This is a genomic window from Pseudogracilibacillus sp. SO30301A (assembly GCF_037072025.1).
In the GTDB taxonomy this organism is placed as follows: domain Bacteria; phylum Bacillota; class Bacilli; order Bacillales; family Amphibacillaceae; genus Pseudogracilibacillus.
Map to the genome: position 1 here is coordinate 57,672 of NZ_JAXHDD010000006.1, position 57,671 is coordinate 115,342.

Annotated in this window: 57 protein-coding genes (2 of these 57 cut by a window edge); 50 read left to right on the top strand and 7 right to left on the bottom strand. The window is 34.2% G+C overall.

All coding sequences use genetic code 11. The annotated features are described in order from the left end of the window. Positions 1–1,457, top strand: the 3' portion of a protein-coding gene (locus SPD89_RS05095; protein WP_442961058.1) for an LAGLIDADG family homing endonuclease. 1,096 nt of this gene lie to the left of the window's left edge; 1,457 of the gene's 2,553 nt are visible here — the last part of the coding sequence; its start codon lies off the left edge, out of view; its stop codon occupies positions 1,455–1,457. 69 nt (positions 1,458–1,526) lie between these two features. On the opposite strand, the gene SPD89_RS05100 is transcribed toward SPD89_RS05095, so the two are convergent. After that, complete coding sequence (locus SPD89_RS05100) at positions 1,527–2,483, bottom strand: DMT family transporter (RefSeq protein ID WP_336260881.1); 957 nt, start codon at positions 2,481–2,483, stop codon at positions 1,527–1,529. Between the two features lie 130 nt (positions 2,484–2,613). Between SPD89_RS05100 and SPD89_RS05105 the strand changes: the two genes are divergently transcribed. The 8 genes from SPD89_RS05105 (at position 2,614) to SPD89_RS05140 (ending at position 9,413) form a co-directional block, all read left to right on the top strand. Continuing rightward, on the top strand, positions 2,614–3,513 hold the full coding sequence (locus SPD89_RS05105; protein WP_336260882.1) for a LysR family transcriptional regulator: 900 nt from the start codon (positions 2,614–2,616) through the stop codon (positions 3,511–3,513). A gap of 112 nt (positions 3,514–3,625) precedes the next feature. Continuing rightward, positions 3,626–3,973 (top strand): lmo0954 family membrane protein, encoded by a 348-nt coding sequence (locus SPD89_RS05110; RefSeq protein ID WP_336260883.1) that lies wholly within the window; start codon positions 3,626–3,628, stop codon positions 3,971–3,973. 17 nt (positions 3,974–3,990) lie between these two features. Further along, positions 3,991–4,626, top strand: coding sequence for a PspA/IM30 family protein (locus SPD89_RS05115; RefSeq protein WP_336260884.1), 636 nt, complete (start codon positions 3,991–3,993; stop codon positions 4,624–4,626). 108 nt (positions 4,627–4,734) lie between these two features. After that, positions 4,735–5,469 (top strand): cell wall-active antibiotics response protein LiaF, encoded by a 735-nt coding sequence (gene liaF / locus SPD89_RS05120; RefSeq protein ID WP_336260885.1) that lies wholly within the window; start codon positions 4,735–4,737, stop codon positions 5,467–5,469. Next, entirely contained in the window at positions 5,466–6,503 is a 1,038-nt protein-coding gene (locus SPD89_RS05125; RefSeq protein ID WP_336260886.1) for a sensor histidine kinase, read from the top strand. Before liaF ends, SPD89_RS05125 begins: the two co-directional genes overlap by 4 nt. Continuing rightward, positions 6,500–7,132, top strand: a complete 633-nt coding sequence (locus tag SPD89_RS05130; RefSeq protein ID WP_336260887.1) for a response regulator transcription factor — start codon at positions 6,500–6,502, stop codon at positions 7,130–7,132. The genes SPD89_RS05125 and SPD89_RS05130 overlap by 4 nt, the downstream gene beginning before the upstream one ends. Positions 7,133–7,271: 139 nt before the next feature. Further along, the gene (mntR, locus tag SPD89_RS05135; protein ID WP_336260888.1) at positions 7,272–7,700 is read left to right on the top strand and encodes a transcriptional regulator MntR; all 429 of its coding nucleotides are present in this window, start codon (positions 7,272–7,274) and stop codon (positions 7,698–7,700) included. 825 nt (positions 7,701–8,525) lie between these two features. Further along, on the top strand, positions 8,526–9,413 hold the full coding sequence (locus tag SPD89_RS05140) for a patatin-like phospholipase family protein (RefSeq protein WP_336260889.1): 888 nt from the start codon (positions 8,526–8,528) through the stop codon (positions 9,411–9,413). Positions 9,414–9,428: 15 nt separating this feature from the next. Here the strand turns inward: SPD89_RS05140 and SPD89_RS05145 are convergent, their stop codons facing one another. Both SPD89_RS05145 and SPD89_RS05150 read right to left on the bottom strand, forming a co-directional pair. Further along, positions 9,429–9,809 (bottom strand): SA1362 family protein, encoded by a 381-nt coding sequence (locus tag SPD89_RS05145; RefSeq protein WP_336260890.1) that lies wholly within the window; start codon positions 9,807–9,809, stop codon positions 9,429–9,431. Between the two features lie 15 nt (positions 9,810–9,824). Continuing rightward, the gene (locus tag SPD89_RS05150; protein ID WP_336260945.1) at positions 9,825–10,739 is read right to left on the bottom strand and encodes a DUF1385 domain-containing protein; all 915 of its coding nucleotides are present in this window, start codon (positions 10,737–10,739) and stop codon (positions 9,825–9,827) included. A gap of 171 nt (positions 10,740–10,910) precedes the next feature. On the opposite strand from SPD89_RS05150, the gene SPD89_RS05155 reads away from it, so the two are divergent. From SPD89_RS05155 to spo0A, 24 genes are all read left to right on the top strand, one after another. After that, a complete protein-coding gene (locus tag SPD89_RS05155) occupies positions 10,911–11,387 on the top strand; it encodes a YqhR family membrane protein (RefSeq protein WP_336260891.1) in 477 nt (158 codons plus the stop codon). Positions 11,388–11,478: 91 nt separating this feature from the next. Continuing rightward, the gene (locus tag SPD89_RS05160) at positions 11,479–12,540 is read left to right on the top strand and encodes a M24 family metallopeptidase (protein ID WP_336260892.1); all 1,062 of its coding nucleotides are present in this window, start codon (positions 11,479–11,481) and stop codon (positions 12,538–12,540) included. Positions 12,541–12,590: 50 nt separating this feature from the next. After that, positions 12,591–13,151 carry an elongation factor P gene (efp, locus tag SPD89_RS05165; protein ID WP_336260893.1) on the top strand — a complete coding sequence of 187 codons (561 nt, stop codon included), beginning with the start codon at positions 12,591–12,593 and terminating at the stop codon, positions 13,149–13,151. A 376-nt stretch (positions 13,152–13,527) separates the two neighbouring features. Next, entirely contained in the window at positions 13,528–14,454 is a 927-nt protein-coding gene (gene spoIIIAA / locus SPD89_RS05170; RefSeq protein ID WP_336260894.1) for a stage III sporulation protein AA, read from the top strand. Next, positions 14,451–14,963: a stage III sporulation protein SpoIIIAB gene (gene spoIIIAB, locus SPD89_RS05175; protein ID WP_336260895.1), complete on the top strand. Its 513-nt coding sequence runs from the start codon at positions 14,451–14,453 to the stop codon at positions 14,961–14,963. Before spoIIIAA ends, spoIIIAB begins: the two co-directional genes overlap by 4 nt. A gap of 14 nt (positions 14,964–14,977) precedes the next feature. Then, a complete protein-coding gene (spoIIIAC, locus tag SPD89_RS05180; RefSeq protein ID WP_336260896.1) occupies positions 14,978–15,187 on the top strand; it encodes a stage III sporulation protein AC in 210 nt (69 codons plus the stop codon). Between the two features lie 3 nt (positions 15,188–15,190). Continuing rightward, complete coding sequence (spoIIIAD, locus tag SPD89_RS05185; protein WP_336260897.1) at positions 15,191–15,604, top strand: stage III sporulation protein AD; 414 nt, start codon at positions 15,191–15,193, stop codon at positions 15,602–15,604. A gap of 43 nt (positions 15,605–15,647) precedes the next feature. After that, the gene (gene spoIIIAE, locus SPD89_RS05190) at positions 15,648–16,829 is read left to right on the top strand and encodes a stage III sporulation protein AE (RefSeq protein ID WP_336260946.1); all 1,182 of its coding nucleotides are present in this window, start codon (positions 15,648–15,650) and stop codon (positions 16,827–16,829) included. Positions 16,830–16,840: 11 nt separating this feature from the next. After that, on the top strand, positions 16,841–17,476 hold the full coding sequence (gene spoIIIAF, locus SPD89_RS05195; protein ID WP_336260898.1) for a stage III sporulation protein AF: 636 nt from the start codon (positions 16,841–16,843) through the stop codon (positions 17,474–17,476). After that, the gene (gene spoIIIAG, locus SPD89_RS05200; RefSeq protein ID WP_336260899.1) at positions 17,473–18,087 is read left to right on the top strand and encodes a stage III sporulation protein AG; all 615 of its coding nucleotides are present in this window, start codon (positions 17,473–17,475) and stop codon (positions 18,085–18,087) included. The genes spoIIIAF and spoIIIAG overlap by 4 nt, the downstream gene beginning before the upstream one ends. Positions 18,088–18,103: 16 nt before the next feature. After that, positions 18,104–18,652: a SpoIIIAH-like family protein gene (locus tag SPD89_RS05205; RefSeq protein ID WP_336260900.1), complete on the top strand. Its 549-nt coding sequence runs from the start codon at positions 18,104–18,106 to the stop codon at positions 18,650–18,652. Positions 18,653–19,465: 813 nt separating this feature from the next. Continuing rightward, complete coding sequence (gene accB, locus SPD89_RS05210) at positions 19,466–19,963, top strand: acetyl-CoA carboxylase biotin carboxyl carrier protein (RefSeq protein WP_336260901.1); 498 nt, start codon at positions 19,466–19,468, stop codon at positions 19,961–19,963. Positions 19,964–19,976: 13 nt separating this feature from the next. Next, complete coding sequence (gene accC, locus SPD89_RS05215; RefSeq protein WP_336260902.1) at positions 19,977–21,332, top strand: acetyl-CoA carboxylase biotin carboxylase subunit; 1,356 nt, start codon at positions 19,977–19,979, stop codon at positions 21,330–21,332. Between the two features lie 167 nt (positions 21,333–21,499). Continuing rightward, the gene (gene nusB / locus SPD89_RS05220; RefSeq protein WP_336260903.1) at positions 21,500–21,871 is read left to right on the top strand and encodes a transcription antitermination factor NusB; all 372 of its coding nucleotides are present in this window, start codon (positions 21,500–21,502) and stop codon (positions 21,869–21,871) included. A 1-nt stretch (position 21,872) separates the two neighbouring features. Beyond that, complete coding sequence (gene folD / locus SPD89_RS05225) at positions 21,873–22,721, top strand: bifunctional methylenetetrahydrofolate dehydrogenase/methenyltetrahydrofolate cyclohydrolase FolD (RefSeq protein ID WP_336260904.1); 849 nt, start codon at positions 21,873–21,875, stop codon at positions 22,719–22,721. 2 nt (positions 22,722–22,723) lie between these two features. Further along, positions 22,724–24,076 (top strand): exodeoxyribonuclease VII large subunit, encoded by a 1,353-nt coding sequence (xseA, locus tag SPD89_RS05230; RefSeq protein ID WP_336260905.1) that lies wholly within the window; start codon positions 22,724–22,726, stop codon positions 24,074–24,076. After that, positions 24,066–24,302 (top strand): exodeoxyribonuclease VII small subunit, encoded by a 237-nt coding sequence (gene xseB, locus SPD89_RS05235; protein WP_336260906.1) that lies wholly within the window; start codon positions 24,066–24,068, stop codon positions 24,300–24,302. The genes xseA and xseB overlap by 11 nt, the downstream gene beginning before the upstream one ends. A 5-nt stretch (positions 24,303–24,307) precedes the next feature. Then, positions 24,308–25,192: a polyprenyl synthetase family protein gene (locus SPD89_RS05240; protein WP_336260907.1), complete on the top strand. Its 885-nt coding sequence runs from the start codon at positions 24,308–24,310 to the stop codon at positions 25,190–25,192. A 696-nt stretch (positions 25,193–25,888) separates the two neighbouring features. Beyond that, positions 25,889–26,473, top strand: a complete 585-nt coding sequence (locus tag SPD89_RS05245) for a hypothetical protein (protein WP_336260908.1) — start codon at positions 25,889–25,891, stop codon at positions 26,471–26,473. 450 nt (positions 26,474–26,923) lie between these two features. After that, the gene (locus tag SPD89_RS05250; protein ID WP_336260909.1) at positions 26,924–27,739 is read left to right on the top strand and encodes a TlyA family RNA methyltransferase; all 816 of its coding nucleotides are present in this window, start codon (positions 26,924–26,926) and stop codon (positions 27,737–27,739) included. 21 nt (positions 27,740–27,760) lie between these two features. Beyond that, a complete protein-coding gene (gene ahrC, locus SPD89_RS05255; protein WP_336260910.1) occupies positions 27,761–28,213 on the top strand; it encodes a transcriptional regulator AhrC/ArgR in 453 nt (150 codons plus the stop codon). A gap of 30 nt (positions 28,214–28,243) precedes the next feature. Further along, entirely contained in the window at positions 28,244–29,944 is a 1,701-nt protein-coding gene (gene recN / locus SPD89_RS05260; RefSeq protein WP_336260911.1) for a DNA repair protein RecN, read from the top strand. 180 nt (positions 29,945–30,124) lie between these two features. After that, positions 30,125–31,402, top strand: coding sequence for a SpoIVB peptidase (gene spoIVB, locus SPD89_RS05265; RefSeq protein ID WP_336260912.1), 1,278 nt, complete (start codon positions 30,125–30,127; stop codon positions 31,400–31,402). Positions 31,403–31,543: 141 nt separating this feature from the next. Next, complete coding sequence (gene spo0A / locus SPD89_RS05270) at positions 31,544–32,338, top strand: sporulation transcription factor Spo0A (protein ID WP_336260913.1); 795 nt, start codon at positions 31,544–31,546, stop codon at positions 32,336–32,338. Between the two features lie 46 nt (positions 32,339–32,384). Here spo0A and SPD89_RS05275 read toward each other — a convergent pair whose 3' ends face one another. Continuing rightward, positions 32,385–33,731, bottom strand: coding sequence for an aspartate kinase (locus tag SPD89_RS05275; RefSeq protein WP_336260914.1), 1,347 nt, complete (start codon positions 33,729–33,731; stop codon positions 32,385–32,387). A gap of 57 nt (positions 33,732–33,788) precedes the next feature. Further along, positions 33,789–34,025 (bottom strand): DUF2627 domain-containing protein, encoded by a 237-nt coding sequence (locus SPD89_RS05280; protein ID WP_336260915.1) that lies wholly within the window; start codon positions 34,023–34,025, stop codon positions 33,789–33,791. A gap of 327 nt (positions 34,026–34,352) precedes the next feature. On the opposite strand from SPD89_RS05280, the gene SPD89_RS05285 reads away from it, so the two are divergent. From SPD89_RS05285 to SPD89_RS05325, 9 genes are all read left to right on the top strand, one after another. Then, positions 34,353–36,380 carry a sigma-54 interaction domain-containing protein gene (locus SPD89_RS05285; protein ID WP_336260916.1) on the top strand — a complete coding sequence of 676 codons (2,028 nt, stop codon included), beginning with the start codon at positions 34,353–34,355 and terminating at the stop codon, positions 36,378–36,380. A gap of 156 nt (positions 36,381–36,536) precedes the next feature. Further along, a complete protein-coding gene (locus tag SPD89_RS05290; RefSeq protein WP_336260917.1) occupies positions 36,537–37,619 on the top strand; it encodes a Glu/Leu/Phe/Val family dehydrogenase in 1,083 nt (360 codons plus the stop codon). Positions 37,620–37,644: 25 nt separating this feature from the next. Next, positions 37,645–38,727 (top strand): butyrate kinase, encoded by a 1,083-nt coding sequence (buk, locus tag SPD89_RS05295; protein WP_336260918.1) that lies wholly within the window; start codon positions 37,645–37,647, stop codon positions 38,725–38,727. A 24-nt stretch (positions 38,728–38,751) separates the two neighbouring features. Further along, the gene (gene lpdA, locus SPD89_RS05300; RefSeq protein WP_336260919.1) at positions 38,752–40,179 is read left to right on the top strand and encodes a dihydrolipoyl dehydrogenase; all 1,428 of its coding nucleotides are present in this window, start codon (positions 38,752–38,754) and stop codon (positions 40,177–40,179) included. A gap of 66 nt (positions 40,180–40,245) precedes the next feature. After that, a complete protein-coding gene (locus tag SPD89_RS05305; RefSeq protein ID WP_336260947.1) occupies positions 40,246–41,184 on the top strand; it encodes a thiamine pyrophosphate-dependent dehydrogenase E1 component subunit alpha in 939 nt (312 codons plus the stop codon). A 13-nt stretch (positions 41,185–41,197) separates the two neighbouring features. Beyond that, the gene (locus tag SPD89_RS05310) at positions 41,198–42,181 is read left to right on the top strand and encodes an alpha-ketoacid dehydrogenase subunit beta (RefSeq protein WP_336260920.1); all 984 of its coding nucleotides are present in this window, start codon (positions 41,198–41,200) and stop codon (positions 42,179–42,181) included. 31 nt (positions 42,182–42,212) lie between these two features. Then, the gene (locus SPD89_RS05315) at positions 42,213–43,424 is read left to right on the top strand and encodes a dihydrolipoamide acetyltransferase family protein (RefSeq protein WP_336260921.1); all 1,212 of its coding nucleotides are present in this window, start codon (positions 42,213–42,215) and stop codon (positions 43,422–43,424) included. A 100-nt stretch (positions 43,425–43,524) separates the two neighbouring features. Continuing rightward, on the top strand, positions 43,525–43,956 hold the full coding sequence (locus SPD89_RS05320) for a BrxA/BrxB family bacilliredoxin (RefSeq protein WP_336260922.1): 432 nt from the start codon (positions 43,525–43,527) through the stop codon (positions 43,954–43,956). Between the two features lie 716 nt (positions 43,957–44,672). After that, a complete protein-coding gene (locus SPD89_RS05325) occupies positions 44,673–45,623 on the top strand; it encodes an aromatic acid exporter family protein (RefSeq protein WP_336260923.1) in 951 nt (316 codons plus the stop codon). Between the two features lie 60 nt (positions 45,624–45,683). On the opposite strand, the gene prli42 is transcribed toward SPD89_RS05325, so the two are convergent. Then, positions 45,684–45,821, bottom strand: a complete 138-nt coding sequence (gene prli42, locus SPD89_RS05330; protein ID WP_336260924.1) for a stressosome-associated protein Prli42 — start codon at positions 45,819–45,821, stop codon at positions 45,684–45,686. Positions 45,822–45,925: 104 nt separating this feature from the next. On the opposite strand from prli42, the gene mce reads away from it, so the two are divergent. The 4 genes from mce to SPD89_RS05350 all read left to right on the top strand — a co-directional run bounded on the left by mce (position 45,926) and on the right by SPD89_RS05350 (position 50,404). Continuing rightward, on the top strand, positions 45,926–46,354 hold the full coding sequence (mce, locus tag SPD89_RS05335; RefSeq protein WP_336260925.1) for a methylmalonyl-CoA epimerase: 429 nt from the start codon (positions 45,926–45,928) through the stop codon (positions 46,352–46,354). Between the two features lie 13 nt (positions 46,355–46,367). After that, positions 46,368–47,918: an acyl-CoA carboxylase subunit beta gene (locus SPD89_RS05340; protein ID WP_336260926.1), complete on the top strand. Its 1,551-nt coding sequence runs from the start codon at positions 46,368–46,370 to the stop codon at positions 47,916–47,918. Between the two features lie 23 nt (positions 47,919–47,941). After that, a complete protein-coding gene (locus SPD89_RS05345) occupies positions 47,942–49,084 on the top strand; it encodes a M20/M25/M40 family metallo-hydrolase (RefSeq protein ID WP_336260927.1) in 1,143 nt (380 codons plus the stop codon). A gap of 84 nt (positions 49,085–49,168) precedes the next feature. Beyond that, positions 49,169–50,404 carry a DNA polymerase IV gene (locus SPD89_RS05350; protein WP_442961060.1) on the top strand — a complete coding sequence of 412 codons (1,236 nt, stop codon included), beginning with the start codon at positions 49,169–49,171 and terminating at the stop codon, positions 50,402–50,404. Positions 50,405–51,110: 706 nt separating this feature from the next. Here SPD89_RS05350 and rnz read toward each other — a convergent pair. Continuing rightward, the gene (rnz, locus tag SPD89_RS05355) at positions 51,111–52,031 is read right to left on the bottom strand and encodes a ribonuclease Z (protein WP_336260929.1); all 921 of its coding nucleotides are present in this window, start codon (positions 52,029–52,031) and stop codon (positions 51,111–51,113) included. 172 nt (positions 52,032–52,203) lie between these two features. On the opposite strand from rnz, the gene mutS reads away from it, so the two are divergent. From mutS to miaA, 4 genes are all read left to right on the top strand, one after another. Beyond that, positions 52,204–54,765, top strand: coding sequence for a DNA mismatch repair protein MutS (gene mutS / locus SPD89_RS05360; protein WP_336260930.1), 2,562 nt, complete (start codon positions 52,204–52,206; stop codon positions 54,763–54,765). A 16-nt stretch (positions 54,766–54,781) separates the two neighbouring features. Then, positions 54,782–56,632 (top strand): DNA mismatch repair endonuclease MutL, encoded by a 1,851-nt coding sequence (gene mutL / locus SPD89_RS05365; protein ID WP_336260931.1) that lies wholly within the window; start codon positions 54,782–54,784, stop codon positions 56,630–56,632. 74 nt (positions 56,633–56,706) lie between these two features. Then, entirely contained in the window at positions 56,707–57,150 is a 444-nt protein-coding gene (locus SPD89_RS05370) for a Dps family protein (RefSeq protein ID WP_336260932.1), read from the top strand. 21 nt (positions 57,151–57,171) lie between these two features. Next, positions 57,172–57,671, top strand: the 5' portion of a protein-coding gene (miaA, locus tag SPD89_RS05375) for a tRNA (adenosine(37)-N6)-dimethylallyltransferase MiaA (protein WP_336260933.1). Its footprint extends 445 nt past the window's final position; only the first 500 of its 945 coding nucleotides appear in the window; the start codon lies at positions 57,172–57,174; the stop codon falls past the right edge of the window.

Below are 57,671 nucleotides of genomic sequence, written 5' to 3' on the forward strand. Positions count from 1 at the left end.
TTCACGGAAAAGTATATAATCGTAATAAAAAAAATCAAGCTAATTTCAGTTATGTAACAATAGACGGAGAAGAACGTGTCTACAATAGTAATCCATTTTATGAACTGATTATTTCTGGCAATAATTTATCCGTTTTTAAAGAGATAATTGGCTTTAAGTATATAACGAGAAAAGAAGAAGCATTAAATCACGTACCAGCATCTTCACGCAAAAGGGAAAAATTCACAAGTGAAGTAAAAAAAATATCAGCAGGTGAAGTAGTCACTGTATATGACATTACTGAACCAGAAACACATTCCTTAATAGCTAATGGATTTGTTGTCCATAACTGCGGTGAACAACCGCTTGCACCGTACTCTGTTTGTAATTTAGCTGCTATTAACTTAGCCGAAATGGCCGATAAAGAAACAAAAACAGTCAATTTTGAGAAATTAAAAGAGACTGTTAGAGTAGGTGTCCGAATGCAGGATAATGTCATTGATGCGACACCATACTTTCTTGAGGAGAATAAAAAACAGGCAATTGGAGAAAGAAGAGTTGGTTTAGGCGTCATGGGACTCCATGATCTTCTAATTTATTGTGAAACTCAGTATGGTTCCAAAGAAGGAAATGAGCTTGTTGATAAGATTTTCGAAACGATTGCAACTACAGCGTACCGAGCATCCATTGAAATAGCGAAAGAAAAAGGAAGTTTTCCATTCTTAATTGGAAAAACGGATGAAGAAACGAAAAAATTACGAGAGGCATTTATCAATACTGGATATATGAAACAAATGCCTCTTGATATTAAAGAAGATATTATAAAATACGGTATCCGTAACTCACATCTTTTAACTGTTGCTCCAACAGGTAGTACTGGTACAATGGTTGGTGTTAGTACAGGTTTAGAGCCATACTTCTCTTTTTCTTACTACCGCAGTGGTCGACTTGGAAAATTTATCGAAGTAAAAGCGAAAATCGTTCAGGAATACTTGGATAATAATCCGGAGCAAGATGAGCAAAGCTTACCGGAATGGTTTATTACTGCGATGGAATTAAGTCCAGAGGCTCACGCTGATACACAATGTGTAATCCAACGTTGGATTGATAGTTCCATTTCCAAAACAGTAAATGCACCTCGTGGCTACACAGTATCACAAGTAGAAAGTGTCTACCAACGTTTATATAAAGGTGGCGCAAAAGGTGGCACTGTATATGTAGATGGTAGCAGAGACTCTCAAGTATTAACTTTAAAGGCAGAAGAGAGTACTTTTGAAAAAGAAAATGATGATTATGTGATTGAAGAAACACCAAAAGTAGTCCTGATGGATACGATTCAAGAACTCGAAAAAACAAATGTTACGATTGGGTCAGAAGTTGGTGACCGTTGTCCAGTATGTCGGAAAGGTCATGTTGCCGAAATTGGTGGATGTAATACATGTACAAGTTGTGGTGCACAACTAAAGTGCGGATTATAGGAAAGAATAAAAAACAGCTACTCAAAAGTAGCTGTTTTTCTTTAAATGGTTTTCTTAAATAGGCTCTGTCTATGCTAATTTCCGCTTTTCTTTGATAAACCCTTTTTTTCTGTTCATCATCATACGCTGATACAAATTATTTAAAATAATCATTAGACAAACAATTGCGACACCAGTATATTCAAATGTAGTAATTGTATGTCCCTGAATCATTCGGATAACGATCGTAGTCACTGGTGCTAAGTTAATAAACAAAATCGCATTAATTGGTTTTAACATAGTAACACCTTTGTTCCAGAACAGGAGTGCAAAAAGTCCAGGCAGTAAAATCATAAAAAGCATATTATAACGAACCATATAAACATCTTGTAATGTTGGAACCTCAACCAGACCAAATATACTGACAGCAATAACAACAGCTGTAGCCGTTAGAGTACCGTAAAGACAACTTAATGTGGAATACCTGAGCACAGACCAACCTGAAAAAACACCGCCACCAATCGTATAAACAGCCCAACCTGCAGCTGCAAGAAATAAAATAATTAAAGGGATCATATGTCCAGAGCCGAAAAGTAAGCTTAAATCTCCATTCGTAACAACGAGTAAAACACCGATAAAAGCTCCTAAAATACAAAAGACAGTAAATGCATACGGCCGTTTTTTATAAACAAGCCATACAATCAAAACAGAAATAATCGGAGCTAATGCTTCCATAATTGAAGCTAGTAAGACGCCTGAATCACCGAGTAAGTCTTGTCCCCAGAAAATGAACAAATTATAAATTGTAAATCCCATCGTACCAAAAAACCAAAGTATAAAGCCTTTACCTTCAGGGTTGAAAGCTTTTTTTCCTTCTATAAAATAGAGCAATACGATTAAAATAACGACGACAGGTAAATAACGAATAATAGTGAAATAAAATGGTTCAACATATTCAAATGCGTGATTTGCAACAGGGAACATTGCCCCCCAAGAGATACTAGCAACCGCACATAGAATAGCTCCTATAAAAATACTATTTCTCATCTAATTATCTCCAATCTTTGTATATGTAATGAGTTCACCCTACATACCATTTAACAATAAGAGTTATATCATGTAAAATGATTATAAGAGATAATAGATATCATAAAAACAGATTACAAAGGTGTTGACTATGAATATAAAAGATCTGATGATTTTTCAAACAGTTGCTAATGCAGGAAGTATTAATAAAGCAGCAGAACAATTAAAGTATGTCCAATCAAACGTCACATCGAGAATTCAAAAATTGGAACAGGATCTTGATACAAAAGTATTTCATCGTCATAAACGGGGCATTACCTTAACAAATGAGGGGGAGGCGTTACTTCCTTACGTTCAGAAAATAATATCATTGACCGAGGAAATGAAATTGATTGGAGCGAGCAGTGGCAATCCTACTGGGAAGCTTGATATTGCCTCTGTCGAAACAGTAATTAAACTACCACTTATTTTATCCGCTTATATCGAACAGTATAAAAAAGTAGATTTAACTTTATCTACGGGTGTAACAGCTGAATTAAAAGAAAAAGTATTACAATATTATTTGGATGGGGCATTTGTTACAAAAAGCACGATTACAAATGATCCAGAGCTAGTTCAGCTAGATGTATTTCACGAGAAACTAGTATTAATCTCAAGTAATAAAACAAACAGTTTAGATGAATTATTTGAGTTACCACTTTTACGATTTAGTGATGGTTGTGGATATAGGGCAAAATTAGACGAATGGTTGCAAGATCAAACGATCACTCCTAAAAAAGTAATGGAATTAGGAACATTAGAAACAACTTTGGGATCTGTAATTTCGGGTTTAGGAGTTGCTTATGTTCCATACTCAGCGGTTAAAAAGTATGAAACAAAAAAACAAATAAAGTGTTATAAGTTGCCCAAAAAATACAGTCAAATTACGACCGTTTTTATTTATCGAAAATCAGACTACGTAACTCCTGCATTACAAAAGTTTATTGAGACGATTGAAACAATAAAAGAAGAAATAAATGATAATGTGGGTTTAACACATTCTATTAAATAAAATAATTAAAGAAAAAAAATAAGTCTTAAGGCTTATGTAAAAATATTTCTTAAGTCGATTACTATGCCTCCTATCTTAACGTAAACTTAAATTAAGAAAGGAGGCTATACTTATGAAAAAAATTTTATTGTTTATCGGTGGTTTGATTGCTGCCCTTATATTAGTAGCAAATTTAGGTCCACTTGTATTATTAGGGTTAAGTATTTGGTTACTATACGTAATAGTTAAACAAATTTTTAAAAGCGAATCTACTACAGCAAAAGTTATTTGGGTTATCATTGGTCTCGCTGTTTTATCCATCGGGATATCAAATATATATGCTATTTTAGGAATCGCTGCAGCATATGTTTTATATTTGATTGTAAAGAACTGGAACAAAGAAAAAGCAGATGATAATACAATGCAAGAAGATCCATTTGTAAACTTCGAGGAACAATGGGGAGAATTTAATAAATATTAAAATGGGAGAGGTTATATATGTCAAACATATTCACAAGAATTAAAGAGTCCATCAGTGCAGATATTCATCAATTATTAGATGATAAGGAGCAGAAGAACCCGATAACAGCTTTGAATCATTATTTACGTCAGGCAGAACAACAAAAATTGAAGGTGAAAAATTTATTAGAACGTCAGTATAAATTAAAAGAAAAATTTACAACTGAATTTCATCAGGCAGAGGATCATGCAAATAAACGTTTAAAACAGGCTAATATCGCTAAAGCAGCAAATGAACAAGACCTATATGACTTCGCACAAAAGGAGTATGAAGAATATCATTTACGAGCTGAACGGGTAGGGCAAGCTCGAGAAGAAACAGTTGAACAAATCGATCAATTAGAAAGAAAGTATAAAGAAATGGATCATAAAATAAAAGACATGCATTTAAAGCGCATGGAGTTAATGGGACGTGAAAATGTCGCTAGAGCAAATGAGAAAATGAATCACATTTTAAAAGATGGAGCGGATCACCCGTTTTCAAAGTTTTCTGAGTTAGAACAATTTATTGAAAACCTTGAGAATAAAGTGAATCAAGCATATTATCACAGTACATTTGACCAGAAGATTGCACAATTAGAAAAAAACTTACAATCTGAAAACAAATCTAGTTAACTCACATTTAAATGTAGCAAAATTGAAAAAATGGTATACTGAAACAGGCGCATAATTATAAGCGTCTGTTTCAATTATTAATTTTACTTATAAAAAGGAGGATCACAAATGTTTAAAAAACTATCCACAGATACGATAAATTGGATTATAATCATCGGTGTGATTCTCTTTGTTATTGAAATTGCATTTTTTCATGGTGGTATAATTGGTACAGCCATTTTTACAGGATTTTTAATATATATAGGTTGGAAAAATTACTCAACGTTATTTGGTAAAATTTCATTTTGGGTTGGATTAGTTGGATTTATCTTTGCTGTCCTCAATATGATTGCAGTCCGATTTTTAATTATTGTCTTTATAATTTTACTATTAATCGATTATTTAAAGTCTAATAAAGATGCGCAGCGAATTCATCCAACGATTAATATAGAACAAAAATATGAAGCTAAAGAACCGATAATAAAAATCAATCCAATATTTAGACAAATATTTTATGGAGATCAACATACGGAAGAAACTGCTTATGAATGGGAAGATATCAACATACATGGTGGAATAGGGGATCGAATTATCGATTTAAGCAATACTGTCTTACCAGAAGACACTGCTGTAATCTCGATACGCCATTTAATTGGCAATATTGTTATTTATGTCCCTTACGAAGTAGAGATCATGATTCATCATAGTGCTATTTTTGGTAGATCCTATATTTTAAATGAGTTTAACCATAATTTGATGAATCAAATTATTTCTTATAAAACTGAAAACTATGATACAACCTATCCGAGAGTAAAGATTATCACCTCAATTGTGTCAGGGAATATCGAGGTGAAGCGGATATGATGACGATTATTAGACATTTACTTACATCTATTGCGTTCGGTATTTTACTTACGGTATCTGTGATTAGTATTACTTTTATCGTTTTTCCATTAACTGATTGGAAAATTCTACTACAAACAAAAGTATATAATGTGTCATATTTGGTCGTTATCACAACATTAACAATTATATTTAGTTCCATCATTGGCATTATTACCTCGGTATATTGGAAGCAAAGAATTGAACATGTAGAACGACAGCTTACTGAATTAAATAATGATCAAGCTTTATCCAAAGGAGATACGTTTAAAGAATTAAAAAAAATAGAAGATCAACTAGTGAGGTTACAGGAAAAGTTTAGATTACAAGTAGAGCACTCGCAACGTTTAGCAACAGAAAGAGCTAAAGAAAGAGAAAAGAGTCTACAGGAAGTTGTCGAACAAGAAAGAAACAGGTTTGCACGTGATTTACACGATTCCGTCAGTCAGCATTTATTTGCAGCTTCTATGATGATGTCAGCTTTAAATGAGTCATCTATTGAAGATCTGACAGTTAAACATCAAATTCAAATGGTTGAAAAAACGATACATCAATCACAACTTGAAATGAGAGCACTTTTGCTTCATTTAAGACCGGCGGCACTAAAAGGGAAAGTGTTGCATGAAGGAATGAAAGATTTACTTACAGAGCTGATGAATAGAATTCCGCTAAAAGTTGACTGGAAAATTGAGTCATTTCCAGTTGAAAAAGGTGTAGAAGACCAATTGTTTCGCATAGTACAAGAAGCAATTTCTAATACGTTAAGACACGCTAAAGCATCATCCATTCATGTCATGTTGATTAAACGTGACCATAAAATCATCTTACGGGTTGTAGATGATGGAGAAGGATTTGATGTAGAAAAAGTAAAAACAAGTTCTTATGGATTACAAAATATGGAGGAAAGAGCACGAGATTTAGGTGGAACGTTAAAAATAATTAGCTTACCGAATAAAGGAACTAGATTGGAAGTAAAAGTACCAAGTCTTGAAAATGAAGGTGGTGAAGAGGGATGATTACGATACTGTTTGCGGATGACCATGAAATGGTTCGAATTGGAGTTACTGCATATCTTTCATCTCAACCTGACATGAAAGTAATTGCCGAAGCAAATGATGGCAAAGAAGCAGTTGAAAAAGCATTATCATTGAAGCCTGACATAATTTTAATGGATTTGGTGATGAAACAAATGGACGGCATTGAAGCAACTAAATTAATTATGAATGAGTGGCCAGAAGCAAAAATTATCATTGTTACGAGCTTTATTGATGATGAAAAAGTGTATCCTGCATTGGAAGCAGGAGCGACGAGTTATATGTTAAAAACATCGAAGGCCAGCGATATAGCAGAAGCTATCCGTTCCACATATAAAGGACAATCTATTTTGGAGCCAGAAGTAACCGGAAAAATAATGACTAAAATGCGCAAAAAAGAAGCAGTGTCTTTACATGAACAATTAACGGATAGAGAAATGGAGATATTACTGCTAATGGCGCAAGGTAAGACAAATCAACAAATTGCCGATGAACTTTTTATCGCTTTAAAAACGGTTAAAGTACATGTAAGTAATATTTTAGGTAAGCTGGAGGTAAATGATCGTACCCAAGCAGTCATCTATGCTTTTCATCATAATTTGATTAATTAGTTTCTCTTGGGCAACTTATTTTCTTTCATTCTAATCTATTTATAGTAATAATTAGCGATACTTGTATAAACTTATATTTTAAGGTATTATAGAGTAAGCAACAATGTTGCATACTTTTAAAATGAAAAGAGGAACGCCTTTGCCTACACCTAGTATGGAAGACTACATTGAGCAGATCTATAATTTGATAGAAACAAAAGGCTATGCTCGGGTAACCGATATAGCAGAAGCGTTATTAGTTCATCCATCCTCCGTAACAAAAATGGTGCAAAAATTAGATAAAGATAATTATGTAAACTACGAAAAATACCGTGGTTTCGTATTAACTGATAAAGGGAACAAAGTTGGAGAGCGGCTAGTCTTTCGCCATGATTTATTAGAGGAATTTTTAGAGATCATTGGCGTTGATGAAGAAAAGATTTATGATGATGTTGAGGGAATTGAACATCATCTAAGTTGGAATGCAATCGATCGAATTGCTGATTTGGTCGATTATTTTAAAGCCGATGAAAAAAGGCTGAAAGAATTAGCCGATATGCAAAAACAAGATGAAACTGCAAATAAATAACGCTGATCATAGATGACGACTAAAATTGTTTTAGTCATTGGAGAAAGCCGAACTAGTACAAATTTTTAAAAAAAGTTTGTATTAGTTCGGTTTTTTTTTGCAAGTTAAGAAAGTATAAAAATTTTATGATTTTGCTTATCCTACAGCATCAGCCACGTCCAGCTCCAGCGCTTAAGCCATAGCATATCTTTTCGTTGGGACGAGTAAGCGGAGTCCCAGATCTTTTTGGTGGGACGAGCTTTAGCGCAGTCCCAAACTTCGCGCTTCTCCACTACGATAAAGAAGACTTGCCGACTGGCTTGTCCAGAGGCTTAGTCGCACTTATACCCTTGCGGTGAAAGCGGGCATCGGTTCACTGACGTTCACCGTGTTTCCTTTATCTCATTGCGAAGCACTCCAGTTTGTACGTTGCTGAACGGGCGCTTGCGCTTTTGTTCCTACTTTTATCAATTTTTATAAACTGTGCAATAACTCGGTTAATTTGCTTTGCAAATATCTAGGTGTCGTTTTTCAAAAAATGCATCGTGGCAGTTGATGGATGCAGTGTCGTTTACCAAAAATGCATCGTGACAACCGATCAATGCAGAGTGTTTTTCCGTAGCGGTAAGACAATCACCATTCGAAGTCACTGCACAGTTTTCATCAAATGGGATAGTGAAAAGTCTTGGATTATAGTTGTATACAGATTTTTCAAGAAAACGGTTATTCGAAAATTAACTAAGTAAGTTGTAAAACTTCCCCCAAAATGAGGTTTGTACAAATGTTCTAAATTAATTTTTTATTCGTACAATACTTAATAGACTATACTATACGAGGAGTTTTGTGATGAAAATTGACTGCGTATTTTCAGGAGGCGGGGTAAAGGCATATGCATTTATAGGGGCTCTAAAGAGTATATATGAAAAAGGTATTACAATTGAAAGAGTAGCTGGTACTTCGGCGGGTGCAATCTTAGCGGCTTTTGTTACCGCCGGCATCCAATGGGAAGAAATGGAAAGGTTAATCAATGAAGTAAACTTAAAAAAATTTCTTGATCCACCAATTTTGAGTAAAAAAATACCTTTTACTAAATGGTTATTGTTATATTTTCAACTCGGTTTATATAAAGGCGATGTCTTTGAGAAATGGTTATATAATGTTTTAGCAGATAAAGGAATAATTACTTTTCAAGATATAAGAGAAGGATATTTAAAAATAATTGTTAGTGATGTCTCATTAGGAAAATTAATTGTCATTCCAGACGACCTTGAACGAGTTTATGGACTGGATAAAAATTCATTTAATGTGGCAACTGCGATAAGAATGAGTGCAAGCTTTCCCTATTTTTTTATGCCTAAGGAAATAAAAAGCAAACAAAATAAACGGAGTTATATAGTTGATGGTGGGTTACTGAGTAATTTTCCCCTATGGGTTTTTCGTAAAAATAATAAAGATGCCCGACCTGTATTAGGCATTTCATTAAGCGATTCAATAGAAGATGCGCAACCAAGCAATATTAAAAATGCTTTGGATATGCTACAAGCTCTTTTTCATGCGATGTTAAGGGCTCATGATGCAAGATATATTTCAAAATCGATGCAAGATAATATTGTGTTTATTCCAGTTAAAAATATTAAGACAACTGATTTTTCCATTACTGATGAACAGAAAGAGTCTTTGATTCAACTTGGAAAAGAAAAGTCAGATCAATTTCTGAAATTGTGGCCAAAATAACAATGATCGAGCTACTTAATTAGAAGCTCGATCATTGTTATTTTTATTATTCGTTTTTTTTCCTTCAATGACTGTTAGGTGTGGGACGTGCCTTCTTTTTCTACGTTGTCTTAAAGGAGAATCTGTTCGCATTGTTTTCTTTATTTTTGGTTGTTGTTTACTGTATTTTTGGTTTGATTGTTTGGCAGCTTTTCTATATTTGCGCATTTCATCGTTACCACCAGGGTTTCGTCGATTAAGAATGGCCGTGATGATAAAGTAAATAGCAAATCCTATTGCAATGGTAATCAATATACTGACAAAAAAGCTTCCAGGGTTTTTAATTAAAGAAGTTACCAAGCCGACAACCGCTAATCCGATAATAAAATAAATAAAAAGCGGAAATTTACGACTCAACGAAAATCCTCCTTTCTATTGAGGTTGTATCACCTCACTACTTTGATTTAAGTTCACCTCTACTACGTCTTCTACCTCATCATTTTGCAGAACTTTTTGAAAGGAACATAATGCTACTTCCACTTGATCATCGTTTGGCTCTTTCGTTGTTAATAGCTGTAACCATAAGCCAGGATAACCCAACACTTTTAATACAGGTATATATCTTACTTTGTTAGTAAGTTGCAATACTTCAAATGATAGACCAATAACTAGAGGAATTAGTATTATTCGATTGACGATACGCCACCAAAGAGGATCGGTGGCGACAAACATATATACGAATACTCCGACAATGACTGTAAAGAGAATAAAGCTTGAACCGCATCGATAATGGAGTCTAGACTCTTTTTGAACATTTTCGACGGTTAACGGAACATTGTGTTCGTATGCATTTATCACTTTATGTTCCGCACCATGATACTGAAAAACACGTTTTATTAGTGGCGTTAATGAAACAATATAAATGTAACCAAGTAATAACAGGAGTTTAAAAAATCCTTCTAATAATACTTGCCCTGTTTTTGTCGGAACTAATCCTGTAAAAAAGTTTGCAACGATCGCAGGTGTAACGGTAAAAATTAATTTACTAAAAATAAATGATAAAACACCTATAACGCCAATTCCAAGAATCATAACAAGTTTAGATGTTTCTTTTTCTTGTTTCATTTTTTCATCATCTTTTGGATCAACATCAAAGCGATCAGATGCGAAGTCAAGATGTTTTACACCATTAGCACTCGCTTGAACCAATGCGACAATTCCACGCAATAAAGGTATTTTTTTCAAATTCTTTGTTATATTAGATTCTACCCTTTTTACTTCAAAATATTCAATACTGTTATCTTTTCTTCTTATAGCAGAAACAAAACTTTTCTTACCGGCAAACATAACCCCTTCAACTAAGGCCTGCCCACCATAAGCTGTCTCTTTCTTTTTCAATGTATATCACCAGCCTCAATCTTATTTTACTAGAAAAGAACAATTATAACTAGCGTTCTTGCTATAATTTCTCATTCTTTTCATAAAAATGGGTAATAATACGAATTGGAGGTTGATAAAATGGGAAAACAATCAGCTAAATTAAACCGACTATTATTATTACGCACAATACTTACCGGTTTTTTTGGTGGCTTATTTAGTGGGCTATTTCTTCTATTTTTACATTATTTTAATATGACAGAAGTAAGACCCAAAATATTGTTACGCATTTTATTTCAAAATGAAAACTGGATTGAGAAATGGTATGCTAATGTCGTATTGATTGTACTCATTAGCATTTTTTCGATAGTTATAGCGCTTATCTATTATGTTTTGCTACGACATAGGAAAAGTTGGATTACAGGAGCTCTGTTTGGAGTAGCGATATGGGTAGCAATTTATTTTGTGATGCCGATCATTATCAAAAATTATAATCCATTCCTTTACCTAAATTCTGAATCACATGTTTCCATGTTTTGTTTATTTTTATTATATGGCGTTTTTACAGGTTATTCGATATCTTTTGATTATGGACATTTAAAACAAGAATATGAGTAATGAATATTCAACATTTCTTTTAGCAGGATAATAAGGTTTATGGTAAGATTGTATCGATAGTCATCAATTTAATAAAGAGGTGAACATACATATGACAAAATTAGCAGATCTACGTAATAAGTTACTTGAAAATGAAGTCGACGCTATCCTTGTCACAAATCCATACAACAGAAGGTATATAACGAACTTTACTGGAACAGCTGGTGTAGCACTTATAACAAAGTCGGACGCTTTTTTTGTGACAGATTTTCGCTATGTTAATCAGGCTAAAGAACAAGTACCTGAATTTACGATTATAGAGCATCAAGGACTCATTGAAGACAAGTTAACTGAACTTATTAGTAAGTCAGCAATAAAACGACTTGGTTTTGAAGCAGACCACGTTACATACACAAACTATTCTCTGTATGAAAAAAAATTTGCTGTCGAGTTAGTTGCAGTAAAAGAAATAATTGAATCTATACGTATGATTAAAACAGCTGAAGAAATTGTTATATTAAAAGGTGCTGCTAAAATTGCCGATGATGCTTTTCAGCACATATTAGAGTTTATTAAGCCAGGTGTCAGGGAAATTGATATAGCAAATGAATTAGAAATATTTATGCGAAAGCAAGGTGCAACATCCTCAAGCTTTGATATTATTGTTGCTTCAGGATACCGCTCAGCCTTGCCGCATGGTGTTGCATCTGAAAAAGTGATTGAGAATGGTGAACTCGTTACGATGGATTACGGTGCGTTATACAAAGGTTATTGTTCGGATATAACAAGAACAGTAGCAGTCGGGAATATAAGCGATGAGTTGAAAGAAATATATGAAACAGTATTAGAGGCACAAGTCCGTGGGGTAAATGGTATAAAACCTAATATGACTGGAAAAGAAGCTGACGCTTTAACACGAGAATATATAGAAGAACAAGGTTATGGAGAGTATTTTGGACATTCGACTGGCCACGGCATTGGACTTGAAATACATGAAGGACCGGGACTTTCTCCTCGTTCTGATACTATTTTAGAGAAAAATATGGTCGTAACAGTGGAACCGGGAATTTATATTCCTGAAGTTGGTGGGTGTCGGATTGAAGATGACATTGTCTTAACCGAATCGGGTAATGAGCGATTAACTTTTGCAAAGAAAGAATTAATTCAATTATAAAACCCTACATAAATCTTACGGTACAATAATTTGAGGGAGGAAATAAAATAATGATCTCGGTTAACGATTTTAAAACTGGTACTACAATCGAGTACGAAGGTAATATATGGCAAGTGATGGAGTTTCAACACGTGAAGCCAGGAAAAGGTGCGGCTTTTGTTCGATCTAAATTACGTAATTTAAGAAATGGTAATATTCAAGAAAAAACATTTCGAGCAGGAGAAAAAGTAAAACGAGCGCATATTGACCATAAGAAGATGCAATATTTATATGCTTCTGGTAATACGCATGCCTTTATGGATGTTAATACGTATGAACAAATTGAGTTACCAGCTACACAAATTGAGTATGAACTAGATTTTATTAAAGAAAATATGACAGTCGACATCATTATGTTTGATGGTGAAGTTATTGGAATCAGCTTACCAAATAACGTTGAACTTGAAGTAACAGAAACAGAGCCAGGCCTAAAAGGGGATACGGTAAGTGGTGGTTCTAAGTCAGCAACATTAGAAACAGGTTTAGTTGTTCAAGTGCCTTTATTTATTAATCAAGGCGACATCCTTGTTATAAGTACATCTGACGGTAAATATGTCTCACGGAGTAATTAATATATTATGAGTATGATATGAGAGGATGTTCAAAAAGTCCGGTAAAAATGACACTGCGAATTTCGCACGAATGCTTGTTTCTCCGCTACTCATGTATCTAAATGCATACATTCCGTTGCTCGAAACTGCGCCTCCTCGAACTTCTTGGTCTTTTTTATCCTACTTTTTGAATACGCACTATGAAGAACAATTCTTTGAAAGGGTTGTTCTTTTTATTTTGGATATTAGTCTATAAATACACACTTTTTTATGATAGATACGATTTTTTTCCACTTATATTCTCCTTTGAAGCGACTTCTTCCTTATTCTTCATGCATAAAAAGAAATGCTAGGCATAAATTTAGAATATAATCCAATCATTAAGGTAGTGAAAATCATGATGGAAATATTACGATTATTACCAGAAAATATGAAACAAGCTGTCATGCAAAAAATTGCTACAAGATGGTCGCAACTAGAGGAAATAAGATTACGTTTAAATAGACCTATTGAATTAAATTTTCACAAACAAATTGAATGGATCAATGAGATCATTTTCACTGAAAAGGATAGTATTTACGTGTTAAATCAATTGAGTGAGCATTCATTATACCGGTTGGAAGATGAACTACGTGAAGGATACATCACGGTAACTGGTGGACACCGTGTTGGGCTAGCCGGTGAGGTAACTACAGTGAATGGCAAGATCAAACAATTACAACATATCACTTTTTTTAATATTCGGATTGCTAGGGAAATTAAACAGATTGCAGCACCATTTATTCCCTACATAGAAAATGATAATCGCTATTTTAATTCGTTAATCATCGGACCGCCACAGACAGGTAAAACTACTTTTATTAGAGATATAGCTAGATTAATAGGAGATAGAGAAAATAATTTCACTCCCCAAAAGGTTGGAATAATTGATGAACGATCGGAAATCGCTGCCTCTATTAATGGGGTGCCTCAACATAATGTAGGGCTCAGGACAGATGTTATGGATGCATGTCCCAAGGTGGCTGGGCTGATGATGATGATCAGATCCATGTCACCCGATGTATTAGTGGTGGATGAAATCGGAAAAGAAGATGATGTTAATGCGTTAATGGAAGCTGTTTTTGCAGGCGTTACAATCATTTGTACAGCACACGGGTCATCGGTAGAAGAATTAAAAAGAAGACCATCCATGCGCCCTTTATTTGAGAATCATGTTTTTGACCGCATGCTAATTTTACAAAAAGATACGCATGATTATTTCAAAATAGACATCTTTACTAGGGATGGTAAAAAAATCACATCAAACTTGGTGAAAAAACAATGAAATGGTTAGGAGCCTTCTTACTAATTAGCACAACAACTTATATTGGATTTGATATGAGTAATCGTTTAAGTGATAGGACGAAACAAATTAGACAATTTATTTTATCCCTACAAATGTTGGAAGCCGAAATGGAATATAGTCAATTAACCTTACAGCAAATATTTCGAACGATTGGAAAAAAGACCTCTTCTCCTATAAACAACTTCTACAGCCGATTAGCGGAGCATTTTGACTTTGTTGTAACAGATTTTTTGGACGTATGGGATCAAGAATTAGATAGATTAACAACTGTTTCAGCACTTAAAAATAATGAGCTGGAAATTATGAAACAATTTGGGAGAAATTTAGGACAACATACATTTATACAACAGCAAAAGCATATAACATTAGCAATTCATCATTTACAACAACAATTAGATGAAGCAAATGACCAGCGAGTTAAATACGAAAAAATGATGAAGAGTTTAGGAGTTCTTATTGGAATATTCATCGTTTTAATACTGTTTTAGAAAGGAGTATCCTCATGCTAATTGATGCGACAATTTTATTCCAAATAGCTGGAATTGGGATCATTACTGCGCTGATCCATACCGTATTAAAGCAAGTTGGAAAAGAGGATATTGCCCAATTTGTTTCTCTGGTTGGCTTTATTATTGTCTTGATTATCGTTATTCATCATCTGGCTGACTTATTTCAGCAAATAAAATCTGTATTTTTATTAAAAGGTTTATAAATAATGGATATTGTTCAAATTGTCTTAATCGGTATAGTAGCAACATTGTTATACATTCTTTTAAAAGATATCAGTCCCTCTTATTCATTTTTTATCGTATTAATTACTAGCATTCTTATTCTTGTTATCGTAATAAAACAAATTGGCATTATTATTCAACTACTGAAATCCTTGGGGGATAAGGCATCTGTTAACGCTTTTTATGTGGAAACAATTTTAAAAATTATTGGAATAGCTTATATAACGGAACTTGGATCCAACGTAACAAAAGATGCAGGACTAGCTTCTGTGGCATCAAAAATAGAATTGGCCGGGAAAATTTTCATCCTCTTACTAGCAATCCCTATTATTAGCGCCGTAGTAGAGGTTATTCTCAATTTTATTCCTGCTTCTGGAAATCAATTTCCTGGTCAGTAATTTGAAGTTTGGGTAGAAAGGGGTCGTAAACAAATGAATGAAAATGTATAAAAGAATAGCTTCAATTCTATTTATTTTCATCTTGTTTATACCTATTGATATAAGTGCGAATGAACACGATGAAGATATTGAATTAGAAGAAGATATTGAAGAAAAATTATTGGACAAGTTAACGATTGAAGAAGTCGATTTGTTTTGGAAGCAAATTGGTACCGAATATGGTGAGTTCATACCAGATATTAATAATAAAAACATTGCGGAACTAATTAAAGAAAATGGGACGATTTCACTTAAATCAAGCCTAAAAGGAATCGTGAAATATTTATTTTATGAGTTAATTGTCAATGGGAAGTTATTAGGCACATTAATTATTTTAACGTTATTTTCAGTAATTTTACAATCAATGCATGCTGCTTTTGAGAAAAGTACTGTCAGTAAGATCGCTTATTTTGTTGTTTATATGGTACTTATTTATATTACACTTAATAGTTTTTACAGTGTATTCACATATGCAAAAGAAACGATTGACATGATGAGTAGTTTTATGATCGCATTATTGCCTTTAATGCTAGGTCTTATCGCTACATTTGGACAAGTAATTACTGTGTCATTTTTTCATCCAATCATTATCTTTCTCATTCATATTAGCGGTATCTTAATGACTTCTTTCGTTTTTCCTTTATTGTACCTTTCTGCATTACTTATTATTGTCAGTAATTTAAATGATAATTTTAAAGCAACCCATTTAGCAGAGTTATTTAGATCAATCAGTATAGGTACTGTGGGGTTTTTTTTAACAGTCTTCTTAGGAGTTATGTCTGTACAAGGTACTGCTACTGCAATTCAAGACGGTGTAGCGTTAAAAACAACAAAGTTTATTACAGGAAATTTTATTCCTGTTGTAGGAAGGACGTTTACAGATGCAGCTGATACAGTCTTATCTGCTGCCCAACTTTTAAAAAATGCTGTCGGAATCATTGGTTTAACGATCATCATTATTATCGCGGTTTTTCCTGCAATTAAAATAATAGCAATTTCATTTGTATATAAACTTGCTGCGGCATTACTGCAACCACTAGGAAATAGCCCAATTATAACGAGCTTAAATATTATTAGTAAATATATTCTTTATGTACTTGCTTGTTTAATTACAGTAACGTTTATGTTTTTTTTATCGATCGTAATTCTTATAATCGCAAGTAATATTCCATTACTTCTTAGATAAGGTGAATGTTTATGAATGTAATATCAGAATGGGTTATGCAAGTCATTGTTTTTATATTACTTGGCACGATTGTGGAATTATTAATCCCTAATAACTCCATGAAAAAGTATGTCAATATTGTTATCGGTTTATTATTGCTACTTGTTCTCGCAAAGCCAATTCTCTATTTATTTACCGATGACGTAACAGCACAGTTAGATAAGTTTGAACAGATAATCTTTCAGGAGGAAGCGACTTTGAGTGAAACAGAAACTTTAATGGAAATACAAAAAAGAGATATACAAGCTGAACAAGATGCATATATATGGAATGAGGTAAAGTTACAACTTATGAAAGAAGCAAACCCCATACTATTTGAACAATATTCGGCACAAATTGTTGATCTTACTTTTTCATTTGATGAACCATATGTGGACAGCTATGAAAATCTCGATGAGGTGATTATAACTCTACGGGAAAATACAGATGGGAGAGAGCCAGATGATAAAGAAGCCGATGTCATCAATCCAATTATCATTGAAACGGACAGGCCAAAAGAACCGAGGAGGAAGAATAATAATGATACGAATATAAGTGATACATTAGAAGAAATATGGGGTTTAGATAAGGGAACAATTAAAATTATGTGGGAGGGAGGGGCGTCTTGATTGAAAAGTTAAAGAACTTCATTCAAAACTATTTCCGAAAAGGTACTGAAAATAAGAAACGAAACTACGTACTTGCGATTGCTTTAATTGCTATTTTATTCATCCTCCTTGGAAATTTATTAAGTCCCAAAAATGAATTAGAAACAGAATTAAATCAAGAAACAGATGCAAAAGTTCAGGAAGATGATATAGAAGAAGTGTCCCTCATAAAAAATGTTAACGAGATTGAAGCGAGCTATGAAAAAGATTTGCAGGCAATGCTAAATCAAATTAAAGGAGTTTCTGAAGTAGAAGTCATGGTTAACGTTGATTCTACCAATGTCAATGTATATGAAAAAGATTTAATTATGGGTAATCAGTCAACGGACGAAACAGATAAAAATGGTGGAATGAGGAAGGTAGAAGATGAAACGAAAGAAACAAAACTAGTATATGTAAGACAAGGGGATCAGGAGGTGCCAGTATTAGTACAAACAAAGAAACCAGATGTTAGAGGAGTGTTTATCATTGCTAAAGGAGCAGATAACGCAACTGCGAAAAAGTGGATTGTTGAATCTGTATCAAAAGTGCTGGATGTACCAACATATCGAATTTCAGTAATGCCAAAGTGAAAGGGGAAATTATGAAATGTTAAAAAAACAAACGGTATGGCTTTTAACCATGTTAAGCTTAATGATTGTATTAAGTGTATATTATATGATGTCAGATCAAGAAGATATAGCATACATTGATACTGGACAAGAAGGTATTGAAGAAACTGTAAATCGGGATCAGAAAGATAGCGATGTTGAAGTTGAAGGAGTTAGTCCAGTTCAAGGAAACGAACTTTTTACAACAATTCGAATGGAACTCGAAGATGAACGAAATATTAAAAAAGATCGTTTAAAAGAAATAGTAGCATCCAGTAGCGCAACCGCAACGGAAATTAATGAAGCATTAAATGAAATTGATTTTATCGAAAACATCGAAACAAAAGAGACAATTTTACAAGAATCAATTTTATCTGCAAATGAAAATTATGAAGATGTTCTAGTAAGGGCAGAGGATAATAAAGTGCATGTTCATGTTATCACTGAAAACTTACCAAAAGAAGAAGCAGTAAAAATTATGCAAATGGTAAAAGACGAATTAGGAGAAATTACAGTTGATGTTAATTTTCAGGCAACCAATAGCTAATTACTTATAAAAATCCAGATGCGAGAAAAAAGCATCTGGATTTTGTTTTATTTAAAGCCTTATCGTGACTATGTTGCTTTTCATCTACGTTATTAAAGTAAACTGTGCAGTAGTGAAAATTTGTAAATCTAGTTACAAAACGTTGATTTCCTCCTTCGGGCAGTTCGCGCATCCTTAGGCACGGCGGTCCGCCTCTGAAGCAGAAAACCACTGCTTCTCTAGTCTTCCGACGTACAGGATGTACTAGCGCAGACGAAGACATGAGGCCGTGGCGTTCTTAGTCTGGCGTTCGCCTGTTGCTTCTCCCACGACGGACAGGACGTCCTAGTTTCGGCGTAGGTCACAAATCTTTACGGTGGGACGAAAGCGGAGCTACAGTCCTAGGAAGTGACCGCTTTTAGCCGACCAGGTGTCGACTGCCCTCCGGCTCCAATCAACCATTAAGATAGTAGTTATATCAAGCTGTTAGCGTTATTACCGTACACAGATCCCAGCGAAGGAAATACACGTAGACTCCTATGGGAGGACAGGCCTAGATGAGACTACGTAGGAGCGAAGCGACGAGTAGGCTCAGCAGCCGCCCATGGAAAGCGAAGTGTACTTCCGTAGCGGTAATATAATTACTATCAAAAGTTATGTCGTAGTTTAAGGATTTAGTAGCAAATAATACCCTTTTAGAAAATCGCCTTTTAAAATTAATTAAATACAGACCAACTAGGAATAAACTCAATTCGTAAAATATACGGTTGTTCAGAGAGAATTATGTTAAAATAGAATCTAATACGTAAAAAAGCAAAAAGGGGAGTAAGAAATATGCTAAAAGTTCAAGAATTACGGGAAATAATTAGACTTATTGATCAATCTTCAATAAGTGAGTTTGTTTATGAAAATGATGGATCATCCATAACAATTAAGAAAACGACAGAAGATAAACAAGTAAATGTAAGGGAAGAAGTTATCCAAACTCCACCTGTAGTACAAGTTCCTGTTGCCCAGAAAAAAGAAGAAGCAGTAAAAGAAGAGCCAAAGCAGGAAGCGGATACAGATGTAGTAACAACTGACGATGAAAACATTGTTGAAATCGTTTCACCAATGGTTGGAACTTTTTATCGTAAACCATCTCCTGAAAGTGATCCATATGTAAAAGTAGGAGACAAAATTGATGAAAGTACCATTGTTTGTATTGTAGAAGCAATGAAGTTATTTAATGAGATTGAAGCGGAAACAACTGGAGAAATTGTAGAAGTACTCGTCGGTGATGGCGAATTAGTTGAGTATGGACAAGCCTTATTCAAAGTTAAAACAAAGTAAGGGGACGATAAAAGTGATTAAAAAATTATTAATCGCTAACAGAGGTGAAATAGCCGTTCGAATTATTCGTGCATGTAAGGAACTCGGAATTGAAACAGTTGCTGTATTCTCAGAAGCTGATCGAGAAGCATTACATGTAGAACTTGCTGATGAGGCTTATTGTATCGGTCCAGCACCGGGAACAGAAAGTTATTTAAATATAACAAATATAATGACGATTGCTACTTCTACTGGTGTAGATGCTATCCATCCCGGATATGGATTTTTAGCGGAAAATGTAGATTTTGCAGAAATATGTAAAGAATGTAATGTGAAATTTGTTGGCCCTTCACCTGAAGCGATACAAAAAATGGGAATTAAAGATGTTGCTCGTCGTACAATGAAAGAAGCAGGGGTACCGATTGTTCCAGGATCAGATGGAATTTTGGAGAATGAAGAAGAAGCGATAAAAGTTGCTGAAGCTATTGGTTACCCTGTAATTATTAAAGCTACTGCGGGTGGTGGTGGAAAAGGAATCCGCGTAGCATATAATAAAGAGGAATTAATCAATGGATTTCGTATTACGCAAAAAGAAGCAGAAACGGCTTTTGGTAATCCAGGAATTTATTTAGAGAAAAATATTGAAGATTTCAGACATGTTGAAATTCAAATTTTGGCGGACGAACATGGTAATGTCGTTCACCTTGGAGAAAGGGATTGTTCGATCCAAAGACGTCTGCAAAAATTAATTGAAGAGACTCCATCACCTGCCATCACCTCGGAAATAAGAGAAGCTATGGGAGCGGCATCTGTTAAAGCTGCCAAAGCAGTAAATTATGTTGGTGCTGGAACTATCGAATACATTTTCAATCGTGAAAATAATGAATTTTACTTTATGGAAATGAACACTCGTATTCAAGTAGAACATCCAGTAACTGAAATGGTAACAGGAATAGACTTAATAAAAGAACAAATTAAAATTGCAAATAACGAAAAATTATCCGTTTCTCAAGATGAAATTGAATTTAATGGATGGTCAATTGAATGTCGAATTAATGCGGAAGATCCATTCAAAAACTTTATGCCATCTCCCGGAGAGATTAAAATGTACTTACCACCTGGAGGGCTAGGGGTTAGAGTAGATTCCGCTGTATATCCAGGTTACTCGATTCCACCTTTTTATGATTCTATGGTCGCTAAGCTGATTACATATGGAGCAACACGTGACGAAGCAATTCGTCGTATGAAAAGAGCTTTAGACGAGTTTGTTATCGAAGGGGTACATACAACGATTCCTTTTCACTCTTTAATTATGGATCATGACGTATTTAAAAAAGGTGATTTTAATACAAATTTCTTAAAAGATCATCCGATTAGTCAAGAAGAATAAATTATTTTTTCAAGGTCAAAAGGAGATTCCTTTTGACTTTTCTTCTTCATATAATTGTTAAAATTGACGGATGGCTTTGAAAATGTCCTTTTGCTTTCTTCTAGCATTGTATCCGTAAATTTGATACGATTTCTTAGAAGATTATTCTAATTAGAGGAGAAATATTGATGGATCGACGTACAGCAAGAGAAGAAGCCTTTAAGTTATTGTTTCAACACGAAATAAATACAGTTGAAGAAATAAACAGTGAAAAATTGGATCCTTTTACAAAAAAAATCGTACTTGGGGTTATAGATAAAAAAGAAGAAATCGATCAATTAATTAGTAATCATTTAAAAAATTGGTCATATGAACGAGTGGCACTTGTTGAGAAAACAGTATTACGTATTGCAGTTTTTGAAATAACTTATTTAGATGATATTCCAATAGGAGTTTCGATTAATGAAGCAGTTGAGCTATCACATACATATGGCGATGAAAAATCAGGAAAATTTGTTAATGGCGTTTTATCAAATATAATCGAACAAAAGGAGTCTTAAAATGGCAGCAGAAATTATTAACGGACAACTATTAGCAAAAGAATTGAGAAGAAATATGAAAAATGAAATTGCCGAGTTAAAACAAAAAGGACTCACTCCACATTTAACTGTTATTTTAATTGGAGATGATCCAGCTTCTCATTCTTACGTAAGGGGAAAAGAAAAAGCCTCGGCCGAAGTTGGTATATCCTCTAAAATAATTAGAATGGATAAAACAGTTGATCAGAAAACGTTACTAACGAAAATTGCAGCGTTAAACAAAGATGAAAATGTTCATGGAATTTTAGTACAATTACCATTACCAAAACATATCGAAGAGCAGAAAGTTATTGAAGCGATCGACCCAGCTAAAGATGTTGATGGTTTTCATCCAATTAATATAGGACGTATGATGGTAGGACAGGATGCATTTTTACCTTGTACTCCTTATGGTATTATTGAAATGTTGAAATCCAAAAATATAGAAATCGCAGGAAAACATGTCGTCGTTATGGGAAGAAGTAACATTGTTGGAAAGCCGATGGGACAATTACTTCTAAATGAAAATGCTACAGTTACTTATTGCCATTCAAAAACTCAAGATATTAAAAGTTATACAAAAAAAGCGGATATTTTAATAGTAGCTGTCGGAAAAGCAAATATAGTCGATTCGTCCTATATTAAAGATGGGGCAGTAGTAATAGACGTTGGGGTAAACCGAACAGAAGAAGGAAAACTAACGGGAGATGTTGACTTTGATGATGTAAAAGAAATGGCATCCTTCCTTACTCCAGTACCAAAAGGAGTTGGACCGATGACGATAACGATGCTACTATCTAATACAATAAAAGCAGCCAAAGGATTGAGTTAATTTTGAAATCAAAGTACTTAACGGTTTCTGCATTAACAAGATATTTAAAAAGAAAAATTGAGATGGATTCTCATTTGCAAGAAGTGTGGTTAAAAGGTGAAATTTCTAATTTTAACCATCACAGTCGTGGCCATATGTATTTAACAATAAAAGACGATAACTCTAGAATACAGGCAGTGATGTTTGCAGGGAATAACCGTCATTTAAAGTTTACTCCAGAAGATGGGATGAATGTTTTAATTCAAGGAAATGTAGGCGTTTTTGAGCCTTATGGCAATTATCAATTATATATTAAGAACATGGAGCCTGATGGAATTGGTGCTTTATATTTAGCATATGAACAATTAAAGGAAAAATTACACCGTGCAGGTTATTTCGATGCGCATCATAAACGTCCCATTCCAAAGTTTCCACAACATATTGCAATTATCACATCTCCAACTGGGGCAGCTGTAAGAGATATAATTACAACAATCGAAAGAAGGTACCCGATTGTTCAATTGACTGTTATTCCAGTATTGGTTCAAGGTGAAGGAGCAGCTGAGTCAATTAAACAGGCAATTGAATATGCCTGTAAATTAGGGAAATTTGATACAATTATTGTAGGACGAGGTGGAGGATCCATCGAGGATCTCTGGTGTTTTAATGAAGTACAAGTAGTAGAGGCAATTTTTAAATCAACTGTCCCGATTATTAGCGCTATAGGGCATGAAACAGATACGACAATTAGTGATTATGTTTCGGATTTACGTGCAGCTACCCCTACAGGTGCTGCAGAGCTTGCAGTACCCTTTTTAATGGAATTACAAGATACTGTCCTACATTTAAAAGCCAGATTATTTAAACTCACTCAACTATCCATTATGCAAAAAACCGAAATATTGCAATCGTTAAGAAAGTCTTACGCTTTTCATTTTCCAAAGCAATTATTGAATGAAAAGGAACAATATATCGACAGACTAAATGAAAAATTACAAACTCAATTTTTTACCATCCTACAAAAAAAGAGAACTAGTTTTGATCATCAGCTTACTCGTCTTTATTCCCAGCATCCAAGTAGGAAAGTAAGTGAAGCTGTTGAGAAAGTAAATAGTTTAAAAAAACAATCAAAAAAATATACAATATCCATATTGAATCAAAAGCAAGAAAAGTTATTACATGTTGTTGATAAATTAACTTTAGTTAATCCATTACACATTATGAAGCGTGGATTTGCTTTACCTTACGATAAAAATGGTAAAATAATTAAGTCAATTACTGAAGTTTCTCTACATGAAGAAATTAAAGTAAAAGTAACGGATGGATCGATTTATTGTAAAGTAAAAGAAGTACGGAGGGCTAGCGATGAAAGATAATGAAAAAGAAAATTTGTCTTTTGAAGAAGCTTTAACGAAACTTGAAGAAATTGTATATAAATTAGAACAAGAAGATGTTCCTCTTGAATCTGCTATTAATTTTTATCAAGAAGGTATGAAATTATCGAATTTATGTGATGATATTTTAAAAAATGCTCAAAAGAAAATGACACAAATTTTAAATGATGAAAAGGAAATAGAACCATTCGAGTTACAGGAGGAATAAACCTAGTGTCGATTAATATTGATCAATATATTGAACAAGAAAAACATTTATTTGAAATGGAATTAAAAAATATTTTACAGGAAAAGAACATTCCTAAATCTTTACTTGCTTCCATGTCCTACTCTCTATTTGCTGGGGGGAAAAGGCTTCGTCCCATTTTGTTATTAGCAAGTTATAGTACGTTTGCATCAAATAATGAGAAAGTATTAAAAACAGCTGCCGCTCTTGAGATGATTCATACATACTCTTTAGTTCATGATGATCTTCCGGCAATGGATGATGATGATTACAGAAGAGGGAAGTTAACAAATCATAAAAAATTTGATGAAGCAACTGCTATACTTGCAGGTGATGCACTACTAACATATGCTTTCGAATTAATTGCTAATGATGATTTGTTAAATGAAAATGAAAAAGTATTCATTATAAGGTCATTAGCTACTGCCAGTGGACCTGAGGGAATGGTAGCAGGGCAGATTTTAGACATGGAAGGGGAAACGAAGTCCTTAACACTTGAAGAGCTAGAAACAATTCATGTACTTAAAACTGGGCGGTTAATTAATTTTGCAATAACCGCAGGCGCATTTTTAGCAAATGCAAGTGATGAGCAGCTCAAGTATTTAGAAGAATTTGCATATTATTTGGGACTAATATTTCAAGTGCAAGATGATATACTAGATGTAATTGGTGATCCCGAAAAAATCGGGAAACCAATTGGCAGTGATGTTTCGAATGATAAAAGTACTTATCCAAATTTATTAGGTCTGGATGGAGCCCAAGTGCAAAAAGAAAAATATGTAGAAAAAGCTGAAAAAGCGCTACAAAAAGCCAATGCTGAAGAATCCTATTTATATTCCTTACTTTGCCATTTTAGTGAAAGAGATCATTGATGGTAAATAGATTTTTTTGTAAAATTATGATATACTAATTATATATAAGGAATGGTGCAGTATCCTAGTCAGTCCTCCTATTCTGAAGGCGGGCCTAAAAATCCGCCAAAGGGCATATCGATGAAGTTCCTTGTGTAGGCTTGAGGCGCCCAGCCTTGGGTCTATGCTGGGAGTTAAGGTTTATGGGCGATCCACAAAGGCATGTGGGCGTTGACCCATTGACCGCGGAGGCCCATCTCTGTAGTCGAAGTCTTTTATGGCTCTAGACTATGGAATGGGGTATGAACCTGTCCACAAAGACCAATGCTTTCGTCTTTCAATAGACAGCGTAGCCTGCCTTGAGTGGTATCCGAGGGGATTAGAGATTATAGAAGAAGATATTAGTTGGCCACTAATGCTTCTTTTCACCTCTATGAAATCGGTATTGCAAAAGAGGCTAGGAATAGGTTAAAGACTGGTGAGGAAATCTCCTAGGCTGTTCAAAATGACATCTAAAAGGGATTATAGTGCGGACTAAGTGGTAATCCAGTCTAACTTTTGGTGACAAAGTTAAAATAGATTTAAAAGGGAACTGCCTAGGTGGCGACACCAGGTATCTATTTGGGAAAACCTACTGGACCTAAGCCGCAGTCTTAACCTTTTAAATGACCATTCCCTCGTACATATCCTAATGATAGGTTAAGGTAGGACTTGTAAATGAACCAAAAAATAAAACGTTCGATAAAATTTAGTTTAACTATAGCCGTTATCACATTTGTGTTAGCGGCTATTTTTTCAAGTCTTTCTTCCTCTTTATTAAACAATGTCTCATGGATAATCGGACTTATTATCGTCCTCTTAATTGTGTTGATTGGAATTATATTCGACATGTTAGGAATAGCTTCAACAGCAGCAAAAGAGGCACCTCTGCACGCAATGGCGGCTGAAAAGGTGACTGGTGCAAAAGAAGCAGTTAATATATATAAGAATGCTGATAAATTTGCAAGCTTTTGTAATGATGTTATAGGTGATATTTCTGGTATTATAAGTGGAAGTGCGCTAACTATTGTAATTTTAGATATTACAAAAATTCTACAAGGTACAACTGATCCTACTCCACAACTTTTTCTATCTGTTTTTTTAACGAGTTTAATTGCAGCCTTAACAGTTGGTGGCAAAGCGCTTGGCAAATATTTTGCAATTCATTCATCAACGGAGATAATATTATTAGCAGGCAAAATAATATTTTTTATACAGGACAAGTTAAAAATAAGAGTGTTACCTAAATCGAATAAAAGATAATGGCTCCTAAAAGCTTTGACTGCGTATATTTTGTTACACAATATCCATAAACTGATGAGCAACTTAAGTCGATAATTTATCGGTCAACCTAGATACTGTACCGTTGATTTACACCTCCAATCAACCATATAGGTAGTAGTAACAAATTGTGCAGAGCTGTTTATTAAACACACCCAGCGAAGGAAATACACGGAGACTCCTACGGGAGGAAAGGCCTAGGTGAGACTACGTAGGAGCGAAGCGACGAGGAGGCTCATCAGCCGCCCGTGGAAAGCGTAGTGTATTTCCGTAGCGGTATTCAGCTTTGTAGCTTTGTTTTCTACGATGGAAATCAACGAAGCTGTTACTAATTTACAAATTTTCACTACTCAACAGTATCCTTCAACTACAACAGATACTAAATAAATTGTTTACAGAAAGAATGAAAATAAGAAAAAAGGATCGTATATAATGGCAAAAGAACGTTTAGATGTATTACTGGTAAAACGAAACTTAATTGATACACGAGAAAAAGCGAAGCGGATGATTATGGCCGGACTTGTGTTTTCGAATAACGAACGTATGGAAAAACCAGGAATGAAAGTAGATGAAGAAATACCACTCGTTGTTAAAGGGACTGTTAAATATGTAAGTCGTGGCGGGTTTAAGCTAGAGAAAGCATTAACTTCTTTTATGATTGATCTTGAAGGAAAAACAATTGTGGACATCGGATCTTCGACAGGCGGTTTTTCAGATTGTGCACTGCAAAATGGAGCAAAATTAATTTATGCGATTGATGTAGGATACAATCAATTGGATTGGAAAATTAGAAGTGATGAGCGTGTTGAAGTACATGAACGGACTAATTTCCGCTATGTGACAACAGATCTTTTTTCAAACGGGCTTCCAAATTTTGCGATGATCGACGTTTCTTTTATTTCATTACAATTAATTTTTCCAGTTTTAAAAGGAATTTTACAAGAAGGCAGCGAAGTTGTTACTTTAATAAAACCTCAATTTGAAGCCGAGAAAGAACAGGTTGGGAAAAAAGGAATCATCCGTGATAAAAACATTCATAAAGAAGTATTAACAAAAATTATTTCGTTTGCCGAAGAGAAAGAGTTTACTTTTTTAAATTTGACGTATTCTCCGATTACCGGCGGGGAAGGAAATATTGAATTTTTAGCACATTTTGGCTGGAAATGTAATAAGAAAATGGTCGAAAATAAGGCAGAATTAATTCTAAGAACAGTCGATGAAGCTCATACCGTTTTAAATAAAGTGTAATATTTTATTCGGAGGTATATAATGAGTAAAATTAAACGACATATAAAAATTAAGGAAATTATTTCAGAAAGTGATATTGAAACACAAGATGAACTCGTTTATCAACTAAAAAAATTAGGATTTAAAGTAACACAAGCTACTGTTTCACGGGATATAAAAGAGCTTCATTTAGTTAAAGTACCATCAGCTACAACGGGTCGATACAAATATAGTACACCTACTGAACAGCGCTTTAACCCACAAGATAAATTAAAACGTTTAATATTGGAAGCCTTTGTAAGTATTGATCATGCATCACATTTTATTGTTTTAAAAACATTACCTGGTAATGCGCATGCACTCGGTGTTATTATTGATGATTTGGATTGGGAAGAAATTATGGGTACAATTTGTGGAGATGATACTTGTTTAATTATTTGCCGTACAGAGGAAATGGCAAAAGAAATAGAACAGCGCTTTCTTAACTTACTGTAATTTCTATTGTATAGATGGGGTGAAATATAGATGCTAGCTGAACTATCTATCCGAAATTTTGCAATAATCGATGATATCTCAATAACATTTCATGATGGGTTAACCGTATTGACTGGGGAAACCGGAGCAGGTAAATCAATTATTATCGATGCGGTACAGTTATTGACCGGCAGTCGAGCTTCTGTTGAATTTGTAAGATATGGAGAAGAGAAAGCCGAAATAACTGGGTTATTTATGCTTAATAAAAATGTAGCACATATTGAAGATGTTTGTGAAAATTATGGCATCGATATCGAAGAAAATATATTAGTCTTAGATCGAACTATAACGAATAAAGGAAAAAGTATATGTAGAGTTAATGGAAAAATAGTAACTCTATCCATTTTAAGAGAAATCGGTCAGTCATTAGTTAATATACACAGTCAACACGATACAATACATTTAATGGACAAATCCATACATATAGAATTGTTGGATTTATATGACGAAGAAAAGGTTCTACCGATTAAAAAAAAATATGATAAGTTATACAAACAATTTATTTTATTGCAAGAACGTCATGATGAATTAAATTCGAATGAACAACAAATGGCTCATCGGTTGGATTTGTTACAATTTCAATTAACCGAGTTAGAGCAGGCGGATTTAAAAGAAAATGAAGACATTGATTTAATGGAAGAACGTATGCAACTGCAGAATTATGAAAAAATATATCGTTCAGTTCATGAAGCTTATCATGCTTTATCTGGGGAACAAAAAGGATTAGAGTGGATTGATATTGCGCAAAATCGACTGCAAGAAGGAAAAGACTTCGATCCACAAATTAAAAAGCAAGCAGAAGATTTAACAAATGCTTTTTATAATTTAGAAGAAATAAATATTTCACTCAGAAATTTTATTGATGATCTACATTTTGATGAAGATAGGTTAAATGAGATTGAAATGCGTTTAAATGAAATAAATCGTTTGAAGAAAAAGTATGGCTCTTCCGTAAAAGAAATGTTGATCTATCAAGAACAAATAAAAAAAGAACTTGATGAGCTTCAAAATAAAGATTCACATCTAGAAAGAATTTCAAACGAATTAAAAGAGTTAAAACAGTCAGCTTTAAAAGAAGCCAATAAACTACATGCTTTACGTAAAAAAATTGCAATTTCTTTAGAAAAAGATATAAAGACCGAATTAAATGATCTTTATTTACAAAACGCAACATTTAAAGTTTTTTTTGATGATGTTAATGAAGAAAACCTAAGTGTTAATGGTATTGATCAATTATCGTTCATGCTTTCCACCAATTTAGGAGAACCATTAAAAGAACTAGAAAAAGTTGCCTCAGGCGGGGAACTATCACGGATTATGCTTGCGCTTAAAAAAATATTTGCTAAGCACGATAATATCGATACCGTAATCTTTGATGAAATAGATACTGGTGTGAGCGGTCGTGTCGCACAAGCTATTGCAGAAAAAATGTATCAAATTTCTGAAACAACACAGGTTTTATGTATTACCCATTTACCTCAAGTTGCAGCAATGTCTGATCATCATATATTAATACAAAAAGAGGAAAAACAAAACAGAACGTCGACACAGATGAAAGAACTAACGGATACAGAAAAAATCCGAGAACTTGGAAGTATGATGACAGGAACACAGCTAACAGAAACAGCAATTGAACATTCTGAAGAGTTACTTGACTTAACAAAAAAATTTAAATTAATGACAAAAAGCTAATGATAATATTGGCTTTTTTTATTTACAGGAAAACCTTTCGTAATTTACATAAATTAATTCTATACAGGTAATGTTACACATCTTTTCTTTTCTTTCTCTCGTTTAAAATGGCTTGATTTAGGTCAAATTAAAGATACGGAGAAAAGGTATGGGACAAAGAAAAGAGGAGAGTGGACGATAGTGACATCCAAGAGTAAGCTAAAGGTATCAATTGGAATTTTACTCCTTTTATTATTTTTATTATTCCCCTTTCTAACCGACATGAAAAATATTATCTCTATTCCCAACGAAATGATCACTTTTCAAAGTGATGAACCAATGTCCATTCCAAACTTAGGAAGCGATTATACAGTCACATCGGATAATAATAATATTGTTGCTGAAGACTCTAAAATTTATCCGAACGAGGTAGGCGAAAGCACTTTAGTTTATAAAAAAGCAAATTTTCCCGTAAAAAAAGTGAATGTCTCCGTCCTAAGTGACAAAAAGGTAATTCCTGGAGGGCAATCTGTAGGAGTGCAATTGCACACTTTAGGAGTTTTAGTCGTAGGTCATCATCTAATTCATAATGAAGGTGATACAATTTCTCCAGGAGAAGAAGCAAATATTCATGTTGGTGATGTAATACTTGAGATGGATGGAAATAAAATAAAACAATTAGAAGATGTTAAACCAATTGTAAAAAAAGCAGGCGAGAACAAAGAAAATATCAGTGTAAAATTAAAACGAGGAAAAGAAATAGTTAATACAAAGCTTGAGCCTACCTTAAATAAAAAAGAAAATAATTATCAGATTGGCTTATATATTAGGGACTCAGCTACTGGAATTGGAACCATTTCATTTTATGATGAGGATTCTGGAAAATATGGAGCTCTAGGACATGTTATTTCTGATTCTGACACGAAAAAACCGTTAGAAATCCATAATGGTAAAATTGTACGCTCAACAGTAACTTCAATTGAAAAAGGGAACCAAGGAATTCCGGGTGAAAAACAAGCGAAATTTTCGATGAAAGATAAACAACTTGGTTCAATAACTAAAAATAGTCCATTTGGGATATTTGGAAAATTAAATCCTGAATTACTGGGAGAAAATCATCAAAAGTCAATGCCAATCGGATTATCGCATGAGGTCGAAAAAGGCCCAGCCCATATATTAACCGTAGTAGAAGGCGAAAAAGTTGAAAAATTCGATGTTGAAATAATAAATTCCATTCCTCAAAAAACACCTGCAACGAAGGGAATGGTAATCAAAATTACAGATGAACGATTATTAGAAAAAACTGGTGGCATAGTCCAAGGAATGAGTGGTAGTCCAATTATACAAAATGATAAGTTGGTTGGTGCTGTTACTCACGTATTTGTCAATGACCCAACTTCCGGTTATGGGGTTCATATTGAATGGATGTTGGATGAAGCAGGAATAAATATTTACAATCAAGAAAAAGAAGCAAGTTAGGCCAAATCAAGCTTTCCGATATTTCGGAAAGCTTATTTTTTTAAAATTATTATCAATAATAAAAAGGACTTTTTTAATTAATGTCGAATACGATAGATAGGACGATAATTGTATGCAAAATAAAGAGGATGGTGTAAAAAATTGGAAAAAATTTCTGTTTGTATAGTAGACGATAATCGTGAGCTTGTACATATTATGGAGGATTATTTGAATGAACAGGAAGATATTGACGTTATAGGTGTAGCTTACGATGGGAGGGAATGTATCAATTTATTAGATGAATTAGACCCCGATATTTTAATTTTAGACATTATTATGCCTCATTTAGATGGTTTGGCAGTATTACAAAAATTACGTGAAAAGGATGGAAAAACGCCTAATATCATTATGTTAACCGCTTTTGGTCAAGAAGAGGTGATGAGAAAAGCGGTTGAATATGGTGCTTCCTATTTTATTTTGAAACCATTTGATTTTAATAATTTGGTCAATAAAATAAGAGAAGTGTATGTTCAAAATAATCATAATAAATCAATGAAAATAAAAGTAGAAAATACGCGACCGGTCAAAAAAGAAAAAGATAATATCGAGACAAATATTACGAATATAATGCATGATATAGGAGTGCCAGCTCATATAAAGGGATATTTGTATTTGAGAGAGGCAATAACAATGGTATATCATGATATAGAATTATTAGGATCCATTACAAAAATTTTATATCCAGACATTGCGAAAAAATACAATACTACCGCTTCCCGGGTAGAAAGAGCAATCCGGCATGCAATCGAGGTTGCTTGGAATCGTGGTAATATTGATTCCATTACTGAACTATTCGGCTATACAATAAATGTTTCAAAAGCGAAGCCGACAAATTCAGAATTCATTGCTATGGTTGCGGATAAATTAAGATTGGAACATAAAGTAGAGTCATTCTAAAAAAAAACCTGTACACAAAGATTTTGCTTGTGTACAGGTTTGACATTTATTCAAAAAAAGCTTCATAAAGAGATTTTGTTGCCCGATGTAAACCATCTGATTTTATTCCAAACATCATTGAAACTTCTGAAGAACCTTGGTTAATCATTTCAATATTTACTTTTGCTTCACCAAGAGCTGTCGTAGCAGTTTGAGCCATTCCAATTGTTTCTTTCATTCCTTCTCCAACTACCATAATGAGAGCCAAATCTCGATGAACCGTAACCGTATCTGGTTGTAATTCATTTTTAAACCGTTCGACAATAATACTTTCTTTATCTTCGGTTAATTGTGATTCTCGAATTATTATTGACATATCGTCAATTCCGGATGGAGCATGTTCAAAAGATACGTTTTCTTCTTCTAAAATTTGGAATAACTTTCTTCCAAATCCAAGTTCTCTATTCATCAAAAATTTACTAATATAAATACTTACAAAACCAGTATCGCTTGCAATTCCAACAACACATTTGTCATTTAATTCTTTATTAGCTACAATCATCGTTCCTTTAGCTGAAGGATTATTTGTATTTTTGATACATACAGGAATTTGTGCGTTAAATGCAGGAATTAAAGCTTCATCATGGAAGACAGAAAACCCAGCATAAGAAAGCTCACGCATTTCTCTATATGTAAGTACTTTAATTTCAACAGGGTCTTTAATTATAGATGGATTTACTGCATATACTGCATTGACATCTGTAAAATTTTCATATAAGTTGGCTTTCACACCAGCGGCGATAATAGATCCAGTAATATCAGATCCACCACGTGAAAAAGTAGCTAATATTCCGTCTTCTGTATATCCAAAAAATCCTGGAATAACTAAAATCCCTTCTTGTTCCCGTAAATTATAGATGGCCTCAAAACTTTCTGGAATTAATTGAGCTCCGTTTTTATCATTTTTAACGATAATACCTGCATCTTTGGGATTTACATATTTTGCATCGAGTCCAAGAGTTTGTAAATAAGCACTTAAAATTTTAGCAGAACTATCTTCTCCAATTGCTTTAAAACAATTCATCATATTGTCATATTCTAAATCACTTTCCATTATCGATTTAATTTGATCTTCAATTTCTTTCGTTAATTGTTCTGGCAATTTTAATTCACTAATGATTTTAGAAAATCGATCTATAATAGTAATATAATATGATTTATACTTTTCTTTATTTATAAATGCATCCCCTAATTGGATCAATAAATCAGTTATTTTAAAATCATGTTCATGCCTTTTACCAGGGGCAGAAACAATGATAAATTTTCGATTTGGATCCTCTTTAATAATAGTTCCTACTTTTTGAAATTGATTAGCATCTGCCAATGAACTACCACCAAACTTTGCAACTTTCATCTGTATAACCCTCCACAATCTACTTCTAATTTTTTATTTATTCTATAGCTAGAATAGTTATGTTTTTTTTGAACGCTTTTTAACTAATTGCTTTTTCTTATCCCGATGATAAATATATCCTCCTATAAAAGCAAGACCACCTATAAACATAATAAGACCGACAAAAAACTGGATCCCTTCATTCACTAAAATAGGATAAACATCTGCAAATAATGCATCCCGCATCAATTTTATCCCAAAAGCGCCAATTACTCCTGGTGTAAATAAAATTATGACTGCTATAAATCGTACCATTTTATTCCCCTTTTTTCTCTATGAATATTAATAGTATAGCAAACGTAGCCATTAATTGAAAAAGGTAAGTAATCTAAAAGAGGATGTTCAAAAAGTCCGGTAAAAAAGACGCTGCGAATTTCGCACGAATGCTTGTTTCTCCGCTACTCATGTATCTCTAAATGCATAGATTCCGCTGCTCAAAACTGCGCCGTCTCCAACTTCTTGGTCCTTTTTATCCTCCTTTTTGAACAAGCGCTAAAAAGAACATATCAATTCTTGCTAATAATTGCAGAATGAAGTAAAATTATATGGAAATAGTGCAAATTATTTCATGGTGGTGAATTAATGAGGCGTATATTAATAATAGGTGCAACAGATATTGCAAATGAATACATAAAAATTATTAAAAACTTTCCTAACATGAAAATTATTGCAATCGTTGATGAGAAAAAAGATCATTCAAATAAACTAGATGTCAATCATTTTTCACATGTCCCCATATCGATGTCTGTTTCAGATTGGATCGATACGGATATTGATTTTGTCCTTGAAACAACAGGGGACCGAAAGTTCATTAAATTGTTTAAGCAAAAAAGAACTAAATTAACAATTATTAGTCAGAATATATTGCAACTCTTACTGCCATTTGTTGCAGAATGGAGTGTACAAATAAACAATTTAGAATTGATATTAAATAATATTCGTGATGGATTAATTGTTGTAAATAACGAAGAGAAAATCCAATTTATCAATGATGCAGCATGTAAAATAATCGGAATTCAGAAAGAAAAATCTCATGAACGAGCAATTAAGGAGATAATAAAGAACTCACGTTTACCAAATGTTCTTCAGAATCAACAAAAAGAATTAAATCAAAAATTAAATTTAACAAATGGAAAACAAATCATTTCTACAAGAGTACCACTCATCAATGATGATAATAGACTTATTGGAGCGTTTGCATTATTTAAAGACAGTAACGAAGTAGTTCGGTTAGCTGAAGAAAATACAGATCTTAAAGAAATTAAAACAATGCTAGAAGCAATCATTCATTCATCAGATGAAGCAATAAGTGTCGTTGATGAAAACGGTAATGGGCTAATAATTAATCCAGCCTATACAAGAATAACTGGTTTAACGGAAAAACAAGTGCTAGGTAAACCAGCTACTGTTGATATATCTGAAGGGGAAAGTATGCATTTAAAAGTTCTTAGAACAAGAAGACCTGTTCGAGGAGCAAAAATGAAAGTAGGACCTTCCAAAAAAGAAGTGATTGTTAACGTTGCCCCGATTATCGTAGCGGGAAAACTTAAAGGAAGTGTCGCAGTCATTCATGATATTTCCGAAATTCAAGAACTGACAACGGAATTAAAAAAGGCAAAGCAAATTATTAGAAATTTGGAGGCTTCGTACACATTCGCTGATATTATCGGCGAATCACCTGAAATGATGATTGCGATTGAACAAGCTAAAATAGGGGCGAAAACACCTGCAACAGTTTTGTTAAGAGGAGATTCTGGAACTGGAAAAGAATTATTTGCTCATGCAATCCACAATGAAAGTGACCGAAAGTTTAATAAATTTATTCGGGTTAATTGTGCAGCAATTGCTGAGTCTGTATTAGAGAGTGAATTATTCGGTTATGAAGAAGGCGCTTTTACAGGTGCAAAATCCGGTGGTAAAAAAGGATTATTTGAAGAAGCTAATAATGGTAGTATTTTTTTAGATGAAATTGGCGAATTATCTTTATCCATGCAGGCAAAATTATTACGTGTTTTACAAGAAAAGGAAGTAGTTCGCGTTGGAGGGACTACAACAATTCCATTAAATATAAGAATAATTACGGCAACCAATGTAAATTTAGAAAAAGCGATAACAAACAAAACATTTCGTGAAGATTTATATTATCGATTAAATCGATTACCAATATATATTCCATCCTTGAAGGAAAGGCTTGATGATTTGCCGAGTTTGGTTCAACATATGATTTTAAAAGTAAATCAACTCTATGGAAGAAACGTACAGACAATCACAGATACAGCTATGGAAAAATTACGATCATACCATTGGCCAGGAAACATTCGTGAATTGGAGAATGTCATTAGTAGAGCGGTTATTTTTATGGATGTAACAGAAGAAGTAATTAATTATCATCATTTACCTAATTTGCAAACGGAAAATAAAGTAGAGAAGGAATCAAGTTTGCATATCGCTGGAGAACAAACTTTACAAGAGGCAATGGAGCAATATGAGAAAGAATATATTTACTACGTATATAAAGAAAGTAATTTTAATAAAACAAAGACTGCAAAAAAATTAAATATTTCTGTTCGAAATTTGTACTATAAAATTGAAAAATATGAATTAGAATAAGTATGAGGAAGTTATTCGCCAATAACATCATGCAAAAACATGCAAACTTGCAAAAAAGTGCAGGGTGATCTGTTTAAACACTTGATATAATCAATTTAACATATTGGCACAAATGTTGCATTATAATTAATTAAGCATTGTAGAGGAGTGGTTTTAGTGAAAATCTTTGAGTCACTAAGAGAACATGATTATGAACAAGTAATTTACTGCTATGATAAAGCCTCTGGGTTAAAAGCAATTATTGCTATCCATGATACTACGCTTGGCCCAGCACTTGGTGGTACAAGAATGTGGAAATATAAAAATGAAGAAGAAGCATTAGAAGATGTACTAAGACTAGCAAGAGGTATGACTTATAAAAATGCAGCGGCTGGTCTCAATATAGGTGGTGGAAAAGCCGTCATAATTGGTGATCCTCAAAAAGATAAAAGTGAATCACTATTTCGAGCATTTGGACGATATGTTGAAAGTTTACATGGTCGATATATTACAGCTGAAGATGTAGGGACAACAGAAGAAGATATGAATTATATCCATATGGAAACAGATTTTGTTACAGGTACTTCGAGCGGAGGTGTCGGCGACCCTTCTCCAGTTACTGCGCTAGGAATTTATCATGGAATGAAAGCAGCAGCTAAAGAAGCGTTCGGAACAGACAATTTACAAGGGAAAACAATAGCTGTTCAAGGTGTTGGACAGGTTGCATACCATCTATGTAGTTATTTGTATAAAGAAGAAGCCGATTTAATCGTTACAGATATTAACGAAGCGGCTGTAAATCGTGCAGTAAAAGATTTTAATGCTCAAGCGGTAGCTCCAGATGAAATTTATGATGTTGAATGTGATATTTATTCACCTTGTGCTCTCGGCGGAACACTAAATGATGAAACAATTGAAAAATTAAAAGCAAAAGTAGTTGCGGGAAGTGCAAATAATCAGCTACGTGAAAGTAGACATGGGAATTATTTATTTGAAAAAGGAATTGTCTACGCTCCAGATTATGTCATCAATTCAGGAGGAGTCATCAATGTCGCTGATGAATTGCAAGGTTATGACAGAGATCGTGTGATGAAGAAAGTGGAATCGATTTATTCTATTTTAGAAAATGTATTCGAAATATCTAGAAAGAAAAATATTCCCACTTCTGTCGCTGCCGATCATTTAGCGGAACAAAGAATACATGCACTTCGCTCATCAAGTAAACAATTTTTACCAAATAATAAACATATTTTACGATAAATAGTCGATAAGCGGGGAAGTATATATGCAAAAACGGTATCGCACTTTGGTCATTAACCCTAAAACAACTAAAACGATTATTAGTGTTTTTCATAATGAAAAATGCATCTATAAACAGACACTTAACCATCAAACTATTTTTAAAAATGATTTAACTGAAATTGATAATGAAGTTACCATTCGGAAAACGCAAATCCTACGAGTTTTAAATGAAGCAGGAATTAATATGTCCAAATTAGATGCTGTTGCCGCAAATGGTGGGTTGTTAAGAGCAGTAGAAGGTGGTACTTACTCTGTTACAGCCGATGTGCTGAAAGATTTAAGAAGTAGTTATAACGGTAAGCATGCCTCTAATTTAGGTGGCATACTTGCCTCTGAAATTGCGAAAGGGCTAAATATTCCTGCATATATTGTCGACCCACCTGTGGTCGATGAGTTAAGTGACTTGGCAAAATTTTCTGGCTTACCAGGTATTGAACGAAAAAGTATTTTTCATGCATTAAACCAAAAAGCGGTTGCCCGTCAAGCTGCTCGTGAACTTAGAATAACGTATAACCAAGCAAATCTAATTGTGGCTCATATTGGAAATGGAATTACTATCGGAGCACATCGGTGCGGAAAAGTAATCGATGTAAATAACGGATTACATGGGGATGGACCATTTTCGTTGGAACGGGCAGGAACGATTCCGTCAGAAGCCTTAATTTCTTTATGTTTTTCTGGCGAGTACACAGAAGAAGACATCATTAATAAAATCACCTATAAAGGTGGACTAAAGGCTTATTTACATACTGATAATATTACAGAAGTAGAAAAAAGAATCAGAAATAATGATAAATATGCGAAAAAAGTATTTGAAGCGATGGCCTACCAAATTTCTAAAGAAATAGGTGCGATGGCAGTCGTTTTATCTGGTAAAGTTCACGGTATAGTTTTAACAGGCGAAATTGCTAGAAGTGAAATACTGACAGAGTTCATAACAGAGAAAATAAACTGGATAGCAGATGCTTTTATATATCCTGGTGAATATGATATACAAGCACTAAATGCTGGTACATTGAGAGTGTTAAGACAAGAGGAAAGACCAAAAATATATAATGAATATTAATCTAGTTAAGGGAGAAGGGTCTTCATGACAAAAGAATATGACCTTGTCATATTAGGAGGAGGAACGGGCGGTTATGTTGCGGCTATTCGTGCTCAGCAGCTTGGAATGAATGTAGCTGTTGTTGAAAAAGAGAAACTAGGTGGTACTTGTTTGCATAATGGCTGCATTCCGTCTAAAGCATTGCTTAGAACTGCTCAATTGTATAGAGAGATGAAACAATCGAGTATGTTTGGCATTCAAACAGATAAATTAGTTCTAGATTTTTCAGAAGCACAAAATAGAAAAAATAAAGTTATTGATACATTACATCAAGGAGTCCAATCTTTACTAAAAAAAGCAAAAATAGATGTGTATCATGGGTTTGGAAGAATACTCGGGTCAAGTATTTTTTCGCCGATCCCTGGAACGATTTCTATCGAGTATGAAAATGGCACTGAAAATACAATGCTCGTTCCGAAAAATATTCTTATAGCAACAGGCTCAAAACCGCGTTTAATCCCAGAACTACCGATCGATGGGGATAAAATACTTCATTCTGACCAAGCATTGCAATTAGATCAATTACCTACTTCAATGGCGATTATCGGTGGGGGTGTCATCGGGATTGAATGGGCTTCTTTATTACAAGATTTAGGGGTTCAGGTTACTGTAATCGAGAGCAATGAAACTATTTTAGCAACGGAGGACGTTGATATACGAAAAGAGCTTCAGTCATCTTTAGAAAAAAGAGGGGTAACTTTTATTACAAATGCACAAATTGATGCCAAAAAGCTAGCTATAAATGACTCTAATGTATCGATATCTGTTAAGCAAGCAGAAGAAGAAAGTATACTTGTTGAAGCGGAAAAAATACTCATTTCAGTTGGAAGAGATGCGAATATAAATGAAATTGGTTTGAACAATACAAGTATTCAAATGCGAAATGGATTTATTGAAACAAATAAAGTATACCAAACAAAAGAAACACATATATATGCAATTGGTGATTGTATAGGTGGAATGCAACTTGCCCACGTTGCTTCCGAGGAAGGGATTATCGCAGTGGAACACATGGCTGAGAAAAATCCTGCTCCATTAAACCCGCTTCACATTCCAGCTTGTATTTATTCATATCCTGAAGTTGCAAAAGTTGGTCTTACAGAACAAAGTGCAATTGACCAAGGATTTTCTCTAAAAGTTGGTAAGTTTCCTTTTCAGGGAATTGGTAAAGCTCATGTAAATGGAGATACAACCGGTTTTGTAAAAATAATTGTTGATGAACAAACGGATGATGTTTTAGGAGTGCATATGGTTGGTGCTCATGTAACAGATATGATATCAGAAGCAGCACTTGCAAAAATATTAGATGCAACAGCTTGGGAAATATCCAAAACAGTTCATCCTCACCCATCTTTATCAGAAAGTATCTTAGAAGCATCGTTAGCAGTAGATCAGTTACAAATTCATGGATAGGAGGAGAGTTAAGTGACAGAAAATCGACACTCTTCTTTAGGTTTATCAAATGATGATGTTATCAATATGTATAAAAAAATGAAGTTAGCTAGAAAAATAGATGAACGAATGTGGTTATTAAATCGGGCAGGTAAAATCCCGTTTGTTATTTCATGTCAGGGGCAAGAGGCTGCACAAGTTGGTGCAAGTTTTGCGCTCGATAAGAATAAAGATTATGTAGCCCCTTATTATCGGGATATGGGTATTGTTTTAAGTTTTGGCATGACAACAAGGGATTTAATGTTATCGGGATTTGCAAAAGCAGAAGATCCTAGTTCGGGTGGTAGACAAATGCCAGGACATTTTGGCCAAAAAAAGAACAGAATAATAACCGGTTCCTCACCTGTAACGACCCAAATACCACACGCAGTAGGTTTTGCACTAGCCGCAAAATTAAAAGAAAAAGATTTTGTAACACTTACAACGCTTGGGGATGGATCTACAAATCAAGGTGATTTTCATGAAGGATTGAATTTTGCCGGTGTACATAAATTGCCGGTAATTACTCTTGTACAAAACAATAAGCTAGCCATCTCTGTGCCATTTGAAAAACAGATTGCAAGTGAAAATATTGCTGTTCGTGCAAAATCTTATGGGATGCCAGGTGTAATAGTAAATGGTAATGATCCTTTAGAGGTGTATGACGCTGTTAAAAAAGCAAGAGAGCGTGCGGTAAGTGGGGACGGTCCAACACTCATCGAAGCACTTACTGTAAGACTCACTGCTCATTCTAGTGATGACAATGACCGAACCTACCGTACGAAGGAAGAATTAGAGGAAGCAAAGAAAAATGACTGTATCAAACTATTTTCAACATATTTGAGAGAAACTGGAATCGTAACTGAAAAAATAGAAGAAAAGCTCGAAGAAGAAATTATGAATGAAGTAAATGAAGCAACAGATTACGCAGAACAAGCTAAATTTGCTAGTCCTGATACATTGCTTGATCATGTGTATGAGAAGTAAAGGGGGGATAAGAATGGCTGAAATTTCATATATACAAGCGATAAATGCCGCGATGAAAGAAGAAATGGAACGAGATGAAAATGTATTTATTGTCGGTGAAGATGTTGGGAGTAAAGGTGGGGTCTTTCGAGCAACTGATGGGTTATATCAAACGTTTGGCGAGGACCGAGTAATCGATGCACCTCTTGCTGAGTCTGCAATTGTTGGAGTAAGTATTGGATCAGCAATGTATGGAATGAGACCTATTGCAGAGATTCAATTTGCAGATTTTATTATGCCCGCAATAAACCAGATTGTTTCTGAGGCTGCTAAAATAAGGTATCGTTCCAATAATGATTGGAATTGTCCGATTACCATTCGCGCTCCTTATGGTGGTGGAATAAGCGGAGCCTTATACCATTCTCAGTCAGTAGAAGCAATGTTTAATAGTCATCCTGGCTTAAAAATTGTCATGCCATCTACGCCATATGATGCCAAAGGATTATTAAAAGCTGCGATACGAGATAACGATCCTGTTTTGTTTTTTGAACATAAGCGAGCATATCGTTTATTAAAAGAACAAGTGCCTGAGGACGATAATGTCATACCAATAGGTAAAGCAGATGTCAAACGAGAAGGAACGGATGTAACCGTCATTACTTATGGACTTTGTGTACACTTTGCAAAACAGGCAGCAAATAGATTAGAAAAAGAAGGTATCGATGTTCATATACTAGATTTAAGAACGGTTTATCCACTCGATCAAGCGTCAATCATTGAAGCAGCAGGTAAAACAGGTAAAGTGCTGCTAATTACAGAAGATAATAAAGAGGGAAGTATTATTGGGGAAGTCGCAGCAATAATTGCAGAACATTGTTTGTTTGAATTAGATGCACCTATTAGGAGACTTGCTGCGCCCGATGTACCAGCAATGCCATTTGCACAACCTTTAGAAAATGCATTTATGGTTAACGAAGAACAAATTGAACAAGCAATTCGAGAACTGGCTATATTTTAATTATTAATCGTTTACGTAAAGGAGGGTAATAATGGCTGTTAAAGAAATAACGATGCCTAAGCTTGGAGAGAGTGTTACAGAAGGTACCATAAATAGCTGGCTAGTAAATGTAGGAGATACAGTAAAAAAATATGACCCAATAGCGGAAATAATGACAGATAAAGTAAATGCAGAAGTCCCATCTTCCTATTCTGGGGTTATAAAAGAGATTGTACGAGATGAGGGAGATACTGTTCTTGTTGGGGAGTTAATCTGTTATATAGAAACTGAAAGTGAACAAGAACAAAGAGAACCCTCCGAAGCTGTTGTTGAACAAGCGAATGTGGCGACAGATGATGACAGTAAAAATATGCGAGCTAGATATTCACCAGCAGTCGTTAAACTAGCTTCTGAACATAATATCAATTTAAATAATGTAGAAGGTACTGGTCTTGGTGGAAGAATAACTAGAAAAGATATTAAGCAGTATATTCAGTCCTTACAGACAAAAGATAACGGAAAAACATCTGTAACAACATCTGTCAAGCCTGAACAGACAGGAAGTGGTCAAGACAAAGAAATTGCTGTAACAGGTGTTCGGAAAGTTATCGCGGAAAATATGGTGAAGTCAAAAAGAGAAATACCACATGCATGGATGGCTGTTGAAGTTGATGTTACAAACATGGTGTCATATCGCAATAAAATAAAAGATGATTTTAAACAACGAGAAGGGTATTCCCTTACGTATTTTGCATTTTTTGTGCATGCAGTAGCAAGAGCATTAAAAGAGTTTCCTGAAGTAAATAGTATGTGGGCAGATGATAAAATTATCCAACGACATGAAGTTAATATTTCAATTGCAGTAGCCAAAGAAAATGAATTGTTTGTACCGGTTATAAAACACGCGAACGAAAAAAGTGTAACCGGGATTGCAAAAGAGATCTATCAATTAGCACATAAAGCAAGAAATAATCAGTTACAAGCAGAAGACATGGAAAATGGTACATTTACGGTAAATAATACTGGAACATTTGGATCTGTCTCTTCCATGGGGATTATTAATCATCCACAAGCTGCAATTCTACAAGTAGAATCGATTGTTAAAAGACCAGTTATTATTAATGACATGTTTGCAGCTAGAGATATCGTTAGTTTATCATTATCTCTTGATCATCGAATTTTGGATGGATTAATTTGTGGTAGATTTTTAGCGAGGATAAAGGAAATACTTGAAAATATTAATGAGGAAACGACAACCATTTAATTTATTTTAAAATGGAAAATCTGTATAATTGATATTCCAAAATAAAGTTGATAAACTTAGATCAGATAACGTTTTGTTATACTAAAGGAGATGAACCAATTTGAGTTTTAATGATTTCATGGTTGACGTAGTCAATGTTGCAAGAGAAGATATGCGTGAAGCGGGCTATGAAGAAATAACTGAGGCGGATCAGGTTGATGATGCGCTTTCTCGTAAAGGAACGACCCTTGTTATGATAAATTCTGTTTGTGGATGTGCAGGTGGTGTTGCTAGACCGGCAGCAGCAAATGCAATTCATTATGATAAACGACCTGACCATTTGGTTACAGTATTTGCGGGGCAAGACCGTGAAGCTACTGAAAAAGCACGCACGTACTTTGAAGGTTATCCACCTTCATCACCATCGTTTGCATTTTTAAAAGATGGTAAAATAGTTACAATGTTAGAGCGTCATGATATCGAAGGTTCAAGTCCAATGGAAGTAATCAACCGTTTACAAAATATTTTTGACGAACACTGCGAAGAAATATAATAAGCTTTTTCTAATAAGACTGCCTCATTCCTGAAGCAGTCTTATTTTTAGCAAATGAAAATTATGGTTTAAGAATTCAAAAAATGCACCTACGCTTAACTAGACAAAAACTAGCAATTACTTGTAAGTTAAAAGGTAATAACTAAAACACTCCACACAAAGGGAAGAATAATTTTAGAAATATATTTTGATGATTTGAATCCTAGTGCATAGCTGAAGGATACTGTACAGTAGTGAAAATTTGTAAATTAGTAACAGCTTCGTTGATTTCCGCCTCCGGGCAGTTCGCGCATCCTTAGGCACGGCTTCAGCCCTCCTCGGAAGAAAACCGCTTCCTGCGGGGTCTTTAGACACGTGCTTTTCCCGCAGGAGTCGACTGCCCTCCGGCTCCAATCAACCATTATAATAGTAGTATCAAACGGAGCAGAGTTGTTACTATGCACATCACAGCGAAGGAAATACACGGAGACTCCTACGGGAGGAAAGGCCTCGGTGAGACTACGCAGGAGCTAAGCGACGAGGAGGCTCATCAGCCGCCCGTGGAAAGCGGAGTGTATTTCCGTAGCGGTATTTACATCGCAACTTTGTTTGATATTTACAAAGAAAATTACTCAGTTACTGCACAGTTTATGGATTATGGGGATAAAGAACATTAATCCCTGATTATTAGTTTTTTAAAATAGAAAAAGAAGAATTTACTTGAGGGAGATCGAAAGGTGAAAATCGGTTATCGTACGATCAAAACAGCAATTGCTACACCAATTGCAATTACTATAGCACAACTATTTAATGTAACTAATATTGCCTCAGCAGGAATATTAACGATTTTGTGTATTCAACCTTCTAGAAAAAAATCTGTTGAAAGTGCTTGGCACCGTTTTATAGCATGTATTTTAGCAATCATATTTTCTGTTGTTTTTTTTGAATTATTTAGTTACTCACCGATTGTACTTGGTGTGTTGCTTGCAGTTTTTATCCCTACAACCGTTTTACTCAAAATAGAAAAAGGAATAATGACAAGTACGGTTATAACTCTTAATTTGTATGCTTTCGGAACGATTAAAGTCGATTTTCTAATCGATCAATTTTTATTAATTATTATCGGTATTGGTACTGGACTGCTTGTTAATTTATATATGCCTAGCTTAGATAAGCAGTTAAAGGCAAAACAAAAAGAGTTAGAAAACAATTTTAAAATAATCTTACTTGAAATCGCCCTTTATATCCGGGAAAAAAATATGGATTGGGACGGAAAAGAAATAACTAAAGTAGAAGAAATTTTAATTGAAGCAGAGGAATTAGTGGAGCGGGACAGAGAAAATCATTTATTGCGTGACGATCATTCTTTTGAAAGTTATTTTTTGATGAGAAAAAAACAATTTGATTTACTACAACAGATGCTACCGCTTGTTACACGACTACCAAAAAGAGATGACATATCGGAACGTATTGCGGACTTTTTTGAAAAATTAAGTGAAGCAGTACATCCGGGTAATACGGCTGTTTTATTTTTGGATGAATTAAAGGATATTAAAAGTGAATTTAAAAAAGAGGAGTTGCCAACAACACAAGATGAATTTGAAACGAGAGCGAGCCTTTTTCAGCTGCTTTATAATATTGAAGAATATTTGACTTTAAAAAGTAAATTTAAAAACCTGAAGAAGTAAAACTAAAAAATGAAAAGAAGACAGGAAATCAATAAACATCCGGTCTTCTAAAAAATGTATTTATAAAAGTGCTAAACTACTTAAACCAGCTGTAATTAGAGATAAAAGCATGGCAAGAACCATTAAATAGATGAAAAATTTCATTCTTCGCTCACGTTTCGATTTTCTTCTAGGTGCCTGATTTTGTTTTTTCGCCACCGTTAAACCCCCTTTAGAGCAATTTCTATTATATAGTTTATCGTTAAATGTTAAAATGAACAAGTATATAATAATTTTGCATACCAATAGAAGGGGGAAAAAAATTGGAACTGAAAAATGGTACTTTTGAGGCTCCAGAAAAAATAGCTCATATTGGAATTGCTGTACATAATATAGAGAATTCACTAGCGTTTTATAATGATTTATTAGGTTTAACGTTAGAAAATGTTGAAGAGGTTGAATCAGAACAAGTTAAAGTAGCGTTCTTAAAAATTGGAGAATCAAGAATTGAATTACTTGAACCGATCAGTAAAGAATCACCAATTGCTAAATTTTTAGAAAGAAAAGGAGAAGGTATTCATCATATCGCCCTCGAAGTTAATGATATTGAAAAGCGGTTACTTCAATTGAAGACAGAAGGTATCCGTTTAATAAATGAACAACCGAAAGAAGGTTCAAATAATTCACAGATAGCATTTTTACATCCAAAATCAACTAATGGTGTTTTAGTCGAACTATGCCAACATTATTGAAGGAGTGAACAAAATGGATATTTATAGTAAAATTAATGAACTTTATGATAAGAGGCGTGAAGTGGAACTAGGCGGCGGACACGAACGAATTGAAAAACAGTACGAGCGTGGAAAACAAACCGCAAGAGATAGAATAAATTATCTTCTCGATGAGGGTACTTTTGTCGAACTAAATCCATTTATGGAACACCGTACAACAGACTTTGGGATGAATAAGGTTGAAGCACATGGAGAAGGTGTCGTAACTGGATATGGGAAAATCAACGGACGCCCGATATATTTATTTGCACAAGACTTCACTGTTTTTGGTGGAGCGCTTGGTGAAATGCATGCAAAAAAAATTGCGAATGTAATGGATTTGGCTGCTAAAAGTGGGGTACCGTTTATTGGGCTCAATGATTCAGGTGGAGCCAGAATACAGGAAGGTGTTTCATCTTTAGATGGTTACGGTCAAATATTTTATCGAAATTCGATATACTCAGGTGTCATTCCTCAAATATCCGTAATTATGGGACCGAGTGCCGGTGGTGCTGTATATTCACCAGCAATAACTGATGTTATTATTATGGTAGAAAAAACATCTAAAATGTTTATAACTGGGCCGAAAGTTATTGAAACAGTAACTGGGGAAAAGATTTCTGCTGAAGATTTAGGTGGAGCACATGTACATAATACGAAAAGTGGAAACGCTCACTTAAGTGCCAAAACAGAAGATGAAGCACTTGATATGGTTAAATTAATTTTATCTTACTTACCGGACAATAATGAAAATAAACCACCCTTAGCTGAATATGATTCTAATGATGATCATTATCGCGGTGATTTAACTGAAATCGTACCTTATGACACAACTAGACCTTATGATATAAAAAAAGTAATAAATAAAATAGTCGACCCAGATAGTTTCTTTGAATTACATAAAGATTTTGCTAAAAACATTGTTGTAGGCTTTGCTAGACTAAAAGGGCAATCAATAGGCTTAGTTTGTAACCAACCACGTTATATGGCAGGTGGAATTGATATTGATTCCAGTGACAAAGCAGCCCGCTTTATTCGCTTCTGCGATTCATTTAATGTTCCAATTATCACATTTGAAGACGTTACAGGCTTTTTCCCAGGTATTAAACAGGAGCACGGTGGAATTATTCGTCATGGAGCGAAAATCTTGTATGCATATTCAGAAGCAACCGTTCCCAAAATAACGGTAATCGTTCGAAAGGCTTTTGGAGGAGCTTATGTTGCATTAAACAGTAAATCAATTGGTGCAGATCTAGTATTTGCTTGGCCGAATGCGGAGATTGCTGTGATGGGGCCTGAGGGTGCTGCAAACATTATATTTGCTAGAGAAATTGCGGAAAGTGACCATCCAGAACAGACTAGACAAGAAAAAATAGATGAGTATAAAGAAAAGTTTGCAAATCCATATATTGCTGCCGGACTTGGAATGGTTGATGATGTTATTGATCCGCGGGATACGCGATTAAAATTAATACAATCTTTAGATATGCTGTATGATAAGAAAGAAGCAAGACCGAAGAAGAAACATGGAAATATTCCGTTATAATTGATAGGAGGAATTCGTTACTCGTGATCAAAGTCAATAAAGAACGGTTAATTAATGAATTTATGAATTTAGTTCAAGTTGATTCTGAAACCAAATTTGAAGCAGAAATAGCAAGTGTTTTAAAACAAAAGTTTAAGACTTTAGGTGTAGAAGTGATAGAAGATGATGCTAAGAATAAAACAGATCATCAAGCAAATAATTTAATCTGTAATTTAAGAGGTAATATGGATAAAATTGATCCAATATTTTTTACTGCTCATATGGATACTGTAACACCTGGAAAAAATATAAAGCCTTCCATTGAAAACGATTATATCGTATCAGATGGAACGACAATTTTAGGAGCAGATGATAAAGCAGGAATAGCCGTTTTATTAGAGACAATTCGTCTTTTAAAAGAAAATAATTTAAAGCATGGTGATATTCAGTTTGTCATTACAGTTGGTGAAGAATCCGGACTTGCTGGGGCAAAAGCATTAGATACATCACTATTAAAAGCAAAATTCGGATATGCTTTGGATAGCAATGGATCAGTTGGTAATATTGTTGTTGAGGCACCTTACCAATCAAAAATAAGCACTAAAGTTTACGGGAAATCAGCTCATGCAGGTGTTGCACCCGAAAAAGGCGTATCTGCTATAACTGTTGCAGCTAAAGCAATTTCTAAAATGAAGTTAGGAAGAATAGATGATGAAACGACTGCTAACATTGGTTATTTTCAAGGTGGGAAAGGAACCCAAACAAATGTTGTTTGTGACTATGTAGAAATCGTTTCCGAGGCTCGTTCTTTAAAAAAGGACAAATTATTAAAAACAGTTAATGAAATTCAGACAACTTATGAACGTACTGCTGAAAAATTTGGAGGTAGCACGGAAGTTGTTGTTGAAGAAATGTATCCAGGATTTCAGTATAATAAAGAGGATGATGTTGTTAGAGTCGCTCAAAATGCAGCCAAAAAACTAGGTTTACCAGCAGATAGTTTAAAAAGTGGCGGTGGAAGTGATGCCAATATTTTTAATGGATATGGCATCCCGACTGCAAATCTGTCTGTCGGATATGAACATATCCATACAACAAAAGAGCGTATCCATGTCAGCAATTTAATAAATTTAACGAAATTAGTAATTCAAATTATCAATGATACAGCTACTTCAAAGGAATCGTGAGCGTTTAAAGCGTCCAATTTATTTAAAAGCGAATAAAAGTGGACGCTTTTTCCAATCTTTTATAGGTTTAAAGGATGAATGAACATGGTAAAAAAAGCAAAAGTAATTTTTCACGTTGATATGAATAGCTTTTATGCTTCAGTAGAAATGGCTTACAATCCGAAACTAAAAGGAAAACCAATAGCGATTGCGGGTAATCCCGAAGAAAGAAAGGGGATTATTGTAACGAGTAGTTATGAAGCAAGAGCAAAAGGTATTAAAACAACAATGCCACTCTGGGAAGCGAAAAAATTATGCCCTGAGCTAATTGTCATACGTCCAAATTTTCCTAGATACAGAGAGACTTCTACAAAAATTTTTAGGATGTTAGCAAATTTTACCCCTTTAATTGAACCGGTATCTATAGATGAAGGATATATGGATGTGACTGACCATCCAACTCATCCAATTAAGCTTGCAAAATCAATACAAAACGAATTACTGTCTGTTTTAGATATTCCATGCAGCATTGGCATTGGTCCAAATAAATTTCTAGCAAAAACCGCTTCAGATATGAAAAAACCGTTAGGGATTACGATCTTAAGAATTCGAGATTTACCAGAAAAACTCTGGCCTTTAAAAGTTGATGATATGTATGGTGTTGGTAAAAAGACAGCTGAAAAACTACATAAAATAAACATACAAACTATTGGAGATCTAGCAAAAGCAGATGAATACACATTATCACATTTGCTAGGTATTAATGGGGAAAGATTAATAAAACGTGCAAATGGTATTGATTCAAGAAAAGTAGATCCAGATGCAGTGAATGAGTTTAAAAGTATTGGAAATTCACAGACGTTACCAAAAGATACAACAGATGATATAGAAATTGAAAAACTGTTAATCCAATTGGCCACAAGAGTAGAGGAACGGTTACAACGAAGAGAAATGAAGGGACAAACCGTGCAACTAATGATTCGATATAACGATCGTAAAACTGTGACAAGAAGTAGAAAACTTACACAATACATTGATGATATGGAAACAATTGCTTCTACTGTTATCGATTTATTAAAAGAACATTGGACGAAGGAGCCAGTACGATTGTTAGGAGTGACGGTTCAAGATTTACTAGAAAACCAATATGTTGTTCAACAATTGGATTTGTTTACCTACGAGGATGAAGTAAAAAAACACCATATGAATAAAACAATCGAAAGTCTAAAAGAAAAATTCGGTGAGAATACGTTTAAAAAATTGAAGAGTGATAAGGGAGAGAACAATAAATTGCTACGAACAAGTTTCCAGAAGGACTTTCTTGATGATTATCGAAAATAGTAGCTTGCTCATATCGTTTTTATATCCATTCTCTGCTTTTTTCCCGATAACCATAAAAGACAAGGAAAAGACCGCAACAGACATTTAAAATGTTACTATGATAACACCTAATACGTAGTTGAAGTATACTGTGACGTAACGATTTATCACCGTTGGGGGAAAAGTGACTCTACCTCCGCTCCGGAATGTGAGTCGATTAACAACATGTAGAGTCCAGATCTAAGAGGTCGAATCGAACTACTAGACGGGCATGTTTCGATGTTAATCGTGCCGGTTTTGGGTGAGAGTCGTGTAAAACGGGCATGTTTCGTTATTAATCGTGCCCGTTTTGGGTGAGAGTTATAAAAAACGGGCATGTTTTGATATTAATCGTGCCCGTTTTAGGTGAGAGTCATGGAAAACGGGCATGTTTCGATGTTAATCGTGCCCGTTTTGGGTGAGAGTCATGGAAAACGGCAAGTCTTTTTCCAACATGTCGAGTCGATCCGTATCAATTTATTAATAAGCAGAGCCTTACGTCGCAGTTTATGGAAAATAAGCAACAAAGTTTATAGACAAGAACACAAAAAATTCCGAACTATTTCAAGTTACAATTGAATAGATATAGTTCGGATTGGCTATATAACTAAACCGTTCCTTTGCTAACTTCTTGCTTCTTAACGAAAATTTAATCTTTAAAAATTTTTTTAACTTTTGGATCATCTCATCACTTTACTTCATACGTAAAAAAGTCATATGCTAACATTGTATCTGGAAAAATACATTTTGCTTCTTGCAATAACTGATCTTTGTCTTCTTGTTGATATCTAGAAGAAATATGAGTCAATATTAGTGTCTGTACATTTCCTTTTTTTGCAAACTCAGCTGTTTGTTCCGTCGTACAATGAAAATAACTATTAGCTAAATCTAGTTTGGAAGCATCAAATGTAGCTTCATGGATTAACACATTCGATCCATTTATAAACGAAGCATGTTTCGGAATATATCTTGTGTCGCCAAATATAGAGATAACTCTACCTTTTTTAGGCTCTCCTACAACATCGTTTCTATCGATTACTCGTCCATCTTCCAAAACTGTTTGCTTTTGTTGCTTAATTTTGCTGTAAATAGGTCCAGGAGGAATACCTAGTTCTTGTAATTTTCGTACATTCAGTTCACCAAGTTTGTCTTTTTCCTTAATACGGAATCCTAAGCTCTTAATATTATGATCCAGCAGAACGCAATCCACAATGAAATCATTTTCTTCAAAGACATTCCCGCAAGTTTCCAATTCTACAAAATGGATTGGATAAGATAGATGGGATTGACTAATTTCCAAAGAGGTTTCAATATATTGTTTTATTCCTTTTGGACCATAAACAGTCAACGGTTCGGTTCCACCTAAAAATGATCGGCTACTTAACATACCTGGAAGGCCAAAGATATGATCCCCGTGTAAATGAGTAATAAAAATTTTATTTATTTTTCTCGGTTTAATAGAAGTATGTAATATTTGATGTTGTGTCGCCTCACCACAATCAAATAACCACAGTTTATTTTTTTCTTGTGTAAGATCAAGCAAAATAGAGGTTACATTTCTTTCTTTAGATGGAATGCCAGCCCCTGTACCTAAAAATGTAATTTTCATCTGAATAGCTCCTTGATTTAAACTCCTGACACTGCACTGCTTAAAGTATTACTATTTTAACACAAGATGAATGATAGGGAAAACAATGTAGAGATATGACTAGCTTTTTATCTGTTCTGTTTTGTATGGTATAATAGATTGATAGTATGAACCATTTTTGGAGGATTTATTTATGTCAAATCAGACACCAATGATGCAACAATATTTACGAATAAAAGCCGAACACCAAGATGCATTTCTTTTTTTTCGTCTCGGTGATTTTTATGAAATGTTTTATGAAGATGCGATTAAGGCGGCGCAAGAACTTGAAATTACTTTAACGAAAAGAGATTCCGGTCAAAAAGAGCCTATACCAATGTGTGGCGTGCCTTATCATTCAGCAGAAGGATATATAAAAACCCTTGTAGAGAAAGGATATAAAGTTGCTATATGCGAACAAGTAGAAGATCCGAAAAAAGCTAAAGGGGTAGTAAAAAGGGAAGTCGTTCAATTAATCACTCCTGGAACAGTAATGGAATCATCTATGTTACATGAAACGGAAAGTAATTATATCGCAAGTTTGTCACATTTTAAAGACGATTCTTTCGTCATTGTTTATCATGAACTGTCGACCGGAGAGTCACAAATTGTATTAGTCGAAGCTGATTTTTCTACTGTAATTCATGAGTTAGTCAACCAGCAAATTAAAGAACTTGTAATTAGTTCTAATTTACCTGAGTCTTATCGAAATCAGCTAGAAAATCAATTACAAATTGTTCTTTCATATGAAGATGAGGTAAATTTCATTGGTGAATTTCGTCATTTACTCGAAAATCTTGAGGATGAACGATTTTTAAAAGCATTTAGTAGAATCTTAAATTATATCGTACATACGCAAAAAAGATCGCTGCATCATTTACAAAAACCAAAAATAATAAAATTACAAAATTATGTTTCTCTTGATATGTTTTCTAAACGAAACCTTGAATTAACGGAAACAATCCGAAAAAAAGATAGGTACGGTTCTTTACTTTGGGTCCTCGATAAAACAGTTACCGCAATGGGAGCAAGAACCTTAAAAAGATGGGTAGAAAGACCCTTAACGGATAAAAAGAGAATTAATGACCGTTTACAAGTTGTTGAAGCATTAACTAACGCGTTTATAGAGCGAGATGCACTAAGGGAAGCTTTAAAAACTGTCTATGATCTTGAAAGACTTGCAGGACGTGTGTCATTTGGCAATGTCAATGCGAGAGATTTGATCCAATTAAAAGAATCTTTACAATCTATTCCAAAAATAAAAGAAATTTTAGAGTCCATTCCTGATTCACATACTCAAGCAATTAATGAAAAAATATTTTATCCAGAAACAATCATTTCATTGTTAGAAGGAAGCATTAACAATGAGCCACCTGTTTCAATAAAAGAAGGAAATATAATTAAAGACGGGTATAACGAACAGTTAGATGAGTATCGTAACGCATTAAAGAACGGTAAAAAATGGATTTTGGACTTAGAGCAAAAAGAGAAAGATATTACGAATATCAAATCTTTAAAAATTGGTTATAACCGAGTTTTTGGGTATTATATTGAAATTACCCATGCCAATAAACATTTAATTCCGGAAGGGCGTTATGAAAGAAAACAAACGCTCACAAATGCAGAACGTTATATAACTCCTGAGTTAAAAGAAAAAGAAGCACTTATATTAGAGGCTCAAGAAAAAAGTGTTGAACTCGAATATGAGCTATTTATTGAAATTAGAGAAAAACTGAAAGAGGAAATAGAAACGATCCAACAATTGGCAAATATTATTAGTCAAATTGATGTCTTACAATCGTTTGCTGAGGTAAGTGAACAAAATAACTATAAACGTCCATTATTTGTCGAAGAAAATTTATTGATTAAAAATGGACGTCATCCAGTGATAGAGAAAGTGATGGAAGATGGAAATTATGTTCCTAATGATATTAAACTAACGGAGGATAAGTTTATTTTACTTATAACCGGGCCCAATATGTCTGGTAAAAGTACGTATATGAGACAGTTAGCGTTAACGATCATTATGGGGCAAATAGGTTGTTTTGTTCCCGCTGATGAAGCAAGAATTCCGATTTTTGATCAAATTTTTACAAGAATTGGTGCGGCAGATGACCTTGTTCGTGGCCAAAGTACTTTTATGGTTGAAATGTTGGAAGCAAACAATGCACTTAAGAATGCAACAGATAAAAGTTTAATATTATTAGATGAGATTGGAAGAGGGACAAGCACTTATGATGGAATGGCACTCGCTCATGCGATCGTTGAGTATATAAATGATCATATTAAGGCCAAAACATTATTTTCCACACACTATCATGAGCTAACAGAGCTAGAAGAATCATTAGAACATGTGAAAAATATTTATGTTCGTGCGGAAGAATATGAAGACAAAGTCGTTTTTTTACATAAGGTTGAAGAAGGTCGAGCCAATGAAAGTTACGGAATTCATGTCGCTAAATTAGCTGATTTACCGGAAGAATTAATTGAGCGGGCACAAGTTATTTTAAATGAATTAGAGAGTAAAGAAAAAGAAACTGCGACTGCACATTTAGAACAACTGACATTTTTTGAGGAACCTGCAAATAAGAAAAAAATAGAACGAAAACCAAAAGAAGAAGCAGTTTTAAATGAATTGAAAGAAATGAACTTATTAGAAATGACACCACTTGACGCAATGAATGTGCTTTATAAATTACAGAAAAAAATGAACTAGATTGGACGGTGATTTTTTGAAAATACGGCAACTCCCGGAACGATTAGCGAACAAAATAGCCGCTGGAGAAGTTGTGGAAAGACCCGCTTCCGTCGTTAAAGAGTTAATAGAAAATAGTGTTGATGCTAATAGTACCGTAATCAAAATTGAATTAAAAGAAGCTGGGCTAACACAAATTAAAGTGATTGATAATGGAGATGGGATAAGTAAAGAAGATTGTAAACGGGCATTTCTTCGCCATGCAACTAGTAAGATAGCTTTCGATACTGATTTGTTTCATATCCATTCCCTTGGTTTTAGGGGAGAAGCTTTAGCAAGTATTGCATCAGTAAGTAAAGTGACGATGAAATCTTCAATGGGCGATGAAGCAGGTACAAAATTGTACTTGGTTGCAGGTAAAATTATTAAAGAATCAAAAAGTGATGCAAGAAAAGGTACTGAAATCACCGTTGATAACTTATTCTTTAACACACCTGCTAGGCTAAAATATTTAAAAACAATTCATACAGAATTAAGTCATATAACTGATTTAATATATCGATATGCACTCGCCCATCCACAAGTCCGATTTGACGTTATCCATAATGGAAAATCAATCTTTCAATCCCCTGGTTCTGGAAATCGCCTTCAAGTAATCTCCGGCATATATGGGATGCAAGTAGCGAAAAATATGTTAGCAATAGAAGAAGAAACACTCGATTTTAAAATAGATGGTTTTATTGCAAAACCGGAAATTACTCGTTCAAATCGCAAGTTTATAACATTGATCGTAAATGGTAGGTATATTAAAAGTCCTGCTTTATCTCATGCAATTATTCGAGCGTATGACACACTACTTCCGATACATCGTTATCCAATTGTGGTGATGAGCATTCAATTAGATCCAATTTTAATTGATGTTAATGTTCATCCTACAAAATTAGAAATCCGATTTAGTAAAGAAAAAGAATTAATCGCTCTAATTGAACGAATGATTCGGGACGTTTTTAAAAAGCAAACGTTAATTCCAACGATTGAAGAGAAGCCAAAAAACATGCAAGAAAAGGTAAAAACAGAGCAAGAGAAATTTGTATTCTCTCCTTTTAAAGAACCTGAAATAAATCAAGTAAATCATAATCAACGAGTAGTTACTGAGCATATTAAAGAACCTCAACATGAAGAGCGGCTTGTAGATGATAAACCTAACGATGATCTTGAACAAGAAGCAATTTCTTTTTCTGAATCTGAAGATGATTTTAATGAAAATACTAATGAAAGAGAAGGATACAACAACGAGCAAGAACGTGTGCCACCAATGTATCCAATTGGTCAGCTACAAGGAACGTATATTTTAGCACAAAATGAAAATGGTTTTTATATGGTTGATCAACATGCTGCACAGGAAAGAATTAAATATGAATTTTATAAAGAACAATTAGCAAAACCAAATGGAACAGAACAACAACAATTATTGTTTCCACTTACTTTTGAATTTACCACGAATGAAAAGACATTTATAGAAAACAATTATGATCAGTTACAACAAATCGGTTTGTTTTTAGAACCTTTTGGGAATAATACGTATGCAGTACGGGCATTTCCAGGCTGGTTTCCAAAAGGACAGGAAGAGGAAATCATTCGCGATCTTGTCGAACAAATTATCCAAGAAGGGAAAATAAACATTGGAAAATTGAGAGAAGAAGTCGCTATTTTGATGTCTTGTAAACGATCTATTAAAGCAAATCATTACCTTACTGATCAAGATATGGTACGATTATTAGAAGATTTAAGAAAAACGAATGATCCTTTCACTTGCCCACATGGAAGGCCAGTGATTATTCATTTTACCTACTATGAAATTGAGAAAATGTTTAAACGTATCATGTAGAATGAATAATTTGCCATCTGTCGTTAAACCTATTATATAGGTTGTTCAAATACAAAAAACGATTGAGGTGCAATATGGATCGACAGTATTTAATCTTGTTCTTAAATCAGTTGTTAGCGAATTATTTTGTTATTTATGTAAAGCTTCATCGTTATAAATGGTTTGCGAAAGGCGAGCATGTATTTCAACTTCAGCCTATTTTTGAAGACCTTCATTGTACATGGAAAAAAGATATTGATCGTCTTAGTGATCATATTTTATCAATGGATGGAAAGCCATACGCAACAATGATAAAATATGTTAAAGAAGCAACTATAGAAGAAGCGACAGCGGATGATGATGAAGAAGAAATGATGGAACAATTATCCGACGACTTTACACAATTAACGGAAGAAATAGAGGAAATTGGTTTTAAAAGAGCGAAAGAAGTAAATGATGAACTTACTTTATATTTTCTGCTCTCTTTACAACAAAATATCAATAAATACATTTGGAGACTTAAAGCATATTATAAATAGTATCATGGCAGGGGAGAAAACGTGAAAAATGTCATCGTAATTGTTGGACCAACAGCTGTTGGAAAAACAAAACTAAGTATTGATCTTGCAAAGTGTTTTCATGCTGAAATTATAAGTGGGGATTCCATGCAAGTATATAAAGGACTCGACATTGGTACAGGAAAAATTACAGAGCAAGAAAAAAATGGGATCCCCCATTTTATGCTGGATATTAAGGAACCTGATGAATCCTTTTCAGCGGCAGAATATCAAACTTTAGTACAAAAACATATAGAAAAAATCAATGACAGAGAAAAAGTTCCTATTTTAGTAGGTGGAAGTGGCCTATACATTCAGTCTGTTTTATACGACTATAATTTCAATAATCGAAAAAGGGATAATCAAAAAACAAAAAAGCTTGAACAAAGATTACAAGCAGAAGGTAACCAAGCATTGTACGAAGAACTAAAGCAAATCGATCACGAGCAAGCAAAAAAAATCCATCCCAATAATTATAGAAGAGTAATTAGAGCCCTTGAAAT

Coding starts and splice junctions, on each gene's coding strand:
- SPD89_RS05100 (WP_336260881.1), bottom strand. CDS start 2,483: ATGAGAAATAGTATTTTTATAGGAGCTATTCTATGTGCGGTTGCTAGT.
- SPD89_RS05105 (WP_336260882.1), top strand. CDS start 2,614: ATGAATATAAAAGATCTGATGATTTTTCAAACAGTTGCTAATGCAGGA.
- SPD89_RS05110 (WP_336260883.1), top strand. CDS start 3,626: ATGAAAAAAATTTTATTGTTTATCGGTGGTTTGATTGCTGCCCTTATA.
- SPD89_RS05115 (WP_336260884.1), top strand. CDS start 3,991: ATGTCAAACATATTCACAAGAATTAAAGAGTCCATCAGTGCAGATATT.
- liaF (WP_336260885.1), top strand. CDS start 4,735: ATGTTTAAAAAACTATCCACAGATACGATAAATTGGATTATAATCATC.
- SPD89_RS05125 (WP_336260886.1), top strand. CDS start 5,466: ATGATGACGATTATTAGACATTTACTTACATCTATTGCGTTCGGTATT.
- SPD89_RS05130 (WP_336260887.1), top strand. CDS start 6,500: ATGATTACGATACTGTTTGCGGATGACCATGAAATGGTTCGAATTGGA.
- SPD89_RS05140 (WP_336260889.1), top strand. CDS start 8,526: ATGAAAATTGACTGCGTATTTTCAGGAGGCGGGGTAAAGGCATATGCA.
- SPD89_RS05150 (WP_336260945.1), bottom strand. CDS start 10,739: ATGTTTGCCGGTAAGAAAAGTTTTGTTTCTGCTATAAGAAGAAAAGAT.
- SPD89_RS05155 (WP_336260891.1), top strand. CDS start 10,911: ATGGGAAAACAATCAGCTAAATTAAACCGACTATTATTATTACGCACA.
- SPD89_RS05160 (WP_336260892.1), top strand. CDS start 11,479: ATGACAAAATTAGCAGATCTACGTAATAAGTTACTTGAAAATGAAGTC.
- efp (WP_336260893.1), top strand. CDS start 12,591: ATGATCTCGGTTAACGATTTTAAAACTGGTACTACAATCGAGTACGAA.
- spoIIIAA (WP_336260894.1), top strand. CDS start 13,528: ATGATGGAAATATTACGATTATTACCAGAAAATATGAAACAAGCTGTC.
- spoIIIAB (WP_336260895.1), top strand. CDS start 14,451: ATGAAATGGTTAGGAGCCTTCTTACTAATTAGCACAACAACTTATATT.
- spoIIIAC (WP_336260896.1), top strand. CDS start 14,978: ATGCTAATTGATGCGACAATTTTATTCCAAATAGCTGGAATTGGGATC.
- spoIIIAD (WP_336260897.1), top strand. CDS start 15,191: ATGGATATTGTTCAAATTGTCTTAATCGGTATAGTAGCAACATTGTTA.
- spoIIIAE (WP_336260946.1), top strand. CDS start 15,648: ATGTATAAAAGAATAGCTTCAATTCTATTTATTTTCATCTTGTTTATA.
- spoIIIAF (WP_336260898.1), top strand. CDS start 16,841: ATGAATGTAATATCAGAATGGGTTATGCAAGTCATTGTTTTTATATTA.
- SPD89_RS05205 (WP_336260900.1), top strand. CDS start 18,104: ATGTTAAAAAAACAAACGGTATGGCTTTTAACCATGTTAAGCTTAATG.
- accB (WP_336260901.1), top strand. CDS start 19,466: ATGCTAAAAGTTCAAGAATTACGGGAAATAATTAGACTTATTGATCAA.
- nusB (WP_336260903.1), top strand. CDS start 21,500: ATGGATCGACGTACAGCAAGAGAAGAAGCCTTTAAGTTATTGTTTCAA.
- folD (WP_336260904.1), top strand. CDS start 21,873: ATGGCAGCAGAAATTATTAACGGACAACTATTAGCAAAAGAATTGAGA.
- xseB (WP_336260906.1), top strand. CDS start 24,066: ATGAAAGATAATGAAAAAGAAAATTTGTCTTTTGAAGAAGCTTTAACG.
- SPD89_RS05245 (WP_336260908.1), top strand. CDS start 25,889: ATGAACCAAAAAATAAAACGTTCGATAAAATTTAGTTTAACTATAGCC.
- SPD89_RS05250 (WP_336260909.1), top strand. CDS start 26,924: ATGGCAAAAGAACGTTTAGATGTATTACTGGTAAAACGAAACTTAATT.
- ahrC (WP_336260910.1), top strand. CDS start 27,761: ATGAGTAAAATTAAACGACATATAAAAATTAAGGAAATTATTTCAGAA.
- recN (WP_336260911.1), top strand. CDS start 28,244: ATGCTAGCTGAACTATCTATCCGAAATTTTGCAATAATCGATGATATC.
- SPD89_RS05275 (WP_336260914.1), bottom strand. CDS start 33,731: ATGAAAGTTGCAAAGTTTGGTGGTAGTTCATTGGCAGATGCTAATCAA.
- SPD89_RS05280 (WP_336260915.1), bottom strand. CDS start 34,025: ATGGTACGATTTATAGCAGTCATAATTTTATTTACACCAGGAGTAATT.
- SPD89_RS05285 (WP_336260916.1), top strand. CDS start 34,353: ATGAGGCGTATATTAATAATAGGTGCAACAGATATTGCAAATGAATAC.
- buk (WP_336260918.1), top strand. CDS start 37,645: ATGCAAAAACGGTATCGCACTTTGGTCATTAACCCTAAAACAACTAAA.
- lpdA (WP_336260919.1), top strand. CDS start 38,752: ATGACAAAAGAATATGACCTTGTCATATTAGGAGGAGGAACGGGCGGT.
- SPD89_RS05305 (WP_336260947.1), top strand. CDS start 40,246: ATGTATAAAAAAATGAAGTTAGCTAGAAAAATAGATGAACGAATGTGG.
- SPD89_RS05310 (WP_336260920.1), top strand. CDS start 41,198: ATGGCTGAAATTTCATATATACAAGCGATAAATGCCGCGATGAAAGAA.
- SPD89_RS05315 (WP_336260921.1), top strand. CDS start 42,213: ATGGCTGTTAAAGAAATAACGATGCCTAAGCTTGGAGAGAGTGTTACA.
- SPD89_RS05340 (WP_336260926.1), top strand. CDS start 46,368: ATGGATATTTATAGTAAAATTAATGAACTTTATGATAAGAGGCGTGAA.
- SPD89_RS05350 (WP_442961060.1), top strand. CDS start 49,169: ATGGTAAAAAAAGCAAAAGTAATTTTTCACGTTGATATGAATAGCTTT.
- rnz (WP_336260929.1), bottom strand. CDS start 52,031: ATGAAAATTACATTTTTAGGTACAGGGGCTGGCATTCCATCTAAAGAA.
- mutS (WP_336260930.1), top strand. CDS start 52,204: ATGTCAAATCAGACACCAATGATGCAACAATATTTACGAATAAAAGCC.
- SPD89_RS05370 (WP_336260932.1), top strand. CDS start 56,707: ATGGATCGACAGTATTTAATCTTGTTCTTAAATCAGTTGTTAGCGAAT.